The organism is Paenibacillus sp. sgz302115 (assembly GCF_056120445.1).
Genome location: NZ_JBVYOK010000032.1, coordinates 1 through 56,719, shown reverse-complemented (window position 1 = coordinate 56,719; position 56,719 = coordinate 1). Strand labels below are relative to the sequence as shown.

At 52.8% G+C, this 56,719-nt stretch carries 51 protein-coding genes and 1 riboswitch; of the genes, 12 read left to right on the top strand and 39 right to left on the bottom strand.

Going from position 1 to position 56,719, the window contains the following annotated elements; translation table 11 throughout:
- Positions 1–360: 360 nt before the first annotated feature.
- The 7 genes from AC0LWN_RS30520 to AC0LWN_RS30490 form a co-directional block, all read right to left on the bottom strand.
- Positions 361–1,782, bottom strand: a complete 1,422-nt coding sequence (locus AC0LWN_RS30520) for a flotillin family protein (RefSeq protein ID WP_474672021.1) — start codon at positions 1,780–1,782, stop codon at positions 361–363.
- 22 nt (positions 1,783–1,804) lie between these two features.
- Positions 1,805–2,341 (bottom strand): NfeD family membrane protein, encoded by a 537-nt coding sequence (locus tag AC0LWN_RS30515; protein WP_474672029.1) that lies wholly within the window; start codon positions 2,339–2,341, stop codon positions 1,805–1,807.
- Between the two features lie 130 nt (positions 2,342–2,471).
- A riboswitch (cyclic di-AMP (ydaO/yuaA leader) is annotated at positions 2,472–2,660 on the bottom strand.
- 327 nt (positions 2,661–2,987) lie between these two features.
- Entirely contained in the window at positions 2,988–4,292 is a 1,305-nt protein-coding gene (locus tag AC0LWN_RS30510; protein ID WP_474672019.1) for an ABC transporter permease, read from the bottom strand.
- Positions 4,285–5,187, bottom strand: a complete 903-nt coding sequence (locus tag AC0LWN_RS30505; RefSeq protein ID WP_474672017.1) for an ABC transporter ATP-binding protein — start codon at positions 5,185–5,187, stop codon at positions 4,285–4,287. The genes AC0LWN_RS30510 and AC0LWN_RS30505 overlap by 8 nt, the downstream gene beginning before the upstream one ends.
- Before the next feature lie 4 nt (positions 5,188–5,191).
- Positions 5,192–6,118 (bottom strand): ABC transporter ATP-binding protein, encoded by a 927-nt coding sequence (locus AC0LWN_RS30500; protein WP_474672015.1) that lies wholly within the window; start codon positions 6,116–6,118, stop codon positions 5,192–5,194.
- Positions 6,119–6,134: 16 nt separating this feature from the next.
- Entirely contained in the window at positions 6,135–6,530 is a 396-nt protein-coding gene (locus AC0LWN_RS30495) for a GntR family transcriptional regulator (protein ID WP_474672027.1), read from the bottom strand.
- A gap of 60 nt (positions 6,531–6,590) precedes the next feature.
- The gene (locus AC0LWN_RS30490) at positions 6,591–7,319 is read right to left on the bottom strand and encodes a hypothetical protein (RefSeq protein WP_474672013.1); all 729 of its coding nucleotides are present in this window, start codon (positions 7,317–7,319) and stop codon (positions 6,591–6,593) included.
- Positions 7,320–7,618: 299 nt separating this feature from the next.
- On the opposite strand from AC0LWN_RS30490, the gene AC0LWN_RS30485 reads away from it, so the two are divergent.
- A complete protein-coding gene (locus AC0LWN_RS30485) occupies positions 7,619–7,939 on the top strand; it encodes a cellulose binding domain-containing protein (protein ID WP_474672025.1) in 321 nt (106 codons plus the stop codon).
- A 132-nt stretch (positions 7,940–8,071) separates the two neighbouring features.
- Here AC0LWN_RS30485 and AC0LWN_RS30480 read toward each other — a convergent pair whose 3' ends face one another.
- Positions 8,072–8,782, bottom strand: a complete 711-nt coding sequence (locus AC0LWN_RS30480) for a hypothetical protein (RefSeq protein WP_474672011.1) — start codon at positions 8,780–8,782, stop codon at positions 8,072–8,074.
- A gap of 344 nt (positions 8,783–9,126) precedes the next feature.
- The gene (locus AC0LWN_RS30475; RefSeq protein ID WP_474672009.1) at positions 9,127–10,092 is read right to left on the bottom strand and encodes a tyrosine-type recombinase/integrase; all 966 of its coding nucleotides are present in this window, start codon (positions 10,090–10,092) and stop codon (positions 9,127–9,129) included.
- A 215-nt stretch (positions 10,093–10,307) separates the two neighbouring features.
- On the opposite strand from AC0LWN_RS30475, the gene AC0LWN_RS30470 reads away from it, so the two are divergent.
- The 3 genes from AC0LWN_RS30470 to AC0LWN_RS30460 are packed head-to-tail and all read left to right on the top strand — an operon-like array spanning position 10,308 to position 14,369.
- The gene (locus tag AC0LWN_RS30470) at positions 10,308–10,736 is read left to right on the top strand and encodes a chemotaxis protein CheW (RefSeq protein ID WP_458967681.1); all 429 of its coding nucleotides are present in this window, start codon (positions 10,308–10,310) and stop codon (positions 10,734–10,736) included.
- 30 nt (positions 10,737–10,766) lie between these two features.
- On the top strand, positions 10,767–12,734 hold the full coding sequence (locus AC0LWN_RS30465; protein WP_474672006.1) for a chemotaxis protein CheA: 1,968 nt from the start codon (positions 10,767–10,769) through the stop codon (positions 12,732–12,734).
- A 45-nt stretch (positions 12,735–12,779) separates the two neighbouring features.
- On the top strand, positions 12,780–14,369 hold the full coding sequence (locus tag AC0LWN_RS30460; RefSeq protein ID WP_474672004.1) for a methyl-accepting chemotaxis protein: 1,590 nt from the start codon (positions 12,780–12,782) through the stop codon (positions 14,367–14,369).
- A gap of 107 nt (positions 14,370–14,476) precedes the next feature.
- On the opposite strand, the gene AC0LWN_RS30455 is transcribed toward AC0LWN_RS30460, so the two are convergent.
- From AC0LWN_RS30455 to AC0LWN_RS30425, 7 genes are all read right to left on the bottom strand, one after another.
- Positions 14,477–14,941: a DUF420 domain-containing protein gene (locus tag AC0LWN_RS30455; protein ID WP_458967678.1), complete on the bottom strand. Its 465-nt coding sequence runs from the start codon at positions 14,939–14,941 to the stop codon at positions 14,477–14,479.
- 2 nt (positions 14,942–14,943) lie between these two features.
- On the bottom strand, positions 14,944–15,855 hold the full coding sequence (gene ctaG, locus AC0LWN_RS30450; RefSeq protein ID WP_474672002.1) for a cytochrome c oxidase assembly factor CtaG: 912 nt from the start codon (positions 15,853–15,855) through the stop codon (positions 14,944–14,946).
- A gap of 631 nt (positions 15,856–16,486) precedes the next feature.
- On the bottom strand, positions 16,487–16,810 hold the full coding sequence (locus tag AC0LWN_RS30445) for a cytochrome C oxidase subunit IV family protein (protein ID WP_474672000.1): 324 nt from the start codon (positions 16,808–16,810) through the stop codon (positions 16,487–16,489).
- Between the two features lie 2 nt (positions 16,811–16,812).
- Entirely contained in the window at positions 16,813–17,436 is a 624-nt protein-coding gene (locus tag AC0LWN_RS30440) for a cytochrome (ubi)quinol oxidase subunit III (RefSeq protein ID WP_474671999.1), read from the bottom strand.
- A gap of 6 nt (positions 17,437–17,442) precedes the next feature.
- Complete coding sequence (gene ctaD, locus AC0LWN_RS30435) at positions 17,443–19,281, bottom strand: cytochrome c oxidase subunit I (RefSeq protein ID WP_474672023.1); 1,839 nt, start codon at positions 19,279–19,281, stop codon at positions 17,443–17,445.
- A 116-nt stretch (positions 19,282–19,397) separates the two neighbouring features.
- The gene (coxB, locus tag AC0LWN_RS30430) at positions 19,398–20,444 is read right to left on the bottom strand and encodes a cytochrome c oxidase subunit II (RefSeq protein ID WP_474671997.1); all 1,047 of its coding nucleotides are present in this window, start codon (positions 20,442–20,444) and stop codon (positions 19,398–19,400) included.
- Between the two features lie 394 nt (positions 20,445–20,838).
- On the bottom strand, positions 20,839–21,027 hold the full coding sequence (locus AC0LWN_RS30425) for a hypothetical protein (protein WP_019913840.1): 189 nt from the start codon (positions 21,025–21,027) through the stop codon (positions 20,839–20,841).
- 503 nt (positions 21,028–21,530) lie between these two features.
- Here AC0LWN_RS30425 and AC0LWN_RS30420 point away from each other — a divergent pair.
- On the top strand, positions 21,531–21,869 hold the full coding sequence (locus AC0LWN_RS30420; protein WP_458967673.1) for a DUF4870 domain-containing protein: 339 nt from the start codon (positions 21,531–21,533) through the stop codon (positions 21,867–21,869).
- A 119-nt stretch (positions 21,870–21,988) separates the two neighbouring features.
- Positions 21,989–22,930: a diacylglycerol/lipid kinase family protein gene (locus AC0LWN_RS30415; RefSeq protein ID WP_474671995.1), complete on the top strand. Its 942-nt coding sequence runs from the start codon at positions 21,989–21,991 to the stop codon at positions 22,928–22,930.
- Positions 22,931–22,999: 69 nt separating this feature from the next.
- Here the strand turns inward: AC0LWN_RS30415 and AC0LWN_RS30410 are convergent, their stop codons facing one another.
- The 4 genes from AC0LWN_RS30410 to AC0LWN_RS30395 all read right to left on the bottom strand — a co-directional run bounded on the left by AC0LWN_RS30410 (position 23,000) and on the right by AC0LWN_RS30395 (position 25,661).
- Positions 23,000–23,596, bottom strand: coding sequence for a xanthine phosphoribosyltransferase (locus AC0LWN_RS30410; protein ID WP_458967671.1), 597 nt, complete (start codon positions 23,594–23,596; stop codon positions 23,000–23,002).
- A gap of 48 nt (positions 23,597–23,644) precedes the next feature.
- Positions 23,645–23,950 (bottom strand): hypothetical protein, encoded by a 306-nt coding sequence (locus AC0LWN_RS30405; RefSeq protein ID WP_458967670.1) that lies wholly within the window; start codon positions 23,948–23,950, stop codon positions 23,645–23,647.
- Between the two features lie 62 nt (positions 23,951–24,012).
- Positions 24,013–24,846 (bottom strand): TrmB family transcriptional regulator, encoded by an 834-nt coding sequence (locus tag AC0LWN_RS30400; RefSeq protein WP_474671992.1) that lies wholly within the window; start codon positions 24,844–24,846, stop codon positions 24,013–24,015.
- 35 nt (positions 24,847–24,881) lie between these two features.
- Positions 24,882–25,661: a zinc ribbon domain-containing protein gene (locus tag AC0LWN_RS30395; protein WP_474671990.1), complete on the bottom strand. Its 780-nt coding sequence runs from the start codon at positions 25,659–25,661 to the stop codon at positions 24,882–24,884.
- A 300-nt stretch (positions 25,662–25,961) separates the two neighbouring features.
- Here AC0LWN_RS30395 and AC0LWN_RS30390 point away from each other — a divergent pair, with 300 nt between their 5' ends.
- Positions 25,962–26,678 carry a GTP pyrophosphokinase gene (locus AC0LWN_RS30390; RefSeq protein WP_474671988.1) on the top strand — a complete coding sequence of 239 codons (717 nt, stop codon included), beginning with the start codon at positions 25,962–25,964 and terminating at the stop codon, positions 26,676–26,678.
- Positions 26,679–26,892: 214 nt separating this feature from the next.
- Here AC0LWN_RS30390 and AC0LWN_RS30385 read toward each other — a convergent pair whose 3' ends face one another.
- A complete protein-coding gene (locus AC0LWN_RS30385) occupies positions 26,893–27,675 on the bottom strand; it encodes a hypothetical protein (RefSeq protein WP_474671986.1) in 783 nt (260 codons plus the stop codon).
- 33 nt (positions 27,676–27,708) lie between these two features.
- A complete protein-coding gene (locus tag AC0LWN_RS30380) occupies positions 27,709–30,798 on the bottom strand; it encodes a DEAD/DEAH box helicase (protein WP_474671984.1) in 3,090 nt (1,029 codons plus the stop codon).
- Here AC0LWN_RS30380 and AC0LWN_RS30375 point away from each other — a divergent pair.
- The gene (locus AC0LWN_RS30375; RefSeq protein ID WP_474671982.1) at positions 30,798–31,262 is read left to right on the top strand and encodes a hypothetical protein; all 465 of its coding nucleotides are present in this window, start codon (positions 30,798–30,800) and stop codon (positions 31,260–31,262) included. The genes AC0LWN_RS30380 and AC0LWN_RS30375 overlap by 1 nt on opposite strands.
- Before the next feature lie 157 nt (positions 31,263–31,419).
- Here AC0LWN_RS30375 and AC0LWN_RS30370 read toward each other — a convergent pair whose 3' ends face one another.
- The 5 genes from AC0LWN_RS30370 to AC0LWN_RS30350 form a co-directional block, all read right to left on the bottom strand.
- Positions 31,420–33,870, bottom strand: coding sequence for a glycoside hydrolase family 31 protein (locus tag AC0LWN_RS30370; protein ID WP_474671980.1), 2,451 nt, complete (start codon positions 33,868–33,870; stop codon positions 31,420–31,422).
- A 236-nt stretch (positions 33,871–34,106) separates the two neighbouring features.
- A complete protein-coding gene (locus AC0LWN_RS30365) occupies positions 34,107–34,487 on the bottom strand; it encodes a RidA family protein (RefSeq protein ID WP_074109933.1) in 381 nt (126 codons plus the stop codon).
- 99 nt (positions 34,488–34,586) lie between these two features.
- Complete coding sequence (locus AC0LWN_RS30360) at positions 34,587–35,252, bottom strand: oxidoreductase (protein WP_474671978.1); 666 nt, start codon at positions 35,250–35,252, stop codon at positions 34,587–34,589.
- Positions 35,253–35,269: 17 nt separating this feature from the next.
- Positions 35,270–36,544 (bottom strand): MFS transporter, encoded by a 1,275-nt coding sequence (locus AC0LWN_RS30355; RefSeq protein ID WP_474671976.1) that lies wholly within the window; start codon positions 36,542–36,544, stop codon positions 35,270–35,272.
- Positions 36,545–36,639: 95 nt separating this feature from the next.
- Complete coding sequence (locus AC0LWN_RS30350) at positions 36,640–38,058, bottom strand: ATP-binding protein (RefSeq protein ID WP_474671974.1); 1,419 nt, start codon at positions 38,056–38,058, stop codon at positions 36,640–36,642.
- A gap of 503 nt (positions 38,059–38,561) precedes the next feature.
- Here AC0LWN_RS30350 and AC0LWN_RS30345 point away from each other — a divergent pair.
- The 4 genes from AC0LWN_RS30345 (at position 38,562) to AC0LWN_RS30330 (ending at position 43,084) form a co-directional block, all read left to right on the top strand.
- The gene (locus AC0LWN_RS30345; protein ID WP_474671972.1) at positions 38,562–39,473 is read left to right on the top strand and encodes an FMN-binding protein; all 912 of its coding nucleotides are present in this window, start codon (positions 38,562–38,564) and stop codon (positions 39,471–39,473) included.
- Between the two features lie 48 nt (positions 39,474–39,521).
- Positions 39,522–41,402 (top strand): FAD-dependent oxidoreductase, encoded by a 1,881-nt coding sequence (locus tag AC0LWN_RS30340; RefSeq protein WP_474671970.1) that lies wholly within the window; start codon positions 39,522–39,524, stop codon positions 41,400–41,402.
- 234 nt (positions 41,403–41,636) lie between these two features.
- Positions 41,637–42,086, top strand: a complete 450-nt coding sequence (locus AC0LWN_RS30335) for a hypothetical protein (RefSeq protein WP_474671968.1) — start codon at positions 41,637–41,639, stop codon at positions 42,084–42,086.
- Between the two features lie 17 nt (positions 42,087–42,103).
- Positions 42,104–43,084 carry a polyprenyl synthetase family protein gene (locus tag AC0LWN_RS30330; RefSeq protein WP_474671966.1) on the top strand — a complete coding sequence of 327 codons (981 nt, stop codon included), beginning with the start codon at positions 42,104–42,106 and terminating at the stop codon, positions 43,082–43,084.
- A 944-nt stretch (positions 43,085–44,028) separates the two neighbouring features.
- Here the strand turns inward: AC0LWN_RS30330 and AC0LWN_RS30325 are convergent.
- The 12 genes from AC0LWN_RS30325 to AC0LWN_RS30270 all read right to left on the bottom strand — a co-directional run.
- Positions 44,029–44,913 (bottom strand): UbiA-like polyprenyltransferase, encoded by an 885-nt coding sequence (locus tag AC0LWN_RS30325; protein ID WP_474671964.1) that lies wholly within the window; start codon positions 44,911–44,913, stop codon positions 44,029–44,031.
- Between the two features lies 1 nt (position 44,914).
- On the bottom strand, positions 44,915–46,204 hold the full coding sequence (locus tag AC0LWN_RS30320; protein WP_474671962.1) for an aspartate aminotransferase family protein: 1,290 nt from the start codon (positions 46,202–46,204) through the stop codon (positions 44,915–44,917).
- Between the two features lie 108 nt (positions 46,205–46,312).
- The gene (locus AC0LWN_RS30315) at positions 46,313–48,238 is read right to left on the bottom strand and encodes a peptidase U32 family protein (RefSeq protein ID WP_474671960.1); all 1,926 of its coding nucleotides are present in this window, start codon (positions 48,236–48,238) and stop codon (positions 46,313–46,315) included.
- Between the two features lie 20 nt (positions 48,239–48,258).
- Entirely contained in the window at positions 48,259–49,050 is a 792-nt protein-coding gene (locus tag AC0LWN_RS30310) for an energy-coupling factor transporter transmembrane component T family protein (protein WP_474671958.1), read from the bottom strand.
- On the bottom strand, positions 49,043–49,948 hold the full coding sequence (locus AC0LWN_RS30305) for an energy-coupling factor transporter ATPase (protein ID WP_474671956.1): 906 nt from the start codon (positions 49,946–49,948) through the stop codon (positions 49,043–49,045). The genes AC0LWN_RS30310 and AC0LWN_RS30305 overlap by 8 nt, the downstream gene beginning before the upstream one ends.
- On the bottom strand, positions 49,933–50,790 hold the full coding sequence (locus tag AC0LWN_RS30300) for an ATP-binding cassette domain-containing protein (protein ID WP_474671954.1): 858 nt from the start codon (positions 50,788–50,790) through the stop codon (positions 49,933–49,935). Before AC0LWN_RS30300 ends, AC0LWN_RS30305 begins: the two co-directional genes overlap by 16 nt.
- 29 nt (positions 50,791–50,819) lie before the next feature.
- Complete coding sequence (locus AC0LWN_RS30295; RefSeq protein WP_458965690.1) at positions 50,820–51,371, bottom strand: Gx transporter family protein; 552 nt, start codon at positions 51,369–51,371, stop codon at positions 50,820–50,822.
- Complete coding sequence (locus tag AC0LWN_RS30290) at positions 51,355–51,744, bottom strand: NusG domain II-containing protein (protein WP_458965689.1); 390 nt, start codon at positions 51,742–51,744, stop codon at positions 51,355–51,357. Before AC0LWN_RS30290 ends, AC0LWN_RS30295 begins: the two co-directional genes overlap by 17 nt.
- 215 nt (positions 51,745–51,959) lie before the next feature.
- Positions 51,960–53,501 (bottom strand): HD domain-containing phosphohydrolase, encoded by a 1,542-nt coding sequence (locus AC0LWN_RS30285; protein ID WP_474671952.1) that lies wholly within the window; start codon positions 53,499–53,501, stop codon positions 51,960–51,962.
- A gap of 803 nt (positions 53,502–54,304) precedes the next feature.
- A complete protein-coding gene (locus AC0LWN_RS30280; RefSeq protein WP_474671950.1) occupies positions 54,305–55,246 on the bottom strand; it encodes an alpha/beta hydrolase in 942 nt (313 codons plus the stop codon).
- 27 nt (positions 55,247–55,273) lie between these two features.
- Positions 55,274–55,687, bottom strand: coding sequence for a hypothetical protein (locus AC0LWN_RS30275; RefSeq protein ID WP_474671948.1), 414 nt, complete (start codon positions 55,685–55,687; stop codon positions 55,274–55,276).
- A 122-nt stretch (positions 55,688–55,809) separates the two neighbouring features.
- On the bottom strand, positions 55,810–56,719 hold a 910-nt coding region (locus tag AC0LWN_RS30270; protein WP_474671946.1), incomplete at its 5' end, for an LPXTG cell wall anchor domain-containing protein.

The following is a 56,719-nucleotide window of genomic DNA, read 5'->3' as shown; positions in this document are numbered from 1 at the left end:
CTGGATAGCTATAGGCTCTGATCCAGGACGAGCTAATGAGCTAGCTCTTGACTTAGCAGTCTGCACAAAACAGAAATGGCTTGCGTGCGTTAACTAGCTAGGAATCCCACGGCTTTTGCCGTGTTGGAGGCTCAATTCATCAATCCTCATTGGCTCACCACCATCAAAGAAAACTCAGATATAAAATATTATATAATAGGATTTATGCCAGATATTCTCCACATTCATAGTCATTGTACTGCCTTTGCCCAATTCCATTTTCTAGAAATTACCGGGGGGGATACCGAATGGTTCTTCACTCCAAAAAATTAAAAACCCTTGATATATCATCGGCATTTCCGACATATCAAGGGCTTAGTATTACTGCTCTTTATCCCGGCCGAGTAGCCCGCTGAGCGCCTCTGTCACGTTCATACCGGTAAGCGTCTGGGTCAATTCAGGAACCTGGGCCATGATTTTGGCAATATCGCCGGTAATTTTGTTCACGCCGGATGAAGCTCCATCCTGGGAAATCACTGTAATCTTATCGACCTTGGCCAGCGGGGAAGCGATTTTGTCAGCCAGCTCTGGCAGAATTTTCAGGAATTCCACTGTAAGCGCTGCTTGCGTGAACTGTTTGTACGCTTCGGCTTTCTTCTCCAGAGCCCCCGCTTCCGCCGCTCCAGCCAGTTGAACAATTTCCGCGTTAGCTTTCCCCTTCGCCAGCTCTGCTTCCGCCGTTGCCAGCCCGCGTTTGGTCGTTGTGGCTGCCTCTGCTTCCGCCTCAAGAATTTGCCGCTGCTTGGCTGCTTCCGCTCTCATAACCGTAGCCTGGTTCTCCGCCTGGGCAGGCTTGATCACCGTTGCCTCCAGTTCCTTCTGTCTCAGCTCAACTTCGATTTCCCGGACGGTCCGGTTAGCTTCCGCTTCCATCTGCGTGATCTTGACCTGTTCGGTAACCAGCGACTGCCTGATTTTATTCTGCTGCAATTCGTACGCAAGATCCGCCTGCGCTTTCTTCACTTCCGTCTCCAGCTTAAAGTCCGCCTGCTTAATGTTCAGTTCCTTCTCGAACTGGGATTCCTTAGCGCGAGCGGCGGTTTCCGCTTCTATGGTGGCCTGATGCGCATCGGCTTTGGCAATGGAGGATTCTTTCGCTGCCTCAGCCTGCTTAATCTGAATGTCGCGTTCTGCTTCCGCCTTGGCAATGCTGGCATCGCGGCGGATACGCTCAATTTCCGGAACCCCCATATTGTCGATATACCCTTTATCGTCGGTAATTTTCTTAATGGTGAAGCTGACCACCTCAAGCCCCATCTTGTCGAGGTCCTCCGAGCAGGTCTCCCGCATCTTGCTGTTGATTTCGTCGGGTGTCTTTAGTATGGATTCCACCGTTAATTGCCCGATTAAGCCGCGCAAATGGCCTTCCACCGAATGCAGGATAATGGTCTCGCGGTCTTCTTCCGGCCGGTCGATAAACTGCTCGCTGGCAGTCAGAATAGCGGTAGGATCACTTTTGATCTTAATCTGGGCCACCGCCTCCAAGCTGAGCTTGATGCCTTGCCGGGAAAACATCGCCTGCGCCGGGATGACATCAAAGCTCATCAGCATCATGGAGATGGTCTTATTGTTCTGGAAGCCGGGGATGACAAAGGTCCCGCCGCCCTGCACCACTCTTTTTCCGCCGAGACCATACACAATCATCGCTTGATTGGGCGGAACCTTTTTATAAGCGTTCACGATACTGAACAAAGCCAGCAGGATAACAACAACAATTGCCGCAATTAAATAAAGAATAGCCATTCGCTTCGACACTCCCCGTTATTTATAATTGTTCGATTTCCCTCTCGAAGAGGGTTACTGTCGCCATTCCTTTATCCACCTTCAAAATAATCACCCTGTCGCCCTTTGCGAGCTGCTGGCCGGCTTCTGCCCGCACTCCAATGGAGCGCATCGTTCCGTGCAGCACATATTTCATTTCCCTAACCGCTCCATCTTCTGCAGAAATACTGATATACCCAAGTTGCCCGACCAGCTCATAATCCATTTCATTCATGCTGCTGTCATACCGGGTCATTAACCGGGCCAGCACCGCATACATCAGACAGCCCAGCAGTAAGGCAACCACAGTGCAGATCAGCACCACTGCAAGCATATTCATTCCGCTGAACCGGGAAAGCACATAACCAGTGCCGCCCCAGACCGTAACAAACACCATCAGCGGGAGTATGGGTACAAAGCCTGGACCTCCAGCATCGCCGCCTCCCACATGCAGATGACCTGCCAGGCCATGTCCATGAAATCCGCCGCTGAGAAGGAGCAATAGCCCTACCCAGAAGCACACGATAAATACAGTAACGATAATCTCCCCCTTTCAGGTATTTTAGCAAGTGATTAAATGCTCTAATTCTCGTTGTTATAAGATCATGCACAGCAAAAAGACCACAGAAGCGGCAGGGCTCTCCGTGGTCGGTTAATCGATCATGGCGCTCATCCTCTCTCTTCGAGGCTTACGGGGTTAGCTGACGGATTCGGGCAGCGAGATTGCCCTACCTTGCAAGAAGCGGCTTTTCAGCACGCAGCAAGGATTCACCCCAGGTGAGCAGCAGCGATCTAAACAAAAGCCGCATTCACCATTGGTTCCCCCGTTCCCACTACCCGGAATTCAGCCATTTGAGAACAGTTTTATTACATTCAGTTGTTGATTGAATCTTACGCCTGTGGCCGGTTAATGTAAAACGTTGCGGATGTCAAAAGAAGCCAAAGATTGCCGCCCCTTCACGAATGAAGGCGCATTCTTTGGCTTCGCTCTTAAACGGCCGATGATTTGCTCATTTTTGCTCCGTTTCTCGCAAGCAGTCCCATTCGCCCAAAGCAAATGCTGTAAATACCATAAACCTTAATATCAACAAGAAAAGGACTCTCTACCAATATAGGTAGGGGAGCCCTTCTCTGCTTCATTGCTAAACTTCGCGCCTTATTTTAAGTTATCCATAAAACTATGCCGCTTAAATCTTGTATGCCTTCATCGCTTTTCTGATCTCTTTGATGCTTGGGCGCTTGCCGTACATCAGGACACCGGTACGGTAGATCTTGGCAGCGAGCCAGCCCATAATGAAGGTGGTCACAAGCAGGATCACAAGCGAAACGGCAATTTCCCAGAAAGCGACTTCCCCTACACCAATACGCAGCAGCATACTGAGCGGTGAAGTGAAAGGAATATAGCTGGCTACCTTGATAAGCATGGTATCCGGGGCCGAAATGCTGAACATCGGAATATAAAAGCTGACAAGACCCAGCATCAGAACCGGCATCAACGCCTGGCCCAGATCCTCCGTACGGCTGACAATGGAGCCTACGGCTGCATACATGAGCGCATACAGGAAGTATCCAAGAATATAGAGAATAAGACCATATACCAGGATTCCAACATTTAGCTGACCCAGATCCAAATCAAAGTCGGACAATATGCTGGCATTATGCGGAAGCATCAGATTGGCGGCGACACTGGCGGAAATAATTGCAATCTGCAGCAAGCCGACCAGGAAGATACCGATGACCTTGCCGAACATTTGTGTAAGCGGCGAAGCGCTGGTAATCAAAATTTCCATAATACGCGAGCTTTTCTCCGAAGTCACCTCGGCTGAGATCATATTACCGGTCATCATAATCGACATAAAGAACAGGAACAACAGAGCATACACGATGACATAGTTAATGATAGGTTTGGACTTCTCAGGTGCGTTTGCCCCTGCTGTTCCGTCCGTGGTGATCTGCTGTGTACCGATGGATACCGGGGCGAACATGGCAGCTACCTGCTCCTGGGTCAGCTTGTCACCGACGATCAGCTTAGTGTTGACCTGCTGCAGCGCGTTCTGGAGATAGGTTTGCACGTCTCCATTCAGCTCTCCGTCTTTACTGTGATAGGTTACAGGAGGCACGCCATCCCCGGCCTGTGCGGCAAAAGTAAGGTAGCCTTCAATGGTTCCGTCATCCAGCCCCTTCTTCAGAGCAGCGTCATCCGCTGATGCATACGGCGTAAGCGTCACCTTGTCTGCTGCTTTATCCGCATTCGCAGGCGCAGGAGGCGTAAAGGCCACCAGGAGATCGGCAACACGGTTGCCCTGCTCAGCTATTACACCAATCTGTGTAGTCTTGGCAGCGCCATCGTCGCCCTTGAATACTTTGATCATATACGGAATGTTCATACCGATGCTGATCAGCAGCACGAGAATCAGCGTCGTTACCGTAAACGACTTGGTTCTCACTTTATTTTTGAAGGTAAAGCCGATAATTGTTCCCATCTTATTCATTAGATTCACCCACCGCTCTGATAAAGATTTGGTTCAAGGTTGGTTCCTTGATTTCGAAATGCTCCACTTCTCCCGCCGATATGGCATGCTGCAGAATGCGCTGCGCCGCACCAATCTCGCTGATCGAAAGGACATAACCGCGTTCCTGCCGTTGTACTGCGCTTACCCCTGGAATGCCTTCCAGTCCGCTGACTTCACCCACTGTCCGCAGTATAACCTCCTCGCGGGGGTAGCCCTTCTTGATCTCACGGATATCGCCCTGAACAACCGTATTGGAACGGTCGAGAATGGTAATATTGCGGCACAGCTCCTCCACGTGCTCCATCCGGTGAGTGGAGAACAGAATGCTGGTGCCCTGATCGCGCAGTTCCTTTACTGTATCCTTGAGCAGCTCTACATTGACAGGGTCCAAACCGCTGAAAGCTTCGTCGAGCACCAGAATTTGCGGTTTATGGACAACAGCAGCGATAAAGCCCATTTTCTGCTGATTGCCCTTGGAGAGCTCTTCGATTCTCTTATTGTAGTATTCCGGGACGTCGAAGCGGTCCAGCCAGTAGCGCAGGCTCTTATCCGCATCGCTTGCCGACATGCCGCGCAGCCGGGCCAGATAAATGATCTGGTCGCTGACCTTGACCTTCGGATACAGCCCCCGTTCCTCCGGGAGATATCCCATCAGATGCTGCAGCTCATTGCTGTATGCTTTGCTGTTGTAGAGTATCTTCCCTTCGTCAGGATAGATCAGGCCAAGCACCATGCGCATGGTTGTTGTTTTGCCGGCGCCGTTGGCACCGAGCAGTCCATAAATCTCACCTTGCTCCACCTTCAGGCTGATTCCATTTACTGCGGTTTTGTCACCATACTGCTTCACTACGTGTTCCAGCTTCAAAGCTTCCATTCTCTTAATCTCCTCTCTCCTGGTCAATCAGAACGGGGCGATGCCCCTGTGTCCATAAGCTTAAGATTTCATCCAGCTCCAAGCTTCGGGTCTTAATAACCTTTACGCCCAAATCGTGGATGCGTTTCTCATTCTGCTCTGCCTGCGGGGATATAAATGAAGCGACTCCCGGTGTCTCCACCGCAAAATGCATCGCTCCCGGCAGCTCTGCCGCCAGCTCATCCAGCTCTTCCTGCTCCACCTGAACGGAAATCTCACTCCAGGAGCCGAACAAGCTGTCCTTCTCGGCCATGCCGAGCAGCTGCCCCTGATGCATCAGCACGATATAATCGGCGAGCCGCCGCACTTCTTCAACGATATGGGTAGAGATCACCACGGTAGCGCCAGTCTGATCCATGTGCTTGCGCAGCGTTTCGATCATGATCTTCCAGGCAAAAGGGTCCAGCCCCGAGGACGGCTCATCCAGCAGCAGCAGCTTCGGGCGGGCCGCAAGCGCAGCGGCAATCTCGAATTTCCGGCGCTCGCCCTTGGACATTTTGCCAAGCCTTGCCCCCTTCGGCACTTCAAATTCCGCAAGCAGCTCCTGGAAATAGCCATGATCCCAAGCCGGATACCACTGGCGGCGGAATTCGCCTGCACCTTCGGCAGTCCAGTATCTCTCCTCAGACTGCGAGGTCTCCGGGACGTAGGCAATGCTCTGGCGAACCTCCAGCGGCAGACCGTCCGCATGCTGCTGCTCGAACCAGCGGATCTCTCCTTCTTCGGGGTACGTAAGCTGCAGGAGCATGTGCAGCAGCGTGCTTTTACCGGAGCCATTCTGGCCCACCAGTGCGGTAATATAGCCTTGCGGGAGATTCAGATTAAGCGGCCCTATGGTTCTGTTGCGACGCTTCTTGCTCACATTCCGCAGCTCTATAGCCTGCTGTACCATTGAATGACCCCACCCTTCATTTCTGTGCCTTATATTTGTTCTTCACAATCTCCATGAACAGTTCTGTCAGTTCCTCTTCCGAACAGTTTACCGATAAGCCGACATCCACCGCACCCTCCAGCGCTTTGCGGATAGCCTCCCTCTTATAGCCTTCCATCGCGTCACCACCCACATGAGATACAAAAGTACCCGTACCCTGCCTCGTCCGCAGCAGCCCTTCATTCTCCAGATCCTGATAGACCCGGCGCACCGTAATCACGCTGCATTTCAGGTCACCGGCAAATTCACGGATCGAGGGAAGAAGCGTACCTTCGGTGATGACTCCGCTGATAATTAGCGATTTGAGCTGGGTTTCAATCTGGTGGTAGAGCGGCTCGGCGCTGTTCTCATTAATTTGAATCGGAATCCACATGATTTCCACCAACCTTCCAGGCCCCGGCAAGCCGGATGGCCTTCTTGCCATTCAGCCCCTTCATACGAGATCACGGCTCTTCAGCCGGTGTATGGTCCATTTGGAAAAGAGCTGTACCGACAGCGTGCCCAGCAGCAGGGTTGCCCACATGAGGGGAGAGGCGAAGCCCCATTCCTTCGCACTTTGAACACTGAAGAGGAACAGGTTCCCTCCCGCAAACCAAATCAGCAGCGCTATACCCAGGCACAGGAGCGTAATGAGCAGGAGGAACCAGAAATATATTTTGCCGCTGAACGATAATTCGATGAAAATGTAAAGTCCCGACATCATAAGTCCAAAGCCGATCCAGGTCAGTGCAAAGGCAAGATAGCCGGGGATGGATAATTCACTTCGGATTTGGCCGCTGATGGCATACGTGAGGCCGAAATAGAGCGCTCCGTTCAGCCCGAAAGAGCACACGGTGTGCAGTTTTCTTTTGCACAGAATTACATCAGCCGGGATTGGAAGAGTGCGCATATAAGCGAGCATCTTGGTATACGAATCCTCACTCCAATACTTCATTGTGCGCTTAGAGAAGGTGAAGCCAAGCATCGGAATCATAGAGAGCAGCAGGAAATCAGCCAGAACTTTCCCGTCCCCCTCCCCCAGGACATCATCAAAAATCATTCCGTTAAATATGGACATATAACCCATAAATAAAATGGCGAATATCAGCGCCTGCAGGATCTTCAGCTTGTCGGCCCGAAGGTCGCTCCGGACAATAATCCAGGCATTTCTTATGGTTGTCATGAACTCTAACCTCGCTTTGTCGTCTCATGAGCGTAGGCGTCAGCAGATACTGTGTATATTGTGTATCGCTGTGTGCTTACTGTGTATATCTATATACACAGTATATGACCTGATATTTCCAATGTCAACGACTATTCCATATTTTTCTCGAATGCCTGCATTCTACTAGAAACGTACGCTCGGGAATTGTAACAGACTTACATATATAGTATATTATTGCCATATATAGGTTTTCTTGCGAGGATGGTGATGCTGAACCAGGGACAGACATGGGCTAATAGTAAAGTTACTGGTTCACTATTGACGGGGATACGCCTTTATCCTTTCATTCCGACTATGCCGCCCTGGGCAATACTAACGTACTGGGCAGCTTCGTGAAGCTGGATACACCCAAGACGGGAGCCGACTATTACATGGAGGTTAGCTTCAGCGCTGCGGCAGGCAGTATTCCCACTGGCGGAAGCTCCGGGGATATTCAGACCCGCATCAACAAAACTGACTGGTCCAGCTTCAATGAAGCGAATGACTATTCGTTTGACCCGGCCAAAACCTCCTACGCCAATTGGAGCAGGGTCACTCTATATCAGAACGGCCAGCTTGTCTGGGGAACCGAGCCATAAGCGCGGTGTAATGCCAGCGGCTTAAGAGCCTTAGCATAGGGGCCTGTCCAATGATGCGGCAATTTTGTAAGAAAATATAAAAGCAGCCCTACCTTCTGCTCTGAAGGTAGGGCTGCCTTATTGTTGTTGTACCTACAGGTCTACATTATGGGAGACCCGTAAAATCGTAGGCATGATGCGTGTCTGGTCAGTCGTTGTATACTCTGGACATTTCATTTGCGGTACACCTGCACCATCCAGGAAAATACCTTCCAGTTTATTGCTTGGCTCGACTTTTTCCTTAATGGCTGCTCTAAAGGCAGCGGCTGTACAACCGGTTGGTGTAGTGACCAGATACAGATTCAGAGAGGCGCCATACAGCAGACCGGAGCGTGTTACCTTACCGTCGGGGTTATACATTTTTTCAATGTTAACCGCTTGGTTGCGCCATGTAGAATCATTCTGAAGATTCATGCTGATTCCGCCCTGAATCCAGTTGCTGCTGGAAAATGCAGTGAACCCGAAATCGCTCAGATCGGTTACCACTGCCAAATAGTACTGACGGTTCGTTCCATCCCAGGCCAGTGTGCCGCGGGCAATTTCTCCTTTTTCATACAGGTTGCGGTAGCCGCTCTCATAATCTTTCGAACCGATTTCTTTCCCATTAACAGCCGCAATTGAACAGATCCCATATGGGCGCGGGACACCGGAGTCAAAGAATCCACCGTTTATTGCAACGGTAGCATTGCTGTTCGCCACGTTCGAGTCGATGTTGTCGGGAATTACATTTCGAGGAGAAGTCTTAATTACTTTTAGAACCACGCCATTGCTTGCAGTATAGCTGTTGAACACATAGTACGCCATGAGCAAAAACTCCCTTAACAGGTTGTAGAAGCGGGACGACAACTGATCGAACTGTCCCTGTCCGATCAGTATGGCTTCTCACTGAGTAAAGTGAAAATCAGCGGGGGTTTAACAACCATGTATTTGGGAGAAAGTAGATATTTTATAAATGCATATCCAAGTAAGTATGTATATCATGACTGAAAATGTCGTACAATATCACTTATGCGACATTTTTCCCGTTAAAAAAAGGGATAATTGCACATTTATGCATATCGAAGCTGTTATGCCTACATTATAGGTTATTTTCATAACGCTGTATAGGAACTCATCAGAAAAAATATCGTTATTTGTCAAACCTTGTCTCATTGAATAAAAGTACGCAGGCTGTCCTCGACGAAATCGGGGGCGGCCTTTTGGATTTGCTGCACCGTATGCAGATAGCGCTGTGTAGTATTGATGTGAGAATGCCCAAGCGATTCCTGCACCTGCTGAAGCGAGGCGCCTTGAAGCAGCGCAAGCGTAGCATTGGTATGCCGCAGCCAGTGCGGGGTAGGCTCCTTCTCAATGGAGCTGATCACTCCGGCTGTTTTGATGATCCGCTCCACTTGCCTTGAAGACAACGGAAACATCCGAAGCGATCCATACGGTTCCCCGTTTTCCGCAAGGGAGCTTGAGAGCTCGGAATATAACTGCCACAGCGTAGGCGGCACTTTGATTTCACGGCGTTTGCCGCCCTTGGCATTCGCAATTGTCAGCCAAATCGAGGTTTCCAGAGGGTCTGTATGGAAATCCCCCCATCTCATTGCCGTCAGCTCCGATACACGCAAGCCCAGCATGACCAGCGTCAGCCCAATCAAGTAATTCCGCAGACCCTGCTTCTGCAGCTCGCCAAGCAAATTCCCCACTTCTCTTTTTGTCAAAAAATTTCTTCTGCTGGTAATCGTAATTTTGGGAATCCGTACGCTGGAGGTCGGATTATTCTTGAAGAAGCCGATATGCTGATCGCTGCCCCATTTAAAAAATGATTTTATGGGTGCGATGAAAGCGGCAATGCTGGCCGGGGCTAGCTGCTTCGGATAACTGTAGCCGCCCTGTGTCAGAAAGATTTTATAAGCCTCAATCTCTCTCCAGGTAACCTCCCGCAATGATTTGCCTGAAATAAATTTACGAAAAGCAGCGATTGCCCGCCCATAGTTGCGGCGCGTATTTGCATTTGCGCAGCAGGTGGCCAGAAACATCTGCACGATCTTTTCGTCGCTGCTAAGGCCATCCCCGCCCTCCACTAAATCCAACTGAACTTCATTAGATTTTGCCTGTTCTACTGTCATTTCATTGCTCCTCTTAGGTTATGGAATGTCGCATAAGTGATATTGTACGACATCTTCCTGGTTTTTTTGTTATTTCCCCTTAAAACAGAGGAAAAATGTTCATCCCGCTGGATCATTGCAAGGCCGGCGGATTCTTGAAGAAGGGAGGACTTAAGTCACCCGCTCCAGAGAAGCGGTGATTCTTAACCACTCGTAGAGAAACCGGAGGAACTATTATGGAGTCGACAGCGCAGAAACAGTACGTCGAGTTCGGGGTAGAGGACGAGCATTATGCAATTCCCATCTCCGATGTTCATGAAATTATCAGAATGCAGGAAATCACGGAAATCCCGAACTGCCGCCACTACGTTAAGGGCATTATCAACCTCAGGGGAAAAATCGTACCCGTACTGAGCCTGAGATTTCTTCTGGATATGGGGGAAACCGCCGAGACCAAGCACACGCGCATCCTGGTGGTTCATCATCAGGAAGAAGCCATCGGCGTCATTGTGGACAAGGTGAATAAAGTGACTACGTTCAGTGATATTCAGCCCCCGCCGGACAGCTTCTCCGGGATCAGCGGCTCTCTTTTTACAGGCATCGGCTTCTCCTCTTCAGCACTCGTTGGAATTCTGAAGCTGGATGAGATACTGCTGCGCGAATAACCGAAGGCAACATGGGAGAGAAGGTGCATTATGGTTGACTTATCAGAATACCGGGGAATTTTTCTGGAGGAGCTTGAGGAGCAGCTGCAGCTCATAGAAGATGAGATCCTCCGGCTGGAGCAGGCTGGGGAAACGGAAGGCGGAATACAGCAATTTTTCCGGGCGGCGCATACGCTCAAAGGCTCTTCGGCTTCAATGGGATACAACAAGCTCAAAGAGGTTACCCATCACCTTGAGCATCTGCTTCATCAAATGAGAAACGGCGAACGGCATGTTACACCTGAGCTCATTCAGCTATTCTTCCAGGCACTGGACGGAATGCGGACGCTGCAAACGGAAATTGCCACGGAGGACAACGAAACCACTGACGTATCCGAGCTAGTCCTCAGGCTGAGTTCATTTGGAGCCAAGGGGTATGTGCGCAGACCCACTACACAGCATCACAATAGGGATGCAGCCCCCCTCCTGCTGCTGTGGTTCCATGTCCGGCTGTCCCCATCATGCGAAATGAGGCTGCCGCGCCTGCATCTGATCGACGCAAGGCTGCGTAGCCTGACCACTGTCCTTCAAATGAAGCCGGAGCTGGAGGACAAGGATATTGATGACAGCGGCCTGGAATCTGCGTCCTGGATGCTGGCTCCGAAGGGCGATGTCGAGGAAATCAGACATACCATTGCCTCCATAATGGATGTCGAGAGTATCACCATAGAAGAACTGAAGGAGACTTCCCTGCAACAAGACAACGACAACAGAGCGGAACCTCAAGGGGGCCAGGAAGATCATGAGCTCTCCGGGACAGGTTCTGCTGCGGCCGACAAAATGAAGTCGCAAACGATTCGTGTTCGTGTGGACCGGCTGGAGAAGCTCATGAATCTGGCAGGAGAGCTGGTCATTGATCAAACCCAGTTTCAACAGCTCCACCGGAGCTTCCGCCAGAAATTCGGCGCAGATAGCCTGACAGATGAGCTGGGACAACTCTCCGACCATCTGACAGCCATCACCAGCGAGCTGCAGGAGAGCATGATCAAAGTCCGGATGCTGCCTATCGAGCAGTTGTTCAACCGGCTGCCGCGTATGGTCAGAGATTTATCGCATTCGCTGGGCAAGCAAATTGAACTGGTGATTGAAGGCAAGGAGACTGAACTGGACCGGACACTGATTGAGGAGCTGGGCGATCCGCTGATCCACCTTCTCCGAAACGCCCTTGACCATGGAATCGAGACACCTGAAATCCGGCGTGCGGCTGGCAAAAATGAAACGGGAATCGTCCGTATCTCCGCCGCTCATGAGGATAATCAGATCATCCTCGTCATTGAAGACGACGGGGCAGGCATAGATACGAAGGCAATTGCGCAATCAGCCGTGAACAAGGGTATCATTACAGCCGAAGAGGCCCGCTATATGAATGAGGATGAAGCCTTGCGCCTTATTTTCAGACCCGGATTCTCTACTGCCACTGAGGTGAGCGACATCTCCGGGCGCGGGGTTGGCATGGATATTGTCCGCAACGATATTGAGCGGATCAACGGAATCATCGACATTGAAACCGTCAAGGGACAGGGCACCCGCTTTCGGATCAAGCTTCCCTTGACCTTGGCTATTATCAGAGGGCTTCTGGTTAAGGCAGACAAGGAAACCTTTGTGATTCCCATGAGCAATGTGGCTGAAATTATCCGCACCGCTGCAGGAGAAGTCAAAAGTGTCAGAGGCAACCCCGTCGTTACAGTCCGCAGCCAGCTCGTGCCTGTTGTTTGGCTGCATGATTATTTTCACTATCCAAGAACAGAAGGGTTAACAGATTCGCTCCCTCTAATCATTCTTGGCCGTGGCGAGAAAAGGATCGCGCTGACCGTAGACGCACTGGTCGGAACTCAGGATATCGTCATTAAATCACTGGGCTCATACATAGGCAAGGCCGATGGCATTGCAGGGGCAACCATACTGGGGAACGGCAAAATTGCACTGATCATCGACACTGGCAGCATTTTTATTCAATGAAGCTTTACGGTTCAACAAAATAAATGCTAACTGGAGGAAACAGGTATGAAATGGTTTTATAACTTGAAAACAAGCGTGAAATTAATCTCTTCCTTTCTGGTGGTCGCTGTTATCTTGGCATTTGTGGGCGTCTATGGACTGAGCAACCTCGGCTCGATAAACAACAGTCTGGACGACATGTACAAGAACAACTTGATTCCGGTCTCCTCACTTCAGGCGTCCCAGAACAGCTTCACCACTATGCGCGGAATTGCCCGGGATTTATATATTAGAGAATCTTTAGATGAACGGAAACAGCGCGTGGAGGACTATAAGGTTGAAAAACAAAATGTGCTGGATAATATTGCAGCTTTCCGTAAAACCAAACTCAGCCAGGACTCCATCAAAGCGATTGAACCGTTCGAAAGTGCCTGGAATGCATATTTGACTACATACGAGTCCATTGTCAGCTCAGCCCTTGCCGGGCGGGACGATGAGCTTCTGGGCAAGCTCCGCAGCAGCACACTGTCTGACCAGGCAGATGCTCTCAAGCAAATCATTAACAGCCTCATCAGCATCAACATCAAGGAAGCAGACCAGGCCAGAATAAACGGAGCCGACTTGTACAGCTCTTCACGGACGATTACCCTTTCGGTCATTATTATTGCTGTACTGCTATGTATTGTTTTGGGCATTGTCATTTCCAGAGTCATTTCGAGGCCGCTGGCCCGGGTAGTCCAGACCCTCGTTAAAGTAACGGATGGTGATCTGCGCAGCCAGGTGGATATTGATACCAAGGATGAAATAGGGATTCTGGCTTCCAAGGTGAACGAGATGGTGCTGAATCTCCGCAACACCGTAGGTGCAATCTTGTCGCATTCCCAAAGCCTGGCCGCATCCGCCCAGGAAATCTCCGCAAGCACGCAGGAGGTTGCCAGCGGCAGCGCAAGCACCGCGAACGATGCCGGCACGATCAGCGAGCTGTTCAAGGAACTATCCAGCGCGATTCACTCCGTAGCCCAGAACACGGAACAGGCTTCGTCCATCTCGGATGAGACCGTCCAGATTGCCGAGGAAGGCAACAATATCATTAGGGAATCTATGGAGAGCATGCAGTCGGTAAGTGACCAGATGTCCCGGCTGGAGGAGGACTCCCAAAAGGTCGGAGATATTATTGATGTCATCGAGGATATTGCCGACCAAACGAATCTGCTTGCACTGAACGCTGCCATCGAAGCGGCCAGAGCCGGAGAACAAGGACGCGGCTTCGCCGTCGTAGCCGATGAGGTGCGGAAGCTGGCCGAACGCAGCGGCGAGGCGACCAAGCAGATTACGGGCATCATCAAAGGCATGCAGGTGAACACACGCTACAGTGTGAATGCCGTACAGGAAAGTGCCGAATTGTCCCAGAAAACCGGAACCGCCTTCCACAAGATTGTCTCGATGGTGAATAATGCCGGCCAGAAGATTTCCGAGATTGCCGCAGCCAGTGAAGAACAAGCGGCACAGTCAACCAATGTCTTGGCCGCCGTTGAGAATATTTCCGCAACCACTGAGCAATCAGCCGCAAGCAGTGAGGAGACGGCTTCTTCTGCCCAATCCCTGGCCAATCTGGCCGAAGAGCTGCAGAACACTGTTGCCACCTTCCGTCTGTAAACCCCGGCGGGAATTAATCAGCGAGAAGAAAAGACCTGTGAGCCTGCATTCCCAAGCGGAATTGCAGAGCTCACAGGTCTTTTTCTTTTACAGCAACACTTATGCCATTATGCGCCTAGAATGACTTCCCACACTGGCTTTGTATGACCGCCCGGATAGAAAATGTACAGCAGCACATATACCGCCACCCCTGTAATGGCTGTAATGAACCAGATCACAGCGGTGATTCTGCCCCATTTCCGGTGCTTGGCGTACTCGGCCTTAAATCCGAGTATCAGCGTCGTAATCCCGAATACAGCCGCTACCGTCGCCAGCACGATATGGAAAATCAGAAAGATGTGATACAGCAGCGACAGATTCTCAGGACCGCCCCAGGATGTATTGCCCACGAACACTGTTCTTGACGCGTATACGATGAAGAACAGGATAGCAGCTACAGCAGCGGCAATCATCGTCTTCTTGTGCGCCTCGCGTTTGCCCTTAATAATTTGTCCCCAGCCGATAGCCACGAGTATCGCACTAATCACAATAAACGATGTGCTGATCGTTGGAAACACTGTAAAAATGTCCATGATTATCCTCCTCGGTGCTCTACCTGCCCGGAAGAAAGCGCGGAGTCCTCTGCGCCCTCTTGTCCGTTCTCTTTTTTATACCAATGATAGAACACAAAGACAAGCATCGAAGCAAAAATAAATTCCTGAATGAACTTCATGGCGATTCCGCCTACCTGCTGATCAACCTTGGGTGACAGCCAGCCAAAGAAAGCCGGACCGCCAAAAGCCTGCAGAAGCGCTGCGGGACTTCCCGATACACAATACCCCATCGCGCGCGCCCATGTGCCCGGATCACTATAGGTAGCATAGAGCGGCGCTCCCGCAAAAATAATCAGTCCGCATGCAGGCGTCAGCAGCACCATGTTCAGAAAGATATAACCCACCTGGCTGAGCCCGCTCAAGCTTCGCCTCTCCGGCAGCGGGTTGATCAGATTCCACCACATGAGCGCAGAGGTCAGGAACAGCACGCCATAATACAAGCGGTGCACCGTAAAATGCACCATAACATAGTCATGGACCACCGGAATATGGTACAGCGAGAACAGCCCGTTGAACAGCAGCGCCGCCAGTACAGGCTGGGCCAGAAAAGACAACCGACGCGGAAGTCTCCCCAGCAAAGCGCGCCAGCCCCAATCCGGAATACCCAGCATGATCAGCGGCACTGCCACCAGATAGGAGAAGGCCATGCTCACCATGTGAAAAGAAAACAAAATATGCCCCAGCAGGCTAAGCGGCCCGCCCTGAGCCAGATAGAGCGCCAGCATGCCGCAGGTGAACGAGAGCCGCCGCCACAGCGGGACCAGAGATGAACCGGGGAAACGTCTGGCGAGCGGCCCTATCAGCACAAAATACCCCGCTGCCAGCAGCAGCATTGCCGCCAGAAACAGCGGACTCCACAGCTCGGCAAAGCTAAAATAGGCTAATCCCGGCATGATTAAGGCCTCCTCGGGCGTGGTATGTTCGATGGGACAAGGCATGGGGCGCGCAGTTCCTGAGTGCTTCACAGAGCCGCGCTCTTCGGCTGGTGGCCGTTGCGAGGGCCGGGTGGGGCACCAGGCAGCCGATCTGCGGCCTCACGCAGTCCCCCCGCAGGTTCGCGAAACTACGGGTAGGCGCGGCCTGCTCCTAAGCCCTCAAGGCAAATGTGTTTCCCGTACAGCTAACGTGCGCTTCCCCTCTACCCTAGCTGAGTATGTCTGCCTGTTGCTCAATAGCAATGACGTCACAGCCTCCCGTTCCCCTCCGCGCTCCTCCCCACGATTGTTAAGTGGAATTAGTACCACTAATCCTCCTATAAACCCGCCGCTACGGCCGCTAAGTGGAATTTGTCCCACTAATTCAGAAGAAAACTCACTCAGCCGCTGTTTTCAGCAAAATTAAGTTTACTTTTTCCAACTAACATCCGTTTCGGCCCCAAATGCCGAGAATTAAGTTTACTTTTTCCAACTAATCCTCTCGCCCAGAGCGAAATAACCCCACAAAGTGGGGCTTTGGCTTCTATGTCCACCCGGATTCTTTGCAGGGGCCCCGGAATCATGTACTTTACAAGCACCGCCCCTCCCGCTAATCCCACCAGACCCAGTACAGCGCCATCACGATACAAGTGCCTGCGATAAAAAAGCCACCCAGCATAAACACAATCGGCAGCAGATGTCCCTTGTCCTTGAGGTGCATCCAGAAGCCCATCTGCAGAATGACCTGCAGCACAGCCATGACCAGCAGCAGGATTACGGCAAATGTCGCGTTAACCCCTCCGGCAGCTACAGCCGCGAAGGCAATCAGCGTGAGAACAACGGAGAAGATAAACACCACAACATGCCGCTGCGGACCTTCATGCCTGTGCCGGTGCTTCACCGCGCCGTCCGGGGAGTGCTGTTCCGTAGTCATGGTTAACCCACCTTTCCGAGCAGGTATACAACCGTAAAGATAAAGACCCACACCACATCAATAAAATGCCAATACATCGCGGACACATAGATTTTAGGCGCGGTAACTACCGTTAGCCCCTTGTGGGCCAACTGTCCGATCAGCACGGAAATCCAGAGGATGCCAAAGGCTACGTGAGCGCCGTGAAAGCCTACCAGTGTGTAGAACGCTGAGCTGAAGGCACTGGTCGTCATGCCGAACTCCTCATGCCTTACATACACGCTGAATTCATAGATTTCCAGTGCAAGAAAGCACAGGCCGAGAAATACCGTTACAAGCAGCCAGTTGCGCAGCAGCACCGGCTTGTGCCGGTGCATCGCCTGGATGGCGAACACACTGGTCAGGCTGCTAACCAGCAGGAGAAATGTTGCCGCGGCCACCAAGGGCAGGTGAAACAGCTCATTTGCTGACGGACCCTCGTTCGTCTGATTGCGCAGCGCCAGAAATGTGGCGAACAGTGTGCCGAACAGCACTGACTCCCCGCCAAGGAACAGCCAGAAGGCCAGCACCTTATTGCGCCCTTCCGGGGTCGCTTTTTCCGGTTCGAGAGGTAAAGTGTCTGAAGCTTCAGCATGTGCCGTTGTCATGTCCGCTCACCTTCCTTCCAGCTCTTCAGGCTCAATGTGCCAGCCGTGATCATCAACAAGCGAGCGTATCAGCATCGACCCGAAGGTAATCAGCAGCCCGATGGCCGTAACCAAATAGTTGTTAAACATGAAGCTCATGAAGCCGCTGCTAAAGTTGTCGCGGCTGAACATAAAGCCAAGTCCGGCAATAAAGATACCGAGCGACATCAGGAACGGCAGGATCGTCGCCGACGGCATATGAATGGGGCCGACCGGCTCGGACGGAATCATGGCAGTGTGGCCGGAGGTTTTTTCCTTCCAAAAGGCATCCAGCCCGCGCACCAGCGGCGTCTGCTTGAAATTATATTCCGGCGGCGGCGAGGAAATCGTCCACTCCAGGGTACGGCCGTCCTCCCAGGGGTCATCTCCCGCATCAGCGGGTTTTCTGGAAGTAAGGTAAATGTTAGTCAGGAATATAAGCATTCCCAGACCCATCAGTCCCGCCCCGACGGTACTGACCAGATTCAGCAGATCGAATTGCTGATTCGGCAAATACGTGAACACGCGCCGCTGCATCCCCATCAGTCCCAGGAAATGCTGCAGGAAGAAGGTGAGATGGAAGCCGATGATAAAGGTCCAGAACGTCCATTTGCCAAGGGTTTCACTCAGCATCCGACCGAACATCTTCGGCCACCAGTAGTGCAGACCCGCGAACAGGCCGGAGACCAGACCGCCGACAATAACATAGTGGAAATGCGCCACGACAAAATACGTATCATGGAACTGGAAATCCGCAGGAGCAGAAGCCAGCATCACCCCGGTAACCCCGCCCATAGTGAAGGTGGGAATGAAGCCGACAGCAAACAGGTTGGGAGTGGTGAACCGCACCTGCCCTCCCCACATGGTGAACAGCCAGTTGAAGATTTTGATTCCGGTCGGTACAGCAATAAGCATGGTAGAGACCGAGAACAATGCGTTCGCTACCGGACCAAGACCAGTGGTGAACATATGATGCGCCCAGACCATGAAGCCCAGAAAGGCGATCAGAATCGTAGCGAAGACCATCGAACTATAACCGAACAGCCGCTTGCGTGAAAAGGTTGGAATCACCTCGGAGATAATGCCGAAGGCCGGGAGGATAAGAATGTACACCTCGGGATGGCCGAAGATCCAGAAGATATGCTGCCAGAGCACCGAATTGCCGCCTGCCGATGTGTCGAAGAAATTAGCTCCAAGAATCCGGTCGAACGTAAGCAGCACAAGGCCTACTGTAATAGCGGGAAAAGCGAACAGGATAATAGCCGAGGTAATAAAGCTCGCCCAGACGAACATCGGCATACGCATATAGGACATGCCAGGGGCGCGCATTGTAATGATAGTTGCGAGGAAGTTAATGCCGCCGATCAAAGTCCCGAGGCCGGCAATTTGCAGCCCGATGGTGTAGAAGTCCACGCCATGCGTCCCGCTGTATTGAGTTGTGGACAACGGCGTGTAGGAGGTCCAGCCGGCATCGGGCGCACCGCCCATGATCCAGCTGAGATTCAGCAGCAGGCCACCGAACAGAAAGGTCCAGAAGCCGAGCGCATTCAGAAAAGGAAAAGCCACATCGCGCGCGCCGATCTGCAGCGGAATCACCGCGTTCATCAGCGCAAAGATTACAGGCATGACCCCCAGAAAAATCATGGTTGTGCCATGCATCGTGATCAGCTCATTAAACGTCTGGGCATTCAGAAAGGTATTCATCGGCTTGATCAGCTGGATACGGATCAGAATGGCCTCAAGCCCGCCGATGCCAAAAAAGAATCCTCCGGCCCACAGGTACAGAATTGCTATCTTTTTATGATCGACGGTGGTAATCCAGTCCATCAGCCCGGTATGCCGCTTCACGCTGTGACCATGCTTCAAGGGCTGGGAAGGAATCAGGGATTGCGCTGCTTGAGCCAAGGTTCGTACCCCCTTTTTCAATTATGCCGGCTGAATCTCTATTCCAGCGTGTAGCCAGCCAAATACTCGGCGATTCCGTCAATCTGTTCTTTGCTTAAGCCCAGCTCCTTGGGATTTGGCATCTTGTTGCCCGGTTTGACCTCCGCAGGATTATGCAGCCAGGTCTTGAGATTGTCGAGAACAGGCTCTCCGTCCACACCTGTATCATCGTTCAGCAGAATACCGGCCACCGACTCGCGGGAGCCAATTCCAGTCAGGTTGGGCGCAAGCGACAGATCCTTCTGATCCCCTACGGCATGGCAGCTCAGGCACTGGGCTTTGAACGTCTGGGCCAACGCGGGATCTTCCGGCAGAACAGCCGGAGCTTTCATGGAATCCACCCACTTCTGGAACGCCGCTTCACTGACCGATTTCACCTTGAACTCCATGAACCCGTGGGATGGGCCGCACAGCTCCGCGCATTTGCCACGGTAAACGCCTTCATTTGGCGCACTGAAGCTGAACCGGTTCGTCGTGCCATCGGGGTTGGTATCCATTTTGCCGGAGAGGGAAGGCACCCAGAAGGAATGCAGCACATCCTTCGTGCTCAGCTCAAAGGCGATATCCTTGCCTGCCGGGATCACCAGATCCTGCGCTGTCGTTATTCCGTAATCGGTATACTCAAATTCCCACCAGTATTGGTGTCCGGTCACTTTGACCTTTATCGCATTCTTGTCGCTGGCATGATCATTTCCGGCGGCAAATACGGCTCTGACCGTAGGAACCGCAAGAACAACTACGAGAATCAGCGGAATGACCGTCCAGAGCACCTCCAGCTTAAGGCTGCCTTCCACCTGCTCAGGCGGTTCACTCTGCTCCGGCCGGCGGCGGAAGCGGATCAGCACGTAGGCCGCAATGGAAAAGACGATCAGCAGCACAACGATCATGATCGTTATCGACAGCTTCATCAGATCGAACGAGCTCTGTGCAGCCGGTCCCTGCGGATGAAGCACAGACAGGTCCTCCCGCCCGCATCCGGCAAGAATGAGTCCAAGCGCTGCGGTCATGGGAAGAAGCCGCTTTCCAGCCTGCCACGTTTTCATCATTGATCTCCCCCGCTTTTTCCGATTTCGTAGATAAAAGCATTGTTCCGTCAATTATAATAATCACTACTAATATAAGTTTGAAGGGGTATTTTGTCAATCGTTCACAACAAATTCACAAATTGTTTTTTTGCATCATAAATGCTTGTCTTTACTGGGTTTAAGAACGCTTTCAAAAATACGAGAAATATATGTTATAATTGATAAAACGCATACATTTTCATTTATGTATAGAAATTCATTTGACTATTGCGAGAGTATCAAAACCCAAAAAAGCATACAAAAAAAACCGATTCCTGCAGCAGAAGCCGCCCGGGCACGGTTTATGAGAATCCTCATGGATGTGTTCACTCAAAATGATGTTGTTCAAAGCAAGCAGCGCATTCCTGTCTGTTAGCTAGGAGACAGATGAGTTCATTCTCACCAGCTCATGCTCCACGACCATGGTCAGCTCTTCTTCGTAGCCTCCCGTAATCCGGTACTTCCGGACGTACTCCTTCACAAATTTCTTGGGATCCTTGGGCCGGAAAATTCGTGTCATTTCCCGCAGACTTTCCTTGACTTCGTTATGACCTTTACTTGCCATGATCAGTTCCCTCCCAAAACATTGAAAATGAATGCTCCGTTGTAGAGAATGCATGATGAAAAGTCCGCCGTAACCTTGAAATGCAAGTGAAGAAACCATTACACATACGTGGCTTGCATTATCCGTCCAGACAGTCCTTCCGGTATTCCGGAAATCCGCCTTGCCGGTGAAGCAGGTTCGTCGTGATTTGGGCTGAGAATAAGGATGCCTTAAATATAGACACCTTAGACACTTTGGTTACCCGAAGAGCCACTTGCTGAATCACTCCTTTCGGGCCTTATCGCTATATTGTATCATATTCCAGTCCAAGTTCCACCTTTCCTTGTAAAATGTGCGAATGAGTTTTATTTTATTCATTTACCTTTCACTGCATGTTAGGCTGCAAGCATTTAGCTTCGAGCGTGCCTTTCGCCCACATACTTTGTACAGACCCTTCATAGGCTTGTAGTGAAGCGGGAAGACAAGAACCGCCTCTTCACCAATCCCAAGGAGCGTGAGCCAGATTGTCCCCTTTCAGATCATCCACCGGATTGCCCGATAATATCGCTGCGGCCATATGCTACTTTTTCCCCTTTATTGGAGGAATCATCTTCCTCGCTCTGGAGAAGCGCAGCCGCTTTGTGCTCTTTCATGCGCTGCAATCGCTGATTGCCTTCGGTGCGCTGACGATTTGCCACGTGCTGAGCGGGTTCATTCCGCTGCTGGGTCCGCTGGCCGCCGTCCTCATCTCTCTGTGCAGCTTCGCCGTGTGGCTGCTTATGATCTACCATGCGCTGGGCGGAAGATGGTATAAGCTGCCCTGGGTGGGGGACATCGCCGAGAACCAGCTCCGCCAGTTGTAGCCCCCTCCTGCAGCGATCCATTCAGCAAGCCTCTTGCTGTTAAAAAGATTCCCTTTTGCTCTTCCGCTTCGTACAATGGATTCAAGACATACAGGAATCTGCAGGCTGGAGGAACATCCATGTATCTATTCATCATAAATCCCCGTTCCGGCGGTGGCGCGGGACAGCGGACCTGGCATGCCGTGGAGCCCATGCTCCAGGCCCGCGCCACTCCTTACGAAGCGCTGTTCACGCAAAGCGCGGACAGCGCAGAGACCCAGGTCCTCCACGCGCTTGCACGCCGTGAGGACTGGCGCGCCGCCATCGTGATCGGCGGCGACGGCACGATCCACAGCGTGCTGGGCGCGCTGCGGATCAGAGGCGTGGCGCTGGCGGTGATCCCCGCCGGCTCCGGCAACGACACGGCCCGCGGGTTCGGCATCCCGCTGGCCACAGAGGCAGCGCTGGACGCCGCGCTGCAGAACCGCTGCCTGACAGCCGACCTGCTGTCAGGCGCGGATGGCTGGACGCTGACCGCCGTGGCCAGCGGCTTCGATGCCCAGGTGGCCGTTAATGTCAATAACGGCCCTTACAAACGGCTGTGCAACGCCCTCGGCGCCGGACAGCTTGCTTACCTCATCGGCATTCTGCATACGCTGATGACCTTCAAGCCCTGCCGCGTGAGCGTGACCTGCGACGGGAAAGAGCAGGCCTTCGAGAACGCGTGGCTTGTCTCGATCTGCAACCTGCCCAGCTACGGCGGCGGGCTGCTGATCTGCCCGCAGGCGAAGGCCGATGACGGCCTGCTCGACGTCTGCGTCGTGCACGGGATCAGCCGCTGGCAGCTGCTGCGGCTGTTCCCGACGGTCATGAAGGGCACGCACACCGCGCTGCCCTTCGTGACCATGCTGCGCGGACACAGCGTAGCTGTCCGCTTCGCGCAGCCGCGCCATGCCATCGGCGACGGCGAGAGCCTCGGCACGGCGCCGATGGCCGTGCGCTGCGAGCCTTGCGCGCTGCGCGTGCTCTCGCCGCTGGCCGGCGCGCAGGGCGCAGCCGATCCCTGCTCCGCCAGCGGCTAGGTCCGCTCCACAAACAAACGAACCTTCCTCCACGGCAGCGTGGCAGAAAGGTTCGCCTGTGTTATTTCTCTATTCGGAGCGCTGCTCCCCATCATCTTCGGCAAAGGTGACTGCACCTCCGTCGAGCGAAGCGATGCGGACCAGGGACTCCACGCGGTAGCCGGCTTCCTTAAGCAGACGGCTGCCCGGCTGGAAGGATTTCTCGATCACGATGCCGATCCCGGCCACAGTGCCGCCTGCCTGCTCCACGATCCGGGCCAGGCCGAAGGCGGCCTCGCCGTTCGCAAGGAAATCATCGACAATCAGCACACGTTCTCCGGGAGCAATGAACCTTTTGGAAACGGTGATTTCATTGCTTTCTTTTTTCGTAAATGAGTAGACCTTCTCCACGTAGATGTCTTCCGTCAGGGTCAGCGATTTCCGCTTGCGGGCGAAAATCAGCGGCACCGCAAGCTCCAGCGCGGTCATGATCCCGGGGGCGATCCCGGAGGATTCGATGGTGAGCACCTTCGTCACTTCTTCCCCGGCGAAACGGCGGGTGAACTCGCGGCCCACCTCGCGCATCAGGAAAGGGTCCATCTGGTGATTCAGAAAAGAATCCACCTTGAGCACACCCTGACCGAGAACAATGCCTTCATCCAGAACCTTTTGTCTGAGCAGCTTCATCCGTGCTCACTCCTTCTCTTCTGAAATGGACCCTGGCCCGGCTTTGATTTACAGTCCTGTTGGCTTCTGCGGCAGCAGGTTGCCGACAATTGACTTCAGATTGTGATCCTCTGTGCTGTTCTCTTTCCCGGTGTCGAAGCCCGTAATACGGATCTGCGAATACTTTTCACCCGGATTCACAGGCTTGAAGATCAGCTTCTCGCGGTCATCCAGCCGCACATCGAACTTCATGTCCTTGAACATGCTGATTAGCTCTTGTTCTCCGGGGGACTGATCCTCATCCAGAAACAGCAGGCCACGCAAATTCTTGACGCCTTCCGGATGCTCCACTTCAAAATGAACGATACATTCCATTTCTTCACCTCCCTGGCTTAATATTAGCTTCAGGCTACGGAGTGTTCCGCATGTTTATACACTTATTCTTGCTCTTCCGCTATTTCATCTGTTTGCTCCCGGCTATCCTGGTCATGCAGCACATATTTGCTGAAAATGCGGCTGTAGCGCTCACCGTACCACTTCGCAAGCTCAGGTCCCATGTCCTCCTCCAATTCGAAGAGCACCATTTCCTGTGCAAAGTGGTTCAGCAGCAGCTCCACAAGCACCGGATGCTCAGTGATGACCGCCTGCGCGGTGCCATCCTCATAACGCATGCCCAGCATGCACCAGGCCCGGTCGATGACAAAAGAAAACTTCCGTCCTCCGCTTCTGGGCGGCTTCCCGCCAAGCGGCGGCCATGCCGGATATGGAGCCGGAGCCGCGTTGCCGCCGTCAAAGGCCCACAGCAGCTTCACCCCGCGCTTCTCTGCTTGCGCAAGCTCGCTGCGCAGCAGTGAGGCTTCCTCCCGCCAAACATCGACTACTATTTCCTGCCCGGCCAGATTAAGCTGGCGAATCAGCGCCCCCAGCACATTGCGGTCGCCCTCCACATTGTAGAAGGACGGGCTGACCGGTCCGCCGCGCGGCATTTCACTCTCCATATATGCCAGCGAAGCCTGCACCCGGCCGGAAATCATTGTCGCCAGCTCCTCCGGGTCCAGCACGCTGTAGCGCGCCGGCTCCCCTTCACCGCATCTTACATATCCTTGCTGAGTCAAGCGCTGAAGCGCCGCATATACGTTAGATCTCGATACTCCGAGCTGTTTTGCCACTTCGTAGCCCGAAGCCTGGCCTTTGGTGGCCAGCTCGACCATGATTTTGGATTCCATCTCCGTGAAACCCAAATTGCGCAGATGCAGCAGCAACTGTTCCATCTATGTTGTCCCCCTAAGCTGACTGTAACTCCTGTCTAAATTTGCTCCGAGCCGCAGCGCGGGCACCACATCGAGCCCTTGGGCAGATCGGCCCGGCAGATCTGGCATTTCACAAGCTCGCGCACGCTGCCTCCCTCGCTGACCGCCGCCTCTTCCTCCGGCTCGGCAGCTCTCCAATCACGAATCCGGCGGTCCAGCTCAAGCTGTCTCTCGCGTTCGCGTTCCAGCTCATCGGCCTCGCGGCGTCCGCGTTCCTCCTCCTGGGCCGTTCCGAACTGCTCCGGGGGCAGCTCCTCCTTCACAGGCGGCTTCTCCGTGTATGATGCACGTTGAACGTGGCGCATTGCCAATTCCTTCTCGGCTTCTGTCAGTTCTTCCTCGCCGTAGTATTCATCCTCTTCCTCTTCATGTTTATGAACGATATGTACGTTCACTGCCGCCGCTTCTTTTCTCAGCGAGGGAGCCGGCTCCAGCTTGCGTCCGCAGTGCGGGCAGAAATTGGCTCCCAGGGTGACCACCTGCCCGCAGGCGCAGAGCTGTTCATTCTTCAGTTCGGCAATCCGTGCGCGCAGCCCGTCAATCTGTTCCTGAAGCTTGAAGCAGCCCCGTGAGAGCTCCACCATTTTGCCTTCGGCCACAGACATATCCCTGGAACGGTAGCCTTCATAGAAAAGCTTCCCCATCTTCATAAATTCAACTTCCATCTCGCGTTCAATATCGGAAATATGTCCGTTCAGCTTGCCGATTTCCACCGAGCTTTGCGCTTTTTCACTCACCCGGCTGGCACTGTCTTTGATGCGTTGCAATATATTCATTGTAGTTCCTCCTTCTCCAGAGTGAGAACAGGGCTGATCCGCAGCCCAAGTAATAGTTTGAGTTGCCCCTAAACGCTCCTTGCAGAAGCGTAAAACGTGCTTCTATCATACCAAAAGTCTCGATCAGATTCATTAATACATACTTTATGTGTGCTAATACGCTGCCACTCCTAAAATGTTTCTGTAAAATTAACTTGGACAAGCGGGAAGTCCCAGACTAATTTTGCTTCCAGGGCGGCACATGGGGTAAAATAAAGAAGCAATCAGTCACATATAACGACGAAAACCGGGAGAGTCTCAGTGGAAGAAAATGATAGTACACAAGTTACGCTGAATCAGTTGCAGGTACATGTCAAGGATTTGCAAAAATGGCAGATGGGCGAGGATTTCGCCAAACAGGGTGAAGATTTCAAAGCACTGCCGGCGCTCTACCGCCATGCTCTGAATGAGCTTGAGAATAAGATAGATATTATTAAGACAGAGTGGCAGGTTCGCGACGGCTTCAGTCCGATTGAGCATGTCAAGTCACGCATCAAGGAACCCAAGAGCATTCTGCAAAAGATGGAGCGCAAGGGCCATGAGTTCACCATAGAGAATATGGAGCAGCACATTCATGATATCGCAGGCATGCGTATCGTCTGTGCTTTTGTGAAGGATATTTACCGTCTGGTCGATCATCTGTGCGTACGCGAAGACATCCGGGTACTGGAGATCAAGGACTATATCGCCAACCCCAAGCCTAACGGCTATCAAAGTCTGCATGTTATTGTAGCCATTCCGCTAGTGCTGCTCGAAGGAACCCGCTGGGTGAAGGCGGAGATTCAGCTACGTACACTTGCAATGGATTTCTGGGCCAGCATGGAGCATATTCTCTATTATAAATTCGACAAACAACTGCCGCCGCATGTTGCCGAAGAATTGAAGGAAGCCGCCCGCGCCGCCGATGAGCTGGATCAGAAGATGCTCCGCCTGCGCCGTGAAATTCTGGAGCTGACCGAAGGACCCGCCAAGGAATAATCGCTTCAAAAGGTCTTATAACGTCTAAAAGGGCAGTATATGAACATTGGTTAGCCCGTTCATATGCTGCCCTTCATACTACATGCGCTCACTCACCGTGAGAACTATTTCGCGCCCAGGAGCATAGCAAGCAAGAGAAGTTGCTAAAATGGCTGAGCAGCGGTCTGCTTCCCCCAAAAAAGCCGCAGCCCCCATTCAGCTTTACTCTTTCACTTTACAGCTTGCTCAAACCAGCAGCCCGGCTGGCAGCCGCCTCAGCTACACGCCGCATGATGAGCGTCAGCCCTTCAGTGGCTCCCGGTGTCTGAGGCAGCAGGGCCGGCCAATTCTCCGCAGGCTCCGCTACCACCGGGGACACCGGGAACGGCCGGGCAGCGATCTCATGAAACAGCGGCCCCGGCTGGTGAAGCGAGCCTTCGGCGGCGGCCTCCGCCAGCCATTCTCCCGCGGACACCGCAGGTCCCTTGCGCTCCAGGCGGGCCAGCTCTGCCGCCAGCGCACCGCTGGCCGGTTTGCCTGCACCAGCCTCCGGGGCCTCTTCTTCGGCCCACAGGCCAAATACTCCGGCCAGCAGCTCCTCTTTGTCCAGGCCGCGCAGCGACAATGCCAGCAGCGGCTCTTCGGATAGCTGCTGCTTGATCAGCTCCTGCAGCTCTGCCCGGGTTGCTGTTCCCTCTCCCTGCTCATAGACCGCAGCTTCCAGCTCCGCCGCAACAGGCAGCAGCCCTAACCCCGAAAGCCTGTCAGGCAGCCTGCCTTGCAGCAGCTCGTATAGCTCTCCCGGATGTGCAGCAAGCTCCTGCAGCACCTTATTCTTCCGCTCAGCCGGCCATAGCGGAACTTCCAGAGTGAGAGCATACGCTGCTTCGCTGTCCCGGGCAGCAGCGCCCGCCGTCTGCCTGGCCTGCATTTCCGCAGACCGTCCCGCTCCCTGAAACCCCTTAGCCCGCAGCCTTCCGGGCAGAATCTCCAGCCACAGCTTAAGTGGTCCGCTCATTGTTCGCTCCTCCTTTGTACTGGTCATTTCCGGCTACATCCAGTCCTGGCCCTGCAGCTCAACCAGCTCCTGCAGCTCATGATTGGACATTTCGGTCAGCCAGTGCTCACCGGAGCCAACGACCTGCTCCGACAGACTTTTTTTGCGTTCAATCAGTTCATCAATCCGCTCTTCCAGCGTTCCTTGGCAGATCAGCTTATGCACCTGCACATTTCTGTGCTGGCCGATACGAAAAGCCCGGTCGGTCGCCTGATTCTCCACCGCCGGATTCCACCAGCGGTCATAGTGCAGCACATGGTTGGCCCGGGTGAGATTCAGGCCCACGCCCCCGGCCTTCAGCGAAAGCACGAAGAAGGAAGCGCCCTCCCCTTCCTGAAAAGCATGCACCATCTCGTCACGCTCCCGCTTGGAAACTCCGCCGTGCAGGAACAGCGGCGCTTTGCCGTACCTTCTTGCCAGCCGGCTGACCAGCAGCTCGCCCATCGCCACATACTGGGTAAAAATGAGTGCAGATTCCCCAAGCTCGTTGATGCTGTCCAGCAGCTCGAACATCACTTCCATTTTGCCGGACTGCTCAGTGCGCAGACTTCGCCCTTCATCCTTGCGGAACAACTGGGGATGATCGCAAATCTGCTTCAGCTTGGTCAGGGAGGACAAGACCAGTCCCCGGCGGGCCATGCCCGACCGCTCACCGATCACGCCGAGCATTTCATTAACCACACCCTGATACAGCGCTGCCTGCGTTTCAGTCAGCGTGCAATACGATTTCAGCTCCAGCTTCTCGGGAAGATCCTTGGAGATGTCCGGGTCGCTCTTCAGCCGCCGCAGCAGGAAAGGCGAAACAAGCCGATGCAGCTCCCGCAGCCGCTCTCCGCCCTCCCCGGAGACATAACGCTGGCGGAAAGAATGATACGTCCCCAGATACCCCGGGTTCAGGAAATGAAAAATCGACCAAAGCTCACCCAGTCTGTTCTCCACCGGGGTGCCCGTCATGGCAATGCGGTTCGGCGCCGTCAGCTTCATCACGCTCTGCGCCTGCTTGGTGCGGTGATTCTTGATGTACTGCGCCTCATCCAGCACGACGGTTGACCAGCGAACACTCGCCAGATCCTCACTGTCTCTGCCTGCCAGGTGATAGGTGGTCAATACGATCTCATGGCTGGCGGCAAGCTCGGCGAAGCCTGCTCCGCGCACCCGCCGCCCTCCGTGATGGATGTGCAGGCTAAGCGAAGGTGCGAAGCGCTGCAGCTCCCGCTGCCAGTTCCCCAGAAGCGAGGTCGGGCAGAGAATCAGCACCGGCTCGCGCTTCTCATCAGGCGGGGCATTCAGGGCGCGGTCCAGCAGGCAGGTAATCACCTGCACGGTTTTACCCAGCCCCATATCATCGGCCAGACAGACGCCGAACCCCAGCCCGCTCAGCGAAGCCAGCCATTGATACCCGCGCTCCTGATAGGGTCTCAGCGTCCCATGCAGAGCATCCGGCACCGGACGCAGCGGGAGGTTCCGCAGCACATCGCCTTCCATAAGCGATGCGAGCAGGCCGGAGGTTTCCATCCCGGTGACCGACATCCCTTTCCACAGACGCTCGTCGCCATCTTCGGCCTCAAGCCTCATCCAATCCGCCGCCGTCATTTCTCCGCTTTCATTCCGTTTCATATATCTGAGCACCTGGCGGATTTCCTTGGGATCAATCTCAATCCATTCCCCGCGGAACCGTACAAAGGGCACGCCAGCTTCCACCAAAGCGCTTAGTTCCTCTTCACTGATGTCCGAATCTCCCAGCGATGCCTCGATGCGGAAGGAGATCAACTGCTCCAGGCCAAGCGCTGCCTGGGCAGGACCGTCTATCCCGCCGGCGGGCGGCTGCATCTTCATCTTCATGCCGACCCGCCGCCGGCCATCGCGGCTCCAGCGTGAAGGCATCTGCACCGTGATTCCCCGTTCGCGCAGCGGCTGCACGCTCTCCTTCAGGAAGAAATAGAGCCGCTCCGGCGCAAGCTCTACACCGCTGGGAGCCGGTACGGTGAGCGCGCGCTGGATATCCGGCGATATTCTGCCTGCCCGGCCCAGTGCGGCAAGCAACTGCTGCTGGATGTTGCGGTAGCGCTTGCCCCAGAGCGTGAATTCCCGTTCCCGGCTGCTCCAGATTGCCGCTGCCGGAAGCCAGAATTCCCCCTCCTCGCGGCTCTCCACCCAGAAGGATAGCCGCCACTCTTCACTCTCGTCCGCCGGCGGCTCCAGACGCAGGCCAAGACCGAGCTGGCCGCTGCGCGCCTCCTCCGTCTCCGTATGCGGCACTTCATTGCCCGCTGTCCCGTTCACTGCGCTCAGAAGCTCCGCCACCTCTGCGGGAGTCCCCTGAACCGGGATATCGCGGCTGCCCGTGAGCAGGCTGTTCCACCACAGCTCCGTAAGCGGTGAATAACCGCGCCGGTAATTCGCCTTATACGGCGCGAGCTTCCCCTCATTCTCCGCCACGACCCGCTTGATCTCCGCAGTCAATACCGCCTGCAGAAAAGAATACAGCACATAAGCGCCGGCATCCTCGCGTGAGGACAAATCACCTTCCTCGGCCACATGAGCACCCAGCGCAAGCACCGGCATGGATGCCGCCATCTGCAGGAACAGCTCTTTATCCGCCTCTTGCCGAAAAGCCGGGGACCAGACGGCAGCGGCTGCCTGCTCGCCTCCGCGCCGGCGCGAGCCTGCCTTCCGCGGCGGCAGGGCTCCGGGCACAATGCCGCCCGTGCCCATCAGCTCCAGCGCGAAACGGGCCGCTGCCGCCCAATAGCGCAGCTCCCCGCCCGGCTCAAGTCCCTGGCTGCGGCAAAGCTGCTCATCCCAGCCGAGCAGCATTTCGAACGCATCCTTCGGCGACAGGGCCAGCCCTTCAAGCGTGCGTCCCGGCACGCCCCGCCGCGTCGCCTTTCCTTCTACAGAGGCGGCGACCGGATATTTCACTTCCGTAAGCCGCAGCGCAGCACCTGCAAAAGGACGCCAGCCGCTCCGAAGCTCCAGCCGCTTGACTACACGCGTCCATGCATCCACCTTCGGCTCTGAAGTTTCACCGGAGAAGCAGAACAACACGTCCCCTAACCATATAGCATACAGATGCTTAATCATTGATGATCTCCCATAACGTTTTTTTCTTCATCCCTTCATCTTATACGAAAAAGCCCATATTTAAAAACCTTTCTGCAATTTTTCTGCAGATGATCTGCAAAAAAGCGACAAATGCAGGATTCCGCACAAAGCGCCGGGCAGCACAAAACAACGGCATTTCTGCCGTTGTTTCCACGCAAACCGCCCGCCGAGGCCTCAACAACGGCAGTTCTGCCGTTATTCCCGCCCATACCCCCCGGCGTCCTCTCAACAACGGCATTTCTGCCGTTATTCCCGCCCATACCCCCCGGCGGCCTCTCAACAACGGCAGTTCTGCCGTTATTCCCGCCCATCCCCCCCGGCGTCCTCTCAACAACGGCACTTCTGCCGTTATTTCCACACAAACTCCCCGGGGACCTCTCAACAACGGCACTTCTGCCGTTATTCCCGCGCAAGCTCCCGGCCACGCCCCCAAAGCCTCCTAACAGGAAACAGACCACCCCTTCGTGGTGGCCCTTCACTCTAGAACACATCAAGCTCTCCCGCAAGTGCAATATGAAGCTGTTCCCTCTGCTGCCTCTCTCCACATGAATCCGAAGTCTGCATTTCCAAGCATCGGCTGCAACTGCTGCCAATCTCCTGCTACAGCCCCGCCGCATAAATCTGCAGCTCCCCGCCTTCCGGAGCATCGGCCACCTGAATAATAACCGCCCCATTTCTGCCGTTATAGGCCCAGCCGGGGCACCCTTTTTCAAGCTGCTCCTGGCTAATCTCGGTAAGCCCCTCCACGGCAGCAGCCGTAAAAAACGGATAACAGAGAGTGAACCGCAGCGATTCTCTGCGCGGAACGTATTCACGCACGGTATAGGACCAGCTCAGCCGCAATCTGCCCTCTTCCCCGGCGGCCTGCACACTGATTTCCGCATAATGCCCTTTCTTGTAGCTGAAGCTGTGTCCATCATCCTCATAGAGGGTGCAAGCAGCAGAGAACCCGCTTCGCGCCTCCGCTCCGTACAGATGAAATATTAACGTTTCTTCCGTATCCTCTAATGCATACTGCTTCAGAGGGCCTTCGGCGACGAAAGTCCCCGCCTTGACATACATCGGCATAATCCGCAGCGGTGCAGCGGCCAGAATGTAGCGTCCGCCCTCATGCACCTCTCCGTCCCAGTAATCAATCCAGCGTCCCTCCGGCAAATACACGCAGCGGTGGTCCGTATCGGGGCGGTAGACGGGGGCGATCAGCACATTTTCCCCCAGCAGGAACTGGTCGCACAGATTGGTCACATGCGGGTCGCGCGGGTATTCCAGAACAAGCGGGCGGATCACAGGCAAGCCGCTCATCTCCGCTTCATGGAACAGGTTGTATAAATGCGGCATCCAGCGGTAGCGCAGGCCGATGAATTCCCGCAGAATCCCCTCCACCTCTTCCCCGAACGACCACGGCTCCTGGCGCAGCGTGCCAATGGAGGAATGATTGCGGCAATACGGGAAAAATACGCCCATTTGCGTCCAGCGCACCAGCAGCTGCGCGGAGGTATGGTGGGCGAACCCACCGATATCAGGCCCGGAGAAGGCCAGTCCCGACAAGCCCATGTTCAGCACCATCGGCATCGCCATCGCCATATGCTCCCAGAAGCTGCGGTTGTCCCCCGTCCACACTGCGGCATAACGCTGGATGCCGGCATATCCGGCCCGGGTCAGCACAAAAGGACGCTCGCCGCCCATATGCCCCATCATCCCCTCATACGTGGCCTTCGACATCATCATCCCGTACAGATTGTGATACTCTTCATGCGTTAGAAGCCGCCCGTTCCCCGAATGCATCACATCGAGATCCATGGTCTTCGACTCATTGAATACGGCTGGCTCGTTCATATCATTCCAGATGCCCTGAATGCCAAGATCCGTATAGTACTTGTGCAGATCTCCCCACCATTCGGCAGTCCGGCTGTCGCTGAAATCCGGGAATGCACTGGTGCCCGGCCACACCTCGCCAAAGAAAATATCGCCCTCCAGACGGCGGCAAAAATGCTTTCCCAGCACCCCCTGCTTATATACCTCAAATTGGGGGTCCTTTTTAACGCCAGGGTCTACAATCGGCACAATCCGCACACCCAGCTCGCCAAGCTCGGCAATCATTTTGTCAGGCTCAGGAAAATTGACCGGATCAAAAGTGAACACCCGGTACTCATCCATATAGTGGATGTCCAGATAAATAACATCGCAGGGAATTTTTTTCTCCCGGAATGTCCGTGCAAGCTCCAACACCTCCTGCTGATTCATATAGCTGTAGCGCGACTGGTGATAGCCGATGGCCCACTTGGGCGGAAGCGCAATCCGTCCGGTCAGCGAGGTGTATTTTTTGACTACATCCTTCATGTCAGGCCCGTTGATGAAATAGATATCATAAGCCATGGTAGAGCAGCCGATGGTAAACGCAACCCCATGCGAGCGCATATCAAAATCACTCCGGCCCGGATTATCCAGAAACAAGCCATACGACAGGCCGCCGTGCATATGAATCAGCAGTGGTATCGACTCATAGAGCGCTTCGATTTCCGGCAGATGGGGTGCAAATACGTCCGTATTCCAGTTCGTATAACGCTCCCCGCGTTTATCCAGGAAGCTCGCTTTCTCTCCAAGTCCGTAAAAATGCGAATCCGGCTGCATATCATATTCAGCATGGCTCGCGCCGCGCGGATTCGAGCTCATCAGATTCTGCTGCATGATGATCGTGCCGTCCAATTTCTCCACCCGGAGCAGAAACGTGGTTTTCTCAATAATCAGCCGGATGACACCGGTCGTAAAGATCAACCGATTCTCAGTTTCCTCCACCGGAAACAAATGCGGAATGCAGCTTTCCGCCAGCACCGCTTCCGTCGTCGTCAAATCAGGCGCCCGGTCCCGAAACACCTTCATCCGAAACATATCATCGCTCAAAAAAACAAAAACAATCCCCCCGCGCTCCCCGCGGCAAATATAGCTATTCTCCGAGCATTCCCAGGAAACCAGGCTGCCGGTTGTGCTCCAGGTCTCCTTCATCACGAGCGGACCTATTTTCTCGGGGCGTATCGCCTCACTGCTCTCCATTGCTCGCTTTCCCCCTTCGTCTGTTGCGGCCTGCTAATACTTACATTTTGCCCAGAGAGCCCGGAGTGCTATCCGCAAAATACCCCCACAAAGTGGAGCTTCCGCTTCGATGCCGATTCAGGTACTTTGCGGGGCCCCGAGCCACAAAAAAAAGGCTGCCCTGAGCTATGCAATAGCCGGACAACCTTCTTGTTCCACAGTTTATTCACTTCACAGCACTCCGCAGAATAAAGGGCTTATTTCTTGCGTGCCACCGCTTCAATCTCTACAAGTCCGTCTTTGGGCAGACGAGCAACCTCAACAGCGCTGCGGGCAGGATAAGGTTCGGTAAAGAAAGTGCTGTACACCTCGTTTACTGCCGCGAAATCGTTCATATCCTTCAGATAGACCGTCGTCTTCACAACATGCTCAAGGGATGCTCCAGCCTCTTCAAGGATTGCTTTCACATTGCTAAGCGATTGGCGCGCCTGCTCCTCCACACCCTCAGCCAGTGCTCCTGTCTCCGGGTTCAGTCCCAGTTGACCTGAAGTATATACCCAGTTCCCGGCGATGATCGCCTGGCTGTAGGGGCCGATGGCTCCGGGTGCTTTTGCGGTTGCTACCTGTTTTTTACTCATAATCTGTTCCTCCTGTTTTGCTGTACACATTCCTTTATGTACATATGATTTATGTCTCAATTGTACGTCCTGAGCTCCGTGTAACGCAAACCTGTGCCATCAGCTTCTTCCAATCACATGGATAACGTCATTGGTGTAGACATGCACACCACGGGTTTCAGCCAGAGCAATGTTCATCATGGCTCTAGCCACTGTAGCACCGGGAACCGCCCGGTACTTGGCCGCTTTGCCGATCATGGCGAAATCCAGCGCCTTCATCAGCACTGAAGCCGCCTGTTCGCCCATCCTGTGCTCCTCACGTTCGCCAAGCAGCAGGGAGGGGCGGAACAGATGCAGTCCCTGAAAGCCGGAAGCCATCAGCCCCTCCTCCACCTTACCTTTAGTCCGGGAGTAGAAGTTACGTGATTTGGCGCTGGCTCCCATAGAAGAGACTGCCAGAAACTGCTTCACACCACAGGCTTTGGCCAGCTCGGCAGCGGCAAGCGGATATTCCAGATCGACGCGCTCGAATTGCGCCTGTGTGCCGGCTTTCTTGATCGTTGTCCCGAGACAGCAAAAGACGGCCGAGACTCCTGCAAACTGCTCCTTATTTTGCCCAAGCTGCTCCCAATCAATGATAATTTCCTTCAGCTTGGGATGCTGGAGCTTCAGCGGACGGCGGACCAGCACACGAACCTCATCCCACGCCCCTTCATTCAGCAGATCCTCCGTCAGCGCACGGCCTATCAGGCCTGTTGCCCCTAGAACTACGGCGATTCTAGTCATTGACCTGTCTCCTTTTATTAGTCGTCCCTGAGAATTCGGCGGCCCAGCAGCAGCGCCAAGGCAAGCATAAGTACCCCAACGACAAGCTGCATGCCATACACCTGTGTCCAGTGCGGCCACTCTTTAATCCATTCGTAGATTTTCCCGCCGATAAGCGGGCCGAAAAATGCCGCAAGCCCCGTCAGCGCCGCATACATCGCCATGTACATCGGGCGTTCCTTCTTCGGCGTATCTCCAATAATGAAATTGAAGGCCAACTGGTTAAAGCCCCCAACCCCCATGCCAAAAATAATATGAGCGGCAAACAGAACCGGCAGCATCGGCAGCACGGAGAGCAATCCCCAGAAAAGCGAGGATAAGGCGATGATCGGCAGCGTCCAGAGCAGCAGTCTTTTATTGCTGTATCTCGCGTTCAGATTGCCCCACACATAGAAGCTTAACATCATAAAGATTGTCTGGGACACGTTCAGCAGAGATAACGTCTCATAATTGATGTGCAGGAGCTGCAGCATGACATAAGAGTACAGCGGTACGCTCAAGTTCTGCAGCAGCAGCCAGGCCGACAGAAACAGCGTAGACTTCATAAACAGCTTGTCGTGAAGCGGTTTCTTAAGCATTGGCAGAAAATCCTTCTCGTCCGATTTCTCAAAGGGCACATCCGGATAGAAGAAGAATACGGCAACATTCGATAAAGCGAAAATCCATACTACAATATACAGAATCAAAAACCCGTGTCCCCCGGGATAACGGTCAAGCACAACGCCGCCGCCATACATGACCAAAGATCCCAGAGCATTCAGGAGTGTATTGCGGATTCCAAAATAACGGCCTCTCACCCGCGCGGGAACCAGGTCGCTGATCACTGAGTTCCACAGCATACCACCCGCCGTATTGACAATAAAAGCAATCGTATACAAAACGATAAATGCGGTGACCCAGTACTCTTTCGGGAAAATAAACGGTATCAGCCCGGTGGAGCTCCACAGCACCCTGTGCAGGCCGATAAACGTTACCATAGCCCATTTACGGCTAGGCAGCTTCTGGATCAGAAAAGCTACGCCAATTTGCGCTACATTAACCAGAGTGGTAAGCGCGAGTACAAAACCGATCTGGCTGGAGCTGGCTCCTAAATACAGCAGAAAGCCGGTCAGAAACTGCCCTTGAAGCAGCACCTGAAATATCGTTGACGGGATCCCCTCAAACGTTGCAATCTCCAGATTCTTACGATGTACCGAGGCTTTGCGGACGGCCTTGGGACGGGCAACGCGCTGCCTGTTTCTTATGATGTTCATAGGGGTATAAGATCTCCTTTGATGCGGCTTTGGCTTCATTCTACCCGACAGCAGTCTCCTGTCAATACGCCAAAATCACAAATAAAATTGGAGCTTCACACCGCCTCATGACCGGATGCCTGCAGGGGTAAATATAGTGAAAACAGGCTTCCCTGATCCTCCCCGCTGGATAAAGTAATAAATCCGCCAAGCAGCTTGGCCAGATCATTGCTGATGGACAGACCAAGCCCCGTCCCGCCGTACTTGCGGCTGATGGTGCTGTCCGCCTGCTGAAAGGACTCAAAGATCACCGCATGCTTCTCGGCGGCAATTCCGATGCCGCTATCCTGCACGTCAAAAACAATCCAGCGCTGCAGAACCTCGGCTTCTTTACGCTCTGCAGTGCGCACATTTAATGAAACAAACCCGTTCATAGTAAATTTAAAGGCATTGGAGAGCAAATTGCGGAGAATTTGCTGCACCCGCTGAGGATCGGAATGAATGATCTCAGGCACATTGTCCTCCAGCGCAATGCTGAAATCCAGCCCCTTCTGTTTGGCTACCACATTGAACTGCTGTGCCAGCAGATCAGGTATCTCGCTGACACTCAGCTCCTCATGAACCACATCCAGCTTGCCTGCCTCCACCTTGGACAGATCGAGAATATCATTAATCAGCGACAGCAGATCGCTGCCCGAACGGTGGATTATGCCTCCATACTCTGTGGTTTCCTCGCTGCTCAGGCCATCATTTTCTTCAATAATCTGGGATAAGTTAATAATGCTGTTCAGCGGCGTTCTCAGCTCATGCGACATATTGGCCAGGAACTCTGATTTGAAATGGGACGCCAGCATAAGCTGCTTCGCCCGCTCCTCAAGTGCGATCTTATTCTTATGCAGCTCCTCCGCCTGTGCGGACAGCAGCTCATTCGCCCTGACAACCTGTCCGTTACGCTGCAGGTCCAGTTGAAAATCACGGATAATAAGCGCAAACAATATGCTGAGAATCACCCCTGACGGGAGAGTCGTCGGCAGAATCTTCATTATGTAAGCCTGATCAGGTATCACGCCAAACACAAGGATATTCACCGCGTTCATCAAATTCACAACCAGAATGACAACGAGCCCTTTGCTTACTACCGAAGCAGGCGAGCGGCGCATCCATAAGCTGAGTCCGGCGCATACAAAGCCCAGAATTGATAAATTAAGCACTCCGGCAACAGCCGCTTCGTTGATCCCGAAGGTAAGCCGGGTCAGCCCTGTGCCGACTCCGATCAATATAAGAATAAAAGGCTGAGAGAGCGCTAGAGTGGAGATAATTAGCGGCACAAAACGCAAATCAAAGATTACATGCTCGTCCAGCCTGTATCCGAAACAAGAACTTATCCATCCGCCGAAGATTGCCAGCAGCACCCAGCTCGCCTTTTTTACCGGTGCAGGTGCATACGTAAGAGTATATTTGTATATTAAATTCGCCAGATAAGCGACAGTTATAAGTAAGGCAGAATTCATAAGAAAAATCTTCAGATATTCCATAGCATTCCTCCGATAAAGATTACAAAATTGTAACACTCATTATTCATAGTATCATAACAGTAGAATGAATTCATGGAATCACAGTCCTATTTGCTATATATCGGAAATAGGACTAATCGGCATTATGCGAACTGATTTCATAAGGACAAAGTCATTTTTTGTCACATAATAGTCTTCTAAATATCTTCTAAATATATATCCAAATATTTTAAAATTTGATATAATTCAAGTGTTAATAAAATTCTTCATGGATAAGTGATTATTTTCACATGACTATTGTCCCACTTGTGCTAGAATGCCATCGAAGAAGAAACGGATTTATTAAATTTTTTCTTATCACTGGCCGATATATGTCATGTAGCTGCTACAAAAAGGGTCTTTAGTCGGATTCAAAAGTGATATATGTCATTTATAAAGTGATTTTTATCACTTCCAATTACTATTAAAATGTTTTACATTTTAATATATATATTTTAAACTATTTTTTTGGAGGTCAACCTAAAATGAAAAAAGCTTCTGTAATCTTGTCGAGCGCTCTGGTACTCGGTACGTTGCTCGCTGGATGCGGCAACAACAATTCTAACAATGCTGCTGCAACCAATGCCCCTGCTGAATCCGCAGCACCTGCCGCAACTACTGCACCTGCAAGCAACTCCGGCACTGCTGAAGCAGGCAAGTATCAAGACGGAACATATTACGGCACAGCTCCTGCTGATGAAAAAACCGGCTGGGAATCCTTCGTGATCCTGACTGTTGAAGGCGGAAAAATCACTAAAGCGGATTGGGATGCTTTCAACGTTAAAAGCGCTGGCGACCTGAAGAAAAAAGTTTCTGAAGACGGTAAATACGGTCTGGTATCCAAAGGTGGCGGCCAAGCCGAATGGCATGAGCAAGCTGCTAAAGCTGAAGCCTTTTTGGTTGAAAAACAAGATCCTGCAGCAGTTGTAGTAAATGGCGAAGGCAAAACTGATGCCATCTCCGGTGTTTCCGTAGGCGTTAGTGATTTCGTTACTGCAACTCAAGCCGCTCTGGCAGCAGGCCCTGTACAAGCTGGTCCTTACAAGGATGGCGGATACACTGCTGAAGGCGAAATGGACAAAGAATCCGGCTGGAAATCCACTGTTGCTCTGACTGTTGCGGGCGGTAATATCGTAGCTGCTAACTTCAGCGGCGTGAATGCTGCCGGCGACGACAAGAAACAATACTCCATAGATGGCAAATACGGCATGAAAGCCGGCGGAGCTTCTGCTGAATGGCACGAAGAAATCGCACTTGCCGAGAAATACTTCCTTGACAACAAAGGTGCCGCTCCAACTCTGGATAAAGAAGGTAAAACTGACGCTATTTCCGGCGTATCCATCCACGTTGGCGAATACTTTTCACTGGCAGAAAAAGCCCTCGAAGGCGCGAAATAACATTCGCTATCCTTTTGCAGCTAATCAGACGAATGAGGTGAGTTTCTCTTGAAGAAAATAGTCATTTTGGGTGGCGGCTACGGCGGCGTACTCACGGCTAAGAAACTGGCAAAGAAGTATAAGAACAACAAAGATGTAGAAATTAAACTGATCGACCGTAATCCTTATCACACTCTTTTGACTGAGCTGCATGAGGTTTCAGCGAACCGTGCGCCTGAGGATTCAATCAAAGTTGATTTGAAGAAAATTTTTGCAGGTCTCAAAGTGGATGTTGTTCTGGATGAAATCAGCAACATTGATTTTAAAGGTAAGAAGCTGAAATCTGACAAAGCCACTTATGCTTACGATTACCTGGTAATCGGCACAGGCAGCAAACCAACGTTCTTCGGAATTCCGGGAGCTGAAGAGAATACCTTCTCCTTCTGGTCCTACGACGACGCGGTTGCACTCAAACGCCAAATCCGCGACATGTATACTCAAGCGGCCAAAGAAAAGAATCCTGCTGTACGCCGCGCAATGCTGACCTTCGTCATCATCGGTGCCGGCTTCACAGGCGTCGAGCTGGTTGGGGAAATGGCCGAGCAACGCGACGAGCTGTGCAGAGAATTCTTCATTGATCCGTCCGAGGTTCGCCTGATCGTGGCCGATATGGCTCCGAAGATTCTGCCAATCCTCCCGGATAAGCTGATTCAGAAGGCTGAAGCCCGTCTGCGCAAGCTGAAGGTAGAAATCGTGACCGGTGCCAAGATCACCGAAGTTGGCGATGGCAGCGTAGCTCTCGGCGAGAAGAACATCGTCGATGCCAAGACTATTGTCTGGACCGCCGGTGTCGAAGGCTCCGAACTTGTCGGCGGCCTTGAAGTACAACAGCAAGGACGCAAACGGATTGTTACAGATGAGCATCTGGAAAGTGTTGACCATAAGAACGTATACGTTGTTGGGGACAACATCTTCTATATTCCTGAAGGCGAGACCCGTCCGGTTCCGCAGATGGTTGAAAATGCTGAACAGGCCGCTCCAGTCATTGCGAACAACATCGCCGCAGATATCAGCGGTACTGCCAAAAAAGCCTACAAACCAGGCTTCCACGGTACGATGGTCTCCATCGGCAGCCGTTATGGCGTTGCCAACGTAGGTCTTCCAGGCAAGCTCTTTATGCTTACCGGATTCCTGGCTATGCTGTCCAAGCATTTTATCAATATGTTCTACCTGTCACAGGTAGCTGGCTTCAACAAAGTATGGACTTATATGATGCACGAGTTCTTCCATGTAGAGAACCGCAAGAGCTTTGTGGGCGGCTACTTCTCCAAACGCTCGCCGAACTTCTGGCTGGTACCGCTCCGTATGCTTCTCGGTGGTATGTGGTTATATGAAGGTATAGATAAGCTGAGAAAGATCTGGGTTGATCCAAATAAAATCTTCCTGATCCCTGCTGCTCCATTTGCAACAGATGCTGCTTCGTCAGCCAGTGTTGCCGTGGATGCCGTTAAAACAACGGTAGATGCACAGTCCGCAGCTTCGGCGGTTTCCACTGCCAAAGAAGCCGTATCGGCTTTGCCGGTTCCAGGCTTTGTCTATGACATTACGAACTGGTTCATGGATTTGATGTTCTACAACAACGACGGAAGTTATACCTTCCTGGCAAAATGGTTCCAAATCGGTATGGTCTGTGCCGAAATCGTCTTTGGTGTTATGCTTATCGTAGGTCTGTTCACAGCACTTTCTTCCCTAGCGACCATAGCTATGGCCGTGATGATCTGGTCGACCAAGATGGCAGCTACCGAAATGCTCTGGTACGTTGGGGCGGCTATCGCCTGCATCGGCGGATCGGGCAGCGTATTCGGTCTCGACTACTACGTTCTTCCTTGGCTCAAAAAGCAGTGGAAACGAATCCCGCTCGTGCGTCGATGGTATCTATTCACCGACTGACGATTCAGCGATTCACAGTCTGTACACCATATAATTTATAATAGCAGTGACTTATGTGTTTTTTATGTTGCTGCAACTGAATATGTTATTCTTAAGAGTAATGTGTCCCTAGGACACATTACTCTCCTTGTTTACCAAGGTGATTTAGCTGCGTTTTGTTTTGAATAATGGTTTTGTAGGGATAATCAAGACTATGGTTTCTTCCGGCAAAACCGACAAGAAGGAGAGAATCTTGTGAACAGAAAACTCATTGAAGATACCTTCCGGCGGCTTGAGGCTGAAATGTCACCCATCGCCGGAATTCAGTTGCATCTCTCTCCGGCAGAATGTGAGCAATTGCTCCCGGTACTGGAACGCCATGATCTGGAATATGAACGCAAAATCCATTTGCTTGGTATTTATACCATTCTTACCGTGGCGGCTGGACGCCATATGGAATGTGTCCCACATCATCCTGACCTGACCCGTAACATTTTGGATGGAGATTATTTATATAGCTTTTATCTGCAGTTTGCGGTGAAATGCCGTGAGCTGGACCTGGTTGCCTATTTGGCACCCTCAATTAAAAAATTGCAAATCGCGCGGTCAAATGGAGACTTCTCGGAACAAAACCCGGCGGCTGGGATTGAACAGTTCCTGATTCAAGAGCGCAGGCAGCGAAGCCGCACAAGCAAAGCCATTTGACAGGTGGGAACCATACAATGAAGCTCCATGAAGCCTTGAATATAGACCTGAATGAAATTAACCTTGAAATTCAAAATCTTGTGGCCCGTGATAAGGACGTACCCAAAAAGTCGCAGCTCGCGCAGAGTATTCTGGAATTGACCGGCTCCGGCGGCAAACGTCTCCGTCCGCTCATGGTCATCGTTGGCAGCCGTTTCGGGCGCAAGCCCTCAAGCCGCCGAACTCTGCAATTGTCCGCTGCTGCTGAATTTATTCATGTGGCCTCATTAATTCATGATGATATTATTGACGATGCCGAGCTGCGTCGGGGCGCTCCGGCCTTGCACACCAAGACCGGCGTCTTATCGGCTGTACATATCGGCAACTATATGTCTGCCCGTATCATTGAGCTGCTCAGTAAATACACCGGAGATAAAAACCGCTACGTTCACGATTTATCCTCTGTAGCTACCGCCCAGCTATGTCTTGGTGAATACCAGCAAATGGAGCATGCCTACGACTACAACCTTTCATTTGAGCAATATCTGGAGAAATCACGCAACAAAACAGCAATGCTGATGGCCACCTGCCTGCGGGTAGGCGCACTTTCCACCGAAAGCACAGAGGAAACTGCTAATCTGCTTTATGCTTTTGGTGAGGCGCTTGGTATGTCCTTTCAGATCCAGGATGATCTCCTGGACTTCACCCAGTCTGCCGATGTGCTCGGTAAGCCCGCCGGCAGCGACCTGCGTCATGGCCAGGTTACACTCCCTGTTCTGTTTGCCCTGCAGGACCCCGAGCTGGCTCCAGCCATCCGCACAATCGGTCCCTCCTCCTCCGATGAAGAGGTTGCCCATGTACTGAGTCTGATCAACCGCAGCGATGCTCTGACCCGTACCGAAAGCGTCAGCCAGGACTATCTCGACCAGGCAGCCGGCATTATTGAGCAGTTGTCCAGCTACCCGGCACATACCGACCTGGAGACACTGCTGCAGTATTTCGCCGGGCGTGACCGGTAGGGCTGTTCTAACTGCGGGGATTGTACCTATTGAGCGCAGCCGGAGATAACCAGCTGCTGGTCCGTCAACCGTCTAACTTGCCTACCGACTAGCGGGACTATCAGCGGCTACCGTCTGCCGACCAACTAGCAGGCCTCTCAACAGTCTACCGTCGCCGACCGACTAGCAGGCCTCTCAGCAGCCTGCCGTCACCGACCAATTAGTAGGCCTCTCAACAGCCTGCCGTCGACAATCGACTAACGGACCTGTTATCGGCCTACCGTCTGCCGACCGAGTGGAAAAAGTATAACTAATTTTTGTCTTCGCCCTCCTATTACAGCTTAAGTTGGAAAAAGTACAACTAATTCAGTCAAAACGGCCGCCAAACGCCGAATTCCACTGAATTAAGTGGACGAATTCCCACTAAAGTCCGCTGTGGCAGGCATTTGAGGAAATTAGTGGACAAATTCCACTTTGCAGCAGATCCAATGGACCTTTCATTTCTCTTATATTTTGTTAGCCTCCGCGTTACCCTTGATAACGCGATAAGACGCAAAAAAGCTCCCATTCAGGAGCTTTTTTGCGTCTTTAAGTAAATTACCGGTGCTAAACTACCGAACGCAGCAAAGCGCCCGTGAGTGAGTTTAGCTATGGTATTTGCTTGTTTTGCTTTTTGGTTTTTCGCTTTTTCGCTTTGAAGCACTCCCCGCCAGGAAAGCCGCGAAGCCAGCTTTCCACGCCTCCTGCCCCGCCCAGCTGGGCAGGCATGTTGTCTTTTTGTTGTTAGCTAGGCAGGTTAGGACGGAACGGAGGGGAATTTTGGAACTGTAGGAGCGGTAGCGTCCGCCTTTATGTTTGGATTTCTACCGCGACCAGCGGTTCAAATCAGGAAATCCAAACATAACAGCGGCCGGAAGTCCAAACATTCACCGGAGTGGAGCCTCTCCTAACCGCCCCCGCACAACCTAGCTAACAATAAAATAATCAATCAGCGTGCACAGCAATATCACCATACTGATCACCTGATTCAAATTATAAGAGGCCACCTTCATCATCCGCCGATTATGGGGCTTGATGATCTTGTGCTCCGTCATCAGGAGCACCGTGGCAATGGCAATGCCCACCAGGTACATCCAGCCTAGATCGCGCCAGAAGTACAGGAACAGCAGCAGCATGATCATAATGAAATGCAGCCCTTTGGAGATTCGCAGGGCGTTCTCCAGCCCGAAGAAGCTCGGAATCGACCAGAGGCCGTTCCGCCGGTCAAAGTCGATATCCTGGGTGCCGTAAATAATATCAAAGCCGGCAATCCAGAGCATAACAACCGTACCAATAACAAACGGTGTGAACGCAATGTTTCCCGTCACGGCAAACCAGGCGCCAATCGGCGCCGAGGCAATGACGAAGCCCAGATACAGATGGCTGAGAAAGGTAAACCGCTTCGTATAAGAGTAGCTGGAAATCAGGACAATCGCCACAGGAGACAGCAGCAGACAGAGCAAATTAAGCATGCCGGAAGCGACGATAAACAGCGCATAGTTGATGATGATAAACAGGATGACTTCTTTCTCCACAAGCAGCCGCTGCGGCAGGTGACGGTGTGCTGTGCGCGGATTTTTGCCGTCAAAGGTCCGGTCGACCAGACGATTAAAAGCATTCGCTCCATTACGCGCGCCAATCAGCGCAATCAGCCCCCACAGCATCATATGGCCGGAAGGCCACCCGCCCGCTGCCCATACCATCGAGATGATGGCAAAAGGCAGGGAAAACAGGGTGTGGGAGAACATCACCAGCTCACTGAACATTTTCAGCTTGAGCGCAGAGGTTTTGACAGCATTCAATATCGCCATATTATTCTTCCTTTTCACTTGCAGCTTGCTGCAGCACCTCATGGAGCACTGCAATCATGCCGTCAATATCCTCGGCTGTAACGACCAGCGGCGGCTGAAAGGCCAGCACATTGCGGCCCACGCCATTTTTACCGATGATATACCCCCGGTCCTTCATTTCTTCAAGCACGGCATCGGTCAGCTCAGCAGCATCCACACCTGTCAGCTCCGCTCCCAGCATCAGCCCGGTTCCGCGCACATCGGCAATCATCCCCGGGAACTGCTGCTGAAGCGACAGCAGCCCATTCTTCAGCCGTGCTCCAAGCTCGGCCGCACGCTCCGGCAGCTTTTCATCACGGATATAATCCAGCACAGCCAGCGCCGTTGCCGCCGATACGGGGTTGCCCCCAAAGGTCGAAGCCGAAGGACGGTTGAGTGAGGCCGCAATTTCATCTGTGGTCGCAAAAGCGGCTACCGGAACCCCGTTGCCCAGCGCTTTGGCCATGCTGATAATATCCGGCACAACGCCAAAATGCTCCATGGCAAACATTGCTCCCGTGCGTCCGTAGCCGGTCTGAATCTCGTCAGCGATCAGCAGCACGCCGTATTGGTCCAGCAGCGCTTTGACTTCACGGAAATAGGTGAGGGCAGGCATAATCATGCCCCCATTCCCCTGAATCGGCTCTACGATCATTGCTGCGATAGTGTCACCCTTCTCCTCCAGCACCCGCTTCAAGCTCTTTAGAGAAACCGCAGCAGCTTCTTCCAGGGTCAGCTCAGGATGATAAGGACGTTCAATGAAGGTTACATCCTCATCCAGATAGTTGTCCGTTCTCCACATTTGCAGTCCGGTTACACTCATCGTCAGATTGGTCCGGCCATGCAGGCCGCTCTCCAGCGCAATAAAACCCTTGCGTCCGGTATGCATTCTGGCCAGCAGCAGCGCTCCCTCATTGGCCTCAGAGCCGCTGTTGACGAAGAAGCTCCGGCGCAGCTTCCCAGGCAGCACCTCCTCCAGCCGCTCCGCCAGATCCACGTTTGGCTGCGTGAGATATATCGTCGAGGTATGCTGGAGCTGCTGAAGCTGCTCGATCGTGCGCGCCGTAATGGCCGGATTGCAATGGCCGCAGGCAACGACGGACACTCCGGCGAAAAAGTCGGTATACTGCTTGCCATTTTCATCATAGACAAATTGCATGCTTCCGCGCACCAATTGCGGTGCATCACGATAAAAGTGCGCTGTACACGGATAGAAGTATTGTTTTCTTTTGGCGGCAACCGCTGCTCTCCCGATGGTTTTTTGTTGCTTCATGATGGGTTCCCTCTCTTTCAGCCTATTTCTTTGTGAAAATAATAACTTATCACTATACCACTTACTATTATTATACGCGTTAACCTAATCTTTTAAAATTTAAATATATTAATTGAACTGCAAAGAACCTAAGGTATAACCGGCATACACAGGCTTCAGTCCGCCCAGCAGATCCTCTTGCCCACTCAAACCGTTAATTGCAGCCTGATACGCAGCAATGATAGTACGCAGCTCTTCTGTGCTGTAAGTCGCACCTTCGATCCGGAAGCTGGAAATTCCCAGTCCGCTCATTTCATTCAGCATAGGCAGGTAACAAAGCTCTTTGGAGAACAGCAGGTGGCAGCGGCCAAATTGGTCACGGTAGACAGGATTTTCGCCTTTATCGGTTTTGAGCACCAGTACGCTGTTGTTGACATACAGATTATCCTCTTCGCCAATAGGTTCCATAACCTCGGTATTTTCATAGAGATCATGCTCCATATACATCAGTGCCGGTGTACCATGAACGACGACTTCCAGCGGCAGCTCACAGCGTGAGGTGAAGGTGGCAAAATGCTCCATCGTCATCTCAGGCGATACCGTAAGCTTCTCCAGCCCGAGTCCGGCATATAGCCCGGCAGCAAGGTGGTTGTACACATTCAGGTTGACATCGCCGATCATCGGATATCCTGTTCCTCTATAGCGGCGAATGGCTCCCAGGTTGGTAATCATCAGCCCGTCAATCGGCAGGCGCTCCCCATTCAGCAGATGATCATACTGGTCAAAATGCAGCTCCGTCATCATCCGCGGCATGCCGAGGTACAGCTTCGTTTGCCCCTTAATCGCTCCAAGCTCCTTAATGTCCTGCTTCGTGAACGGACGGTCCGGCTCAAATACATCTCCTGGCAGGTACAGGCTCTCTACGCCCATCTCCAGCACTAACCGGGCTTGTTCCATATTATTGACCCGGACTGCCAGCTCCGGCTTGCCCTTCGGCGCACGTTTTGCTTCTGCCAGGCGTTCACGCAGCTCCAGCACACGTTTCTCGGACAATTCACGTTCTGCAGTTGGCGTACTGAATACTTTGCCTGTGCTGTAGAACTTGCCTGTGCCCTCATACCGGCGGTTGATGTTCGACAGACCCGGTTTGCCAAAAGCATATGCGGTGGAAAAATCACGTTTGCGGTTTTTGTACAGCTCTTTGGAGTCCACCGTCCGGTCAAAACCCAGCGGATCATCAATATAACGGTCAAGGGCTGCGCCATAGCTGTTGACCAGGGAGACCATGAATTCCTTGTCGCGCATCCGGCCTTCGATTTTGAAAGAAGTGATGCCTGACTCGATCAGCTCAGGAAGATGCTCGTACATGAACATATCCTTTACGGCGAGCGGATACTCCGCAGGGAAAACATAGCCGTCCCGTTTAATCCGGTAATCCCAGCGGCAAGGCTTCATGCATTTGCCCCGGTTGCTGCTCATGCCAAATACCTGGGAGCTGAAATAGCAGTTCGCCCCGTGCACGGAGCACATGTCGCCATGAATGAAGTATTCCAGCTCCATACCGCTCCTTTGCCCCAGCAGCTTTGCCGTCTGCAGATCCATCTCCCGCGAGGTCACCACACGGGTAACTCCGAAATCGCGCAGCGCGTAGATCATCTCCAGATTATGCACATTCATCATGACCGAAGCGTGAACGTGAAGGGTAAGCCCCATTTCGCGGATTAGCTCCAGCACAGCCATATCCTGAACAATCAGCGCATCGGGACGGGCACCATCGAGAAAACGCAGGTACTCTCTGGCTTCTTCCACATCTTCCTCGCTGAAAAGGTTGTTTACAGTGATATATACTTTTTTATCCAAGCTATGGGCGATATCAATTGCCTCGATAATTTCTTCATGTGACAGATTATAGCCCTTGCGCATCATTCTCATATTCAGTACCGGACCGCCAAAATAAACAGCGTCACAAGCGGACTGAATCACCTCTTTAAAAATATCAAACGTTCCGGCAGGCGCCAGAAGCTCGATTTCCTTACCGTTAAAATATCTTGCCATTGTCAGTTCCCCCTAAAATTTTACAATAACGCCACTACAACTCCCATGATGACAAACATCGCTACAAAAACTGTATCGGCCCCGCCCCACCTTGGACGGTGATAGCGGCTGCGCGGGGCATCCATGCGGAAGCCTCTGGCTTCCATCGAGTAAATCAGGTCCTGGGCACGCCGGAATGCGCTCGCGATCACCGGAACAAGCAGGGAAACGAGCATCCGCGTCTTCTCCTTCAGCGGCAGCTCCTTCAGGTCCGCTCCCCGGGAGGCCTGGGCTTTCATGATAATCTGCGCTTCATCGAGAATCGTCGGGATGAAACGCAAGGCAATGCTGATCATCAACGTAATCCGGTCCGGCGACAGCCCAAGGCGCTTGAACGGGGACAGAATGCCCTCCAGACCTTGATTCAGCTTGCCCGGAGTGGTCGTGAAGGTAAGCAGTGCCGTGAACGTAATCAGGAACAGCATGCGAATGACGGAAAAGGTTGCCAGACGCAGGCCGCCCTCATGCAGCGAGAATGAGCCGACAGACCATAGTGCATCCCCTTCCTTGACGGACAGGAGCTGCACTATGAAAATGAACAGCATCATATAACGCAAAGGCTTGGCCGCCTTGATGAAATATTTCAGCGGTATGCGTGTCGAAGCCATAACCGCGATTGAGAATACAGCCAGCAGCGCCATCGCCGGCCACGAGTTCGACAGCAGAATGACGGCTACATACAGCATCATTCCTGTTAGCTTGGACCGGGCATCGAGCTTATGCACCCACGAGCCGGTCTCAATGCTGCGTCCCAGCAGCAGCCGCTCATTCATGGGCATCCCTCTTTTCTTCGTGCTCACCGGAGTGCCCTGCCGCAGCCGGCGATAAGCCGGAGATCAGCTCCGCGAGGCTCTCCGCAGTGAGCCTGGGCTTCTCGCCATGCAGACCGAAGCGGTCAGCAACCGCCCGCCAGTAGCGGAGCGAATGAGGCACCGTAAGTCCGCAGCCTTCCAGAATGGCCGGGTCTGCAGCAAGCTCCCCGCCGCTGCCCTGAAAGGCAATCTGGCCCTCCTTCAGCAGAACCCAGCGGTCGGCATAGGGCAGCAGCTCATCCATCCGGTGGGTGACGATGATGATCGTCCGGCCCTGCTCACGGCAGAGCCGCTCCAGCTGCGCAATCAGCTCCGCGCGGCTGACAGGGTCCAGCGTTGCCGTCGGCTCGTCCAGCACGACGATGTCCGGGTCCATAGCCAGCACAGAGGCGATGGCCGCTTTGCGCATCTGTCCTCCGCTCAAGCGGAACGGATTGCGGTCCAGCAGGGCGAGGTCCAGCCCCATATCGAGCAGAGCCTTACGCGCCCGCTCCTTGGCTTCTTCCAGGCTCATACCGAAATTCAGCGGTCCGAAGCATAAATCCTTCTCCACGGTATCCTCGAACATCTGCTGCTCAGGGAACTGAAAGACCAGCCCGACCCGGCGGCGCAGCGGCAGCAGCTTCGGCGACTTCTCCCCGGCGCGAATGATAACATCCAGCACGTTCACCGCACCCTCGGTCGGCTTCAGAATTCCGTTAAATAGTTGCAGCAGCGTAGACTTGCCGGAGCCTGTCGCCCCGGCAATCCCGGTCAGCGAGCCCTTGGGGATGCCTAAGGTAATATCGTGTAGCGCTGTCTGCCTCCACAGGCTTTTGTCAGCGTAGGTATAGCTTACTTGGTCTAGTTGAATGGCCATAATGTATCTATAAGCTCCTTTTCACTGGCGGGAACATCCACCCTGATTCCCAGGCTCTGCAATTCACGGGCAAGCCGCCAAGGATAAGGCTCCCGCAGGTGGCACTTCTCCAGAAGCTCTTCATTTCGAAACAGCTCGCCCGGAGTAATATCAGCCGCTAGGCCGCCGTCATGCAGGGCAAGCACACGATCCGACGCCAGAATTTCGTCCGCATCATGTGTGATCATCAGGATCGTGTACTGCCCTTCCTCACGCATATCCTGAAGAATGCCAAGCAGCTCATCGCGACTTCCCTCGTCCAACATGGAAGAGGCCTCGTCAAAGATGACGATGCCTGGCTTCATGGCAAGAATGGAGGCGATGGAGACCCGCTGCTTCTGTCCGCCCGACAGCTCGCCGGGATGCTTGGACAGCAGATGGCTGATGCCCAGCTTCTCGGAATAGGTTCTGAGCCTGCTTTCCATCTCCGCGTATGGCAAACATAGCCCCTCCAGGCCAAATAAGATATCTTCCTCAACCGTAGCTCCGATGAACTGATTGTCGGGATTCTGGAACACCATGCCGATGCATTGCCGGATCATCCCAATGTTTTCTTCATTAAGTATATGGCCGCAAACGACGATATCTCCGGCACTTTTGGGCAGCAAGGCATTCATCAGCTTCACCAGCGTAGACTTGCCGCAGCCGTTCGGGCCGACTACACTTACCCATTGTCCCTTCGGGATGGACAGCGTAATATTATGAAGAATGGGATACTCCGGATCATAGCCGAACGAAACCCCATCGAGAGCAATAACAGCCTGCGGTGCCCCGTCTTCTATCTCTTTATTTGTTTCACTCATGTTAGTCATCCTTCCGCTGATGTGAACGGTCAGCCCAAAAACTCTTCAAACAGCGATATTTTGGACAGCGACGCCACCAGATAACGGACTGCGAACCCGACGGCAATCCCCGTCACAATCCCGGTAATAAGCAGGATCGGCAGATAGTAGAAAATACTCATGGATTTGAACACTATCGCAGCGGCAAGCAATTGTCCGGTATTGTGGGCCAGTCCCCCGGCGATACTAATTCCGATTACGCTGAATTTTTTGCCGCCCCATTTCACCAGCAGGAACATGACCACAAAGCTGAAGAGCGAGCCAAACAGGCTGAACAGCAGGCTTGAGAAAGTCCCCAGCAGGAATGCGGTAAGCAAAGTCTTCAGGATCACCAGTACAAAAGCGTCACGTCCGCGTAAAAAGAAAATACAAGTCAGAATCATAATGTTGGCAAAACCCAGCTTGGCACCCGGCATCAGCCCGACGCCAACCAGCGGGATCTGGGCCTCCAGAATACTCAGCACTACAGCCACTGCGGCAAAAATCGCCACAATCACCGTTCGTTTCAAAGCCTTTGCCGATTCACTACTGGACATAGGCATCTATACCATCCTCCCCCGACTCGCCGGCAACCTCCACTAGCACCCTGTGCGGCAGACATACGATGGTCTGTTTGGGACGGTTGATCATGCCGAAACCAAGGCATACCTTGTCGGGGCAGTCCGCATCATACATTTCAATCCCGTAATCATGCACCTTCAGAATGTTATAGCCGCGTTCCGTGCGGATATCAATTGTTTGTTCTTCCTTTGTAAGCTTCACTGTCTTATACAGCTTGCCGTCCACCGTTATATTGGCCACAAGATTTTTGCCAGGCCCAGCTTTATCAGCATCGTTCGATAACCATCTCGGTACGAGAAAAGCGAGCGCGGCAATGAGCACGATGGAAATCAGCAGCACATCTGCGCGTTTCATAATGATCTCCCTTATTTTTTAGTTAAAATCCAGACTTATTAATTATAACGGTCTGCCTTCAATCCTTCAATGAATGTGCTCGTTAATTGTCGGTTTTAGGGAGCAGTTCACAAAATAGGCACGCAAGCCTAAGCGGATACCTCCTATAAAATGGATAGCATCCGCTTCAGCAAGAAATATAAGGATAAAACTGTGTTATAACGCACAAGTGACGATTACCCCGCCCGGCCGGGACAACCGGATTCAGCGGATTTTCCGGGCTTTCCGCACTTGCAGAAATAGGCGATGAACAAGCCTGCAAACTCGGGGTCCCACTGGGTTCCTTTTCCCTGTTCCAGAATATCCAGAGCCCGCTCATGGCTGATCCCTTTGCGGTAGGGACGGTCTGAGGTCATGGCATCATATGCATCCGCCACCGCTATGATCCGTCCGAACAGAGGAATGGCCCTTCCCGCTAATCCGTCAGGGTATCCTTTGCCGTCATAACGTTCATGATGCGACCTCACTCCTCCGAGGTAAGGGGCCATGATCTCCACTGGCTCGATTTGACGCAGAATATTCTCGCCCAGTACCGGGTGGCTTTTGATCTGGTCGAATTCCTCATCGGTCAAATTCTCTTCTTTGAACAGGACGCTGTCCCGCACACCGATTTTGCCGATATCATGCAGCAGGGCCGACTTGCGCAGATTATCCAGCTTCTGTCCGGTCAGGCCGGCTAGTTGTCCGATAATAACCGAGTATTCCGCCACACGCAGCGAGTGCCCCGCAGTATACGGATCACGGGCGTCCAGCGCAACGGCGAGCGTAGTGAAATAGCTGTCGAGCAATTGCCTGTTCTGCTGCTCCCGGGCCTGCAGCCCGCGGACCATCATATTAAATCCGGCCACAAGCTTGGAGAATTCGTCGGAGTATTCATCCTGCATCTGCAGCAGACGCCCATCCTTGACGTTGCTCATTGCCTGGTACAGTTCATTGATGGGATGCTGTACACTGGCAGTCAGAAGCCAGGCCGCTACGGAAGAGAACAGAATGCCGATCACCAGGACCAGCCCCGCCCATTCCCAATAGCCATTCAAGCCTTCAGCGGGCACGTTCTTCAGCGTCAGCAGCCGGATTTGTGTTGCCATAATAAAAAGAAAAAGCGGAAACGTGCCGATCAGCATACAGCTAACCAGGAATTTGGGCCGGATAGATACAAAAATATGCCCCTCCAGCGAAAAATCTACACCGTACATTTCCAAAGCCCGATTTCTAAATTCCTTGATCAGCGGAATGATGGCCGAGCAGGTCAGAAAAAATTCAATCAGCGCATGCATGCAGGCCACCAGAATGGCCCCGACAACCGCAATCAATAGATAGAAATAAGGAAAACTGACGAGTCCAGTCCAGATCAGCCACGCGGTCATAAGTAAGGCAGGCAGAGAAAGTCCCAGCAAATGAGGCCCCAGTATCCGCTGAATCGCAATCTTCGGCAGCCGGTGCGTATGCAAGTACGCCTCTTCCAGCTCAGCCAGTGTCGGCTTCTGCTCGTTAAGCGCCGCGCGGAGCGGCCTCATTTGCCTGATAAAAATACTGATCTCCGTAATGACCATAATTATGAAGGAAATCAGCAGCACTATCGACAGCCTTAGATACTCTACTTTGCTTATTTGCAGTGAGGAGAGCAGGACAAGACTTCCCACCGCGAGCACAGCAACAACGGAGCCGAACATGTAATTACGAATCTGCTTTTTCAAAAAAGCTGCGAATAAATCCATCAGTCCCCCGTTTCCAGCCTTGCCGCCTAGCTTGCAGGGCAATCGCTTACGGATTTTTTTAAACCCTTGCCTTCAAAATTCCAGGAATAAATACCTGAGATGGAATTTCTCCACTTCATTCCGCTGAGTGACCTCCCCCCGGATGGTAAAAGGGAAAAACTCCACTTATTTCCTTCTAAAATCACTGAATGGATGGAAATGGAGAGAATTAAGTCTACTTTCTCCATCTAATCACCAAAAAATCGGTGAGATTCGCAAATTAGGTTTCCTTTTTCCACTTCAGCCAATCTCGCGGTTCATTTCGTAAGCGATTTCCCTGGCCCAGCTTGTTATATATTTGCATTTTCAAAAGCTTCGTGGTATTATAGAAAATATTTGTTTTTTCGTGTACTTATCCCATCAAGAAGATGTCAGGCCGATCAGTTACTACTTTTTATTTAGTATCGGCAATTTGGACACAAAATCTTACGTTTTCTTGCAGTACTCTTCCTTTTTATGAGATTAAATTCGAACATAGTTTTCCGATTCACACTGGCGCGGTCATGGAGCCGCAAGGACAAAAGAGAGGTAGGGCTTTTGTCGTTTTGGAAGGATTATTCTCGCCACACGGCTGCTGGAAATAACAAGGAACCAAGACACCCGTTTTTCTCACGGACGGCGGGGGATTAAATATACGAGAAGACATGGCTTCGCCGCTTCCTTGAATAACAAGGAACGGCCCCATGTGTGGAACATATTAGCGCCCGATAGCTGCTCTATTGCAGATATCGGGCGCGTCTACGTTTAAGGGGATCTTTTCAAGCTCATTGTACATAACGCCTCACAAAATCACTAACTCTGCCGATATACTCAGCCTTATTCGTGTCGTAAGCAAGACCGTGACCGGCCCCATGCACTACAAGTTTATCCTTCGGCCCCCGGCATGCGTTGTACAGCTTGTCCAGCATAGCGTAAGGCACGAATTTGTCAGCATCCCCATGGATGAACAGGATTGGCACACTGGCTTTGCGCACCTGCTTCAGCGCTGAAGCTTCCCCGAAGAAATACCCCGCCTTGAGCCGGGTAACCAGGCTGGCGCTATGGACAAAAGGAAAGCTGGGCAGACGGTACATGCGCCATAGCTGGTAGGATAGCTGCGCTTTTACCGAGGTATATCCACAGTCGGCGACGATCGCTTTTACCTGCGGCGGAAGCTTTTCACCTGCTGTCATCATCACCGTTGCTGCGCCCATGGATACCCCATGCAGCACAATCTGTGCCTCCGGTCCGCTCTCCGCCACAATGTGCCCGATCCACCGCAAATAATCCTTGCGCTCCGGCCAGCCAAATCCAATATAATCGCCCTTGCTGTCGCCATGTCCCCTGGCATCGGGAATCAGCACGTTATAGCCCAGGTTCTCATAATAGATTTTGGCGTATGCCCCCATATCCTTGCCTTTCCCGGAATAGCCGTGGGCAATAATCGCTGTCCGCCCTGCAGCGCGATCTGACGGCAGATAATAGCCTCTTAGCTTCAAGCCCTCGTCTGAGGTAAGCTCAATATTCCTGAAGCTGTGGCGGGCAATCCATTCCGCCCCTTCTCCCCAGGACGCCCCGGCAACCGGCGGATCCACCTTCAGATCAGGGGTTTTGCTCATAAACTCCTTGGGCGCCCGCTTGACCGCGACTCCATAGAAAAAGAATCCGGCATATATAACGGCGCTGGCAATAATGATTACAACTGCAAGTATGATTACACTCCACATCGGCGCTGTCACCTTTCCTTGAACAAATTAAGCCCCAGGCGCTGCGAGGCTTGGCACACCTCTGATTTGTGCATAGTATAACATGGCACTGGGATGAGCTGAAAATTTCGGTCCAGCTATCCTGCAGCTATGGTGGGTTTCATTAGCGGGTCCCAAGGAAGATATTGACTGGCGGTGCTTACACAACGGCATTTCTGCTGTTGTTGCTGAACTAACCATCCGTTGGCGCTTCAACAACGGCATTTCTGCTGTTGTTTCTGAACTAACTACCCATTCGCGCCTCAACAACAGCATTTCTGCTGTTGTTTCTGAACTAACTACCCATTCGCGCCTCAACAACAGCATTTCTGCTGTTGTTTCTGAACTAACTACCCATTCGCGCTTCAACAACAGCATTTCTGCCGTTGTTGCTGAACTAACCACCTGTTCATGCTTCAACAACGGCATTTCTGCCGTTGTTGCTGAACAAGTTCAACAGTTAAAAAAGCTGCTTCCGGGGAGATTAAATCTCCAGGAAGCAGCTTTACTATTTTACGGTTCATCTACTGAATCTGGCCTAACCCTTAGCGTTTACGTTTGCTTATTCTTGCCTTTCTGCCGAGCAGCAGCCCCACTCCGGCAATAGCTAAACCGGCGATATAATAAGGGGCCGGGCTGGATTCCCCGGTCTGCGGAAGCTTATCGACCGTATCCACGGTGCCCAAAGGAACCTCGTCATCAATAATGACTTGTTCATCCGGTTCCGGACTTGCGGTTGGAGCAGGGGCCGGCGTTGGCTTGATTGATGCTGCAGGCTTCACAGGAACGGCAGTTGCTACAGGACCCAAAGGTATAGGATCATCATTGATCAACGTCTCATTATCCACAATTGTGCCAATTATCGTTATTGGTGTTGGTGTTGGCTGTACCACTACCGGAGGAACAAATTCTACCGAGGTAGTGGGAGTTGGCGTTGGTGCTGTACTTGGTGCCGGTGTCGTGCTAGGCGTCGGCGACGTGCTTGCCGTTGGTGTTGGCGTCGACGTTGATGTCGCCGTTGGTGTTGGCGTCGACGTTGATGTCGACGTTGGTGTTGGCGTCGACGTTGATGTCGCCGTCGGTGTCGGCGTCGACGTTGATGTCGCCGTTGGTGTTGGCGTTGACGTTGATGTCGCCGTCGGTGTTGGCGTCGACGTTGATGTCGCCGTTGGTGTTGGCGTTGACGTTGATGTCGGCGTTGGTGTCGGCGTTGGTGTTGGTGTCGGCGTCGGCGTTGGTGTCGGCGTTGGCGTCGGCGTTGGTGTTGGCGTCGGCGTTGGCGTCGGCGTCGGCGTTGGTGCCGGCTCCGGCGTTGGTGTCGTCATTGGTGTTGGTGTCGGCGTTGGCGTTGGTGTTGGTGTTGGTGTTGGCGTTGGTGTTGGCGTTGGCGTTGGTGTCGGCGTTGGTGTCGGCTCCGGCGTTGGTGTCGGCGTTGGTGTTGGTGTCGGCGTTGGC

Bases quoted from the DNA above. Each gene is read 5' to 3' on its own strand.
- AC0LWN_RS30520 (WP_474672021.1), bottom strand. From the start codon at position 1,782: ATGGCTATTCTTTATTTAATTGCGGCAATTGTTGTTGTTATCCTGCTG.
- AC0LWN_RS30510 (WP_474672019.1), bottom strand. From the start codon at position 4,292: ATGAATAAGATGGGAACAATTATCGGCTTTACCTTCAAAAATAAAGTG.
- AC0LWN_RS30505 (WP_474672017.1), bottom strand. From the start codon at position 5,187: ATGGAAGCTTTGAAGCTGGAACACGTAGTGAAGCAGTATGGTGACAAA.
- AC0LWN_RS30500 (WP_474672015.1), bottom strand. From the start codon at position 6,118: ATGGTACAGCAGGCTATAGAGCTGCGGAATGTGAGCAAGAAGCGTCGC.
- AC0LWN_RS30495 (WP_474672027.1), bottom strand. From the start codon at position 6,530: ATGTGGATTCCGATTCAAATTAATGAGAACAGCGCCGAGCCGCTCTAC.
- AC0LWN_RS30490 (WP_474672013.1), bottom strand. From the start codon at position 7,319: ATGACAACCATAAGAAATGCCTGGATTATTGTCCGGAGCGACCTTCGG.
- AC0LWN_RS30480 (WP_474672011.1), bottom strand. From the start codon at position 8,782: ATGGCGTACTATGTGTTCAACAGCTATACTGCAAGCAATGGCGTGGTT.
- AC0LWN_RS30475 (WP_474672009.1), bottom strand. From the start codon at position 10,092: ATGACAGTAGAACAGGCAAAATCTAATGAAGTTCAGTTGGATTTAGTG.
- AC0LWN_RS30470 (WP_458967681.1), top strand. From the start codon at position 10,308: ATGGAGTCGACAGCGCAGAAACAGTACGTCGAGTTCGGGGTAGAGGAC.
- AC0LWN_RS30465 (WP_474672006.1), top strand. From the start codon at position 10,767: ATGGTTGACTTATCAGAATACCGGGGAATTTTTCTGGAGGAGCTTGAG.
- AC0LWN_RS30460 (WP_474672004.1), top strand. From the start codon at position 12,780: ATGAAATGGTTTTATAACTTGAAAACAAGCGTGAAATTAATCTCTTCC.
- AC0LWN_RS30455 (WP_458967678.1), bottom strand. From the start codon at position 14,941: ATGGACATTTTTACAGTGTTTCCAACGATCAGCACATCGTTTATTGTG.
- ctaG (WP_474672002.1), bottom strand. From the start codon at position 15,855: ATGCCGGGATTAGCCTATTTTAGCTTTGCCGAGCTGTGGAGTCCGCTG.
- AC0LWN_RS30445 (WP_474672000.1), bottom strand. From the start codon at position 16,810: ATGACTACGGAACAGCACTCCCCGGACGGCGCGGTGAAGCACCGGCAC.
- AC0LWN_RS30440 (WP_474671999.1), bottom strand. From the start codon at position 17,436: ATGACAACGGCACATGCTGAAGCTTCAGACACTTTACCTCTCGAACCG.
- ctaD (WP_474672023.1), bottom strand. From the start codon at position 19,281: ATGGACTGGATTACCACCGTCGATCATAAAAAGATAGCAATTCTGTAC.
- coxB (WP_474671997.1), bottom strand. From the start codon at position 20,444: ATGATGAAAACGTGGCAGGCTGGAAAGCGGCTTCTTCCCATGACCGCA.
- AC0LWN_RS30425 (WP_019913840.1), bottom strand. From the start codon at position 21,027: ATGGCAAGTAAAGGTCATAACGAAGTCAAGGAAAGTCTGCGGGAAATG.
- AC0LWN_RS30415 (WP_474671995.1), top strand. From the start codon at position 21,989: ATGTATCTATTCATCATAAATCCCCGTTCCGGCGGTGGCGCGGGACAG.
- AC0LWN_RS30410 (WP_458967671.1), bottom strand. From the start codon at position 23,596: ATGAAGCTGCTCAGACAAAAGGTTCTGGATGAAGGCATTGTTCTCGGT.
- AC0LWN_RS30405 (WP_458967670.1), bottom strand. From the start codon at position 23,950: ATGGAATGTATCGTTCATTTTGAAGTGGAGCATCCGGAAGGCGTCAAG.
- AC0LWN_RS30400 (WP_474671992.1), bottom strand. From the start codon at position 24,846: ATGGAACAGTTGCTGCTGCATCTGCGCAATTTGGGTTTCACGGAGATG.
- AC0LWN_RS30395 (WP_474671990.1), bottom strand. From the start codon at position 25,661: ATGAATATATTGCAACGCATCAAAGACAGTGCCAGCCGGGTGAGTGAA.
- AC0LWN_RS30385 (WP_474671986.1), bottom strand. From the start codon at position 27,675: ATGAGCGGACCACTTAAGCTGTGGCTGGAGATTCTGCCCGGAAGGCTG.
- AC0LWN_RS30380 (WP_474671984.1), bottom strand. From the start codon at position 30,798: ATGATTAAGCATCTGTATGCTATATGGTTAGGGGACGTGTTGTTCTGC.
- AC0LWN_RS30370 (WP_474671980.1), bottom strand. From the start codon at position 33,870: ATGGAGAGCAGTGAGGCGATACGCCCCGAGAAAATAGGTCCGCTCGTG.
- AC0LWN_RS30365 (WP_074109933.1), bottom strand. From the start codon at position 34,487: ATGAGTAAAAAACAGGTAGCAACCGCAAAAGCACCCGGAGCCATCGGC.
- AC0LWN_RS30360 (WP_474671978.1), bottom strand. From the start codon at position 35,252: ATGACTAGAATCGCCGTAGTTCTAGGGGCAACAGGCCTGATAGGCCGT.
- AC0LWN_RS30355 (WP_474671976.1), bottom strand. From the start codon at position 36,544: ATGAACATCATAAGAAACAGGCAGCGCGTTGCCCGTCCCAAGGCCGTC.
- AC0LWN_RS30350 (WP_474671974.1), bottom strand. From the start codon at position 38,058: ATGGAATATCTGAAGATTTTTCTTATGAATTCTGCCTTACTTATAACT.
- AC0LWN_RS30345 (WP_474671972.1), top strand. From the start codon at position 38,562: ATGAAAAAAGCTTCTGTAATCTTGTCGAGCGCTCTGGTACTCGGTACG.
- AC0LWN_RS30330 (WP_474671966.1), top strand. From the start codon at position 42,104: ATGAAGCTCCATGAAGCCTTGAATATAGACCTGAATGAAATTAACCTT.
- AC0LWN_RS30325 (WP_474671964.1), bottom strand. From the start codon at position 44,913: ATGGCGATATTGAATGCTGTCAAAACCTCTGCGCTCAAGCTGAAAATG.
- AC0LWN_RS30320 (WP_474671962.1), bottom strand. From the start codon at position 46,204: ATGAAGCAACAAAAAACCATCGGGAGAGCAGCGGTTGCCGCCAAAAGA.
- AC0LWN_RS30315 (WP_474671960.1), bottom strand. From the start codon at position 48,238: ATGGCAAGATATTTTAACGGTAAGGAAATCGAGCTTCTGGCGCCTGCC.
- AC0LWN_RS30310 (WP_474671958.1), bottom strand. From the start codon at position 49,050: ATGAATGAGCGGCTGCTGCTGGGACGCAGCATTGAGACCGGCTCGTGG.
- AC0LWN_RS30305 (WP_474671956.1), bottom strand. From the start codon at position 49,948: ATGGCCATTCAACTAGACCAAGTAAGCTATACCTACGCTGACAAAAGC.
- AC0LWN_RS30300 (WP_474671954.1), bottom strand. From the start codon at position 50,790: ATGAGTGAAACAAATAAAGAGATAGAAGACGGGGCACCGCAGGCTGTT.
- AC0LWN_RS30295 (WP_458965690.1), bottom strand. From the start codon at position 51,371: ATGCCTATGTCCAGTAGTGAATCGGCAAAGGCTTTGAAACGAACGGTG.
- AC0LWN_RS30290 (WP_458965689.1), bottom strand. From the start codon at position 51,744: ATGAAACGCGCAGATGTGCTGCTGATTTCCATCGTGCTCATTGCCGCG.
- AC0LWN_RS30285 (WP_474671952.1), bottom strand. From the start codon at position 53,501: ATGGATTTATTCGCAGCTTTTTTGAAAAAGCAGATTCGTAATTACATG.
- AC0LWN_RS30280 (WP_474671950.1), bottom strand. From the start codon at position 55,246: ATGTGGAGTGTAATCATACTTGCAGTTGTAATCATTATTGCCAGCGCC.